Origin of the sequence: Chryseolinea serpens, assembly GCF_900129725.1 — a bacterium.
Classification (GTDB): domain Bacteria; phylum Bacteroidota; class Bacteroidia; order Cytophagales; family Cyclobacteriaceae; genus Chryseolinea; species Chryseolinea serpens.
This window is the reverse complement of the sequence record NZ_FQWQ01000004.1, coordinates 115,343-173,013: the sequence shown is the minus strand read 5'-3', so window position 1 is coordinate 173,013 and position 57,671 is coordinate 115,343. Positions and strand designations below refer to the sequence as shown.

General features: G+C 51.9%; 45 protein-coding genes (2 of these 45 running past the window's edge). 13 read left to right on the top strand and 32 right to left on the bottom strand.

The features are described 5' to 3' along the window. The 3 genes from BUB30_RS25295 to BUB30_RS25285 all read right to left on the bottom strand — a co-directional run. Window positions 1–983 carry the start of an ABC transporter permease gene (locus tag BUB30_RS25295; RefSeq protein WP_073140009.1) on the bottom strand. The gene continues 1,390 nt to the left of window position 1, outside the view, so the window shows 983 of its 2,373 coding nt (coding positions 1–983); its start codon is at window positions 981–983; the stop codon falls past the left edge of the window. A gap of 269 nt (window positions 984–1,252) precedes the next feature. Beyond that, a complete protein-coding gene (locus tag BUB30_RS25290) occupies window positions 1,253–1,942 on the bottom strand; it encodes an ABC transporter ATP-binding protein (protein ID WP_073140006.1) in 690 nt (229 codons plus the stop codon). Window positions 1,943–2,068: 126 nt separating this feature from the next. Beyond that, window positions 2,069–3,319 carry an efflux RND transporter periplasmic adaptor subunit gene (locus BUB30_RS25285; protein ID WP_073140003.1) on the bottom strand — a complete coding sequence of 417 codons (1,251 nt, stop codon included), beginning with the start codon at window positions 3,317–3,319 and terminating at the stop codon, window positions 2,069–2,071. A gap of 326 nt (window positions 3,320–3,645) precedes the next feature. Between BUB30_RS25285 and BUB30_RS25280 the strand changes: the two genes are divergently transcribed. Continuing rightward, a complete protein-coding gene (locus BUB30_RS25280; protein WP_073140000.1) occupies window positions 3,646–5,028 on the top strand; it encodes a sigma-54-dependent transcriptional regulator in 1,383 nt (460 codons plus the stop codon). A gap of 98 nt (window positions 5,029–5,126) precedes the next feature. Here the strand turns inward: BUB30_RS25280 and BUB30_RS25275 are convergent, their stop codons facing one another. Then, window positions 5,127–5,909, bottom strand: coding sequence for a DUF7151 family protein (locus tag BUB30_RS25275; protein WP_073139997.1), 783 nt, complete (start codon window positions 5,907–5,909; stop codon window positions 5,127–5,129). Window positions 5,910–6,281: 372 nt separating this feature from the next. Between BUB30_RS25275 and BUB30_RS25270 the strand changes: the two genes are divergently transcribed. Both BUB30_RS25270 and BUB30_RS25265 read left to right on the top strand, forming a co-directional pair. Continuing rightward, the gene (locus BUB30_RS25270) at window positions 6,282–7,568 is read left to right on the top strand and encodes a sensor histidine kinase (protein WP_073141161.1); all 1,287 of its coding nucleotides are present in this window, start codon (window positions 6,282–6,284) and stop codon (window positions 7,566–7,568) included. 51 nt (window positions 7,569–7,619) lie between these two features. Beyond that, window positions 7,620–8,273, top strand: coding sequence for a hypothetical protein (locus tag BUB30_RS25265; RefSeq protein WP_073139995.1), 654 nt, complete (start codon window positions 7,620–7,622; stop codon window positions 8,271–8,273). Between the two features lie 263 nt (window positions 8,274–8,536). Here the strand turns inward: BUB30_RS25265 and BUB30_RS25260 are convergent, their stop codons facing one another. The 22 genes from BUB30_RS25260 to BUB30_RS25155 form a co-directional block, all read right to left on the bottom strand. Then, window positions 8,537–10,894 carry an ABC transporter permease gene (locus tag BUB30_RS25260; protein WP_073139992.1) on the bottom strand — a complete coding sequence of 786 codons (2,358 nt, stop codon included), beginning with the start codon at window positions 10,892–10,894 and terminating at the stop codon, window positions 8,537–8,539. A 72-nt stretch (window positions 10,895–10,966) separates the two neighbouring features. After that, window positions 10,967–14,647 carry a sensor histidine kinase gene (locus BUB30_RS25255; RefSeq protein WP_073139989.1) on the bottom strand — a complete coding sequence of 1,227 codons (3,681 nt, stop codon included), beginning with the start codon at window positions 14,645–14,647 and terminating at the stop codon, window positions 10,967–10,969. A gap of 37 nt (window positions 14,648–14,684) precedes the next feature. Further along, window positions 14,685–15,071, bottom strand: coding sequence for a hypothetical protein (locus tag BUB30_RS25250; RefSeq protein WP_073139986.1), 387 nt, complete (start codon window positions 15,069–15,071; stop codon window positions 14,685–14,687). Continuing rightward, window positions 15,031–15,288 carry a hypothetical protein gene (locus BUB30_RS25245; protein ID WP_073139984.1) on the bottom strand — a complete coding sequence of 86 codons (258 nt, stop codon included), beginning with the start codon at window positions 15,286–15,288 and terminating at the stop codon, window positions 15,031–15,033. The genes BUB30_RS25250 and BUB30_RS25245 overlap by 41 nt, the downstream gene beginning before the upstream one ends. A gap of 25 nt (window positions 15,289–15,313) precedes the next feature. Then, window positions 15,314–15,853, bottom strand: coding sequence for a DUF420 domain-containing protein (locus tag BUB30_RS25240; RefSeq protein ID WP_073139981.1), 540 nt, complete (start codon window positions 15,851–15,853; stop codon window positions 15,314–15,316). Between the two features lies 1 nt (window position 15,854). Beyond that, on the bottom strand, window positions 15,855–16,340 hold the full coding sequence (locus BUB30_RS25235; protein ID WP_143165081.1) for a hypothetical protein: 486 nt from the start codon (window positions 16,338–16,340) through the stop codon (window positions 15,855–15,857). 118 nt (window positions 16,341–16,458) lie between these two features. Further along, complete coding sequence (locus BUB30_RS25230; protein ID WP_073139976.1) at window positions 16,459–16,785, bottom strand: cytochrome C oxidase subunit IV family protein; 327 nt, start codon at window positions 16,783–16,785, stop codon at window positions 16,459–16,461. A gap of 43 nt (window positions 16,786–16,828) precedes the next feature. Then, on the bottom strand, window positions 16,829–17,572 hold the full coding sequence (locus tag BUB30_RS25225) for a cytochrome c oxidase subunit 3 (protein WP_073139974.1): 744 nt from the start codon (window positions 17,570–17,572) through the stop codon (window positions 16,829–16,831). Window positions 17,573–17,660: 88 nt separating this feature from the next. Then, on the bottom strand, window positions 17,661–18,242 hold the full coding sequence (locus BUB30_RS25220; RefSeq protein WP_073139971.1) for a cytochrome c oxidase subunit 3: 582 nt from the start codon (window positions 18,240–18,242) through the stop codon (window positions 17,661–17,663). A gap of 177 nt (window positions 18,243–18,419) precedes the next feature. Further along, window positions 18,420–19,316 carry a heme o synthase gene (gene cyoE / locus BUB30_RS25215; RefSeq protein ID WP_073139968.1) on the bottom strand — a complete coding sequence of 299 codons (897 nt, stop codon included), beginning with the start codon at window positions 19,314–19,316 and terminating at the stop codon, window positions 18,420–18,422. Between the two features lie 3 nt (window positions 19,317–19,319). Continuing rightward, window positions 19,320–20,327 carry a COX15/CtaA family protein gene (locus tag BUB30_RS25210; RefSeq protein ID WP_073139966.1) on the bottom strand — a complete coding sequence of 336 codons (1,008 nt, stop codon included), beginning with the start codon at window positions 20,325–20,327 and terminating at the stop codon, window positions 19,320–19,322. 113 nt (window positions 20,328–20,440) lie between these two features. Beyond that, window positions 20,441–22,327, bottom strand: coding sequence for a cytochrome c oxidase subunit I (locus tag BUB30_RS25205; RefSeq protein ID WP_073139963.1), 1,887 nt, complete (start codon window positions 22,325–22,327; stop codon window positions 20,441–20,443). Window positions 22,328–22,347: 20 nt separating this feature from the next. Continuing rightward, window positions 22,348–23,424 (bottom strand): cytochrome c oxidase subunit II, encoded by a 1,077-nt coding sequence (locus BUB30_RS25200; protein ID WP_073139961.1) that lies wholly within the window; start codon window positions 23,422–23,424, stop codon window positions 22,348–22,350. 15 nt (window positions 23,425–23,439) lie between these two features. After that, complete coding sequence (locus tag BUB30_RS25195; RefSeq protein ID WP_073139958.1) at window positions 23,440–24,828, bottom strand: quinol:cytochrome C oxidoreductase; 1,389 nt, start codon at window positions 24,826–24,828, stop codon at window positions 23,440–23,442. Window positions 24,829–24,872: 44 nt separating this feature from the next. Further along, complete coding sequence (locus BUB30_RS25190) at window positions 24,873–25,541, bottom strand: c-type cytochrome (protein WP_073139955.1); 669 nt, start codon at window positions 25,539–25,541, stop codon at window positions 24,873–24,875. A 16-nt stretch (window positions 25,542–25,557) separates the two neighbouring features. Beyond that, window positions 25,558–26,088: a DUF3341 domain-containing protein gene (locus BUB30_RS25185; protein WP_073139953.1), complete on the bottom strand. Its 531-nt coding sequence runs from the start codon at window positions 26,086–26,088 to the stop codon at window positions 25,558–25,560. A gap of 21 nt (window positions 26,089–26,109) precedes the next feature. Beyond that, window positions 26,110–27,507, bottom strand: coding sequence for an NrfD/PsrC family molybdoenzyme membrane anchor subunit (gene nrfD, locus BUB30_RS25180; protein ID WP_073139951.1), 1,398 nt, complete (start codon window positions 27,505–27,507; stop codon window positions 26,110–26,112). Between the two features lie 60 nt (window positions 27,508–27,567). Continuing rightward, the gene (locus tag BUB30_RS25175; protein WP_073139948.1) at window positions 27,568–30,678 is read right to left on the bottom strand and encodes a TAT-variant-translocated molybdopterin oxidoreductase; all 3,111 of its coding nucleotides are present in this window, start codon (window positions 30,676–30,678) and stop codon (window positions 27,568–27,570) included. A gap of 42 nt (window positions 30,679–30,720) precedes the next feature. Further along, complete coding sequence (locus tag BUB30_RS25170; RefSeq protein ID WP_073141160.1) at window positions 30,721–31,965, bottom strand: c-type cytochrome; 1,245 nt, start codon at window positions 31,963–31,965, stop codon at window positions 30,721–30,723. Window positions 31,966–32,366: 401 nt separating this feature from the next. Then, a complete protein-coding gene (locus tag BUB30_RS25165; RefSeq protein ID WP_245804172.1) occupies window positions 32,367–33,161 on the bottom strand; it encodes a TIGR02757 family protein in 795 nt (264 codons plus the stop codon). 39 nt (window positions 33,162–33,200) lie between these two features. Then, complete coding sequence (locus BUB30_RS25160) at window positions 33,201–33,716, bottom strand: cupin domain-containing protein (protein ID WP_143165080.1); 516 nt, start codon at window positions 33,714–33,716, stop codon at window positions 33,201–33,203. A gap of 286 nt (window positions 33,717–34,002) precedes the next feature. Then, window positions 34,003–34,995: a Gfo/Idh/MocA family protein gene (locus BUB30_RS25155; protein ID WP_073139946.1), complete on the bottom strand. Its 993-nt coding sequence runs from the start codon at window positions 34,993–34,995 to the stop codon at window positions 34,003–34,005. 103 nt (window positions 34,996–35,098) lie between these two features. Here BUB30_RS25155 and BUB30_RS25150 point away from each other — a divergent pair, with 103 nt between their 5' ends. Then, entirely contained in the window at window positions 35,099–35,827 is a 729-nt protein-coding gene (locus BUB30_RS25150) for a tRNA1(Val) (adenine(37)-N6)-methyltransferase (RefSeq protein WP_073139943.1), read from the top strand. A gap of 274 nt (window positions 35,828–36,101) precedes the next feature. On the opposite strand, the gene BUB30_RS25145 is transcribed toward BUB30_RS25150, so the two are convergent. Next, on the bottom strand, window positions 36,102–38,564 hold the full coding sequence (locus tag BUB30_RS25145) for a PKD domain-containing protein (protein WP_073139940.1): 2,463 nt from the start codon (window positions 38,562–38,564) through the stop codon (window positions 36,102–36,104). A gap of 176 nt (window positions 38,565–38,740) precedes the next feature. Here BUB30_RS25145 and BUB30_RS25140 point away from each other — a divergent pair, with 176 nt between their 5' ends. Together BUB30_RS25140 and BUB30_RS25135 are read left to right on the top strand one after the other, a co-directional pair. Then, window positions 38,741–39,070 carry a PadR family transcriptional regulator gene (locus BUB30_RS25140; RefSeq protein WP_073139938.1) on the top strand — a complete coding sequence of 110 codons (330 nt, stop codon included), beginning with the start codon at window positions 38,741–38,743 and terminating at the stop codon, window positions 39,068–39,070. After that, window positions 39,067–41,727 carry an ABC transporter permease gene (locus BUB30_RS25135; protein ID WP_073139935.1) on the top strand — a complete coding sequence of 887 codons (2,661 nt, stop codon included), beginning with the start codon at window positions 39,067–39,069 and terminating at the stop codon, window positions 41,725–41,727. The genes BUB30_RS25140 and BUB30_RS25135 overlap by 4 nt, the downstream gene beginning before the upstream one ends. Window positions 41,728–41,733: 6 nt before the next feature. Here the strand turns inward: BUB30_RS25135 and BUB30_RS25130 are convergent, their stop codons facing one another. The 3 genes from BUB30_RS25130 to BUB30_RS25110 form a co-directional block, all read right to left on the bottom strand. Continuing rightward, window positions 41,734–42,852, bottom strand: a complete 1,119-nt coding sequence (locus BUB30_RS25130) for an adenylate/guanylate cyclase domain-containing protein (RefSeq protein WP_073139933.1) — start codon at window positions 42,850–42,852, stop codon at window positions 41,734–41,736. A 35-nt stretch (window positions 42,853–42,887) separates the two neighbouring features. Beyond that, entirely contained in the window at window positions 42,888–45,149 is a 2,262-nt protein-coding gene (locus BUB30_RS34685) for a PAS domain-containing sensor histidine kinase (RefSeq protein WP_084138391.1), read from the bottom strand. Between the two features lie 664 nt (window positions 45,150–45,813). After that, complete coding sequence (locus tag BUB30_RS25110) at window positions 45,814–46,461, bottom strand: metal-dependent transcriptional regulator (protein WP_073139930.1); 648 nt, start codon at window positions 46,459–46,461, stop codon at window positions 45,814–45,816. A 103-nt stretch (window positions 46,462–46,564) separates the two neighbouring features. On the opposite strand from BUB30_RS25110, the gene BUB30_RS25105 reads away from it, so the two are divergent. The 3 genes from BUB30_RS25105 to BUB30_RS25095 are packed head-to-tail and all read left to right on the top strand — an operon-like array spanning window position 46,565 to window position 49,447. Further along, window positions 46,565–47,761, top strand: a complete 1,197-nt coding sequence (locus BUB30_RS25105) for a di-heme oxidoredictase family protein (protein WP_073139928.1) — start codon at window positions 46,565–46,567, stop codon at window positions 47,759–47,761. A 10-nt stretch (window positions 47,762–47,771) separates the two neighbouring features. Next, window positions 47,772–48,218 carry a QcrA and Rieske domain-containing protein gene (locus BUB30_RS25100; RefSeq protein WP_084138390.1) on the top strand — a complete coding sequence of 149 codons (447 nt, stop codon included), beginning with the start codon at window positions 47,772–47,774 and terminating at the stop codon, window positions 48,216–48,218. Further along, window positions 48,215–49,447: a hypothetical protein gene (locus tag BUB30_RS25095; RefSeq protein ID WP_073139923.1), complete on the top strand. Its 1,233-nt coding sequence runs from the start codon at window positions 48,215–48,217 to the stop codon at window positions 49,445–49,447. Before BUB30_RS25100 ends, BUB30_RS25095 begins: the two co-directional genes overlap by 4 nt. A 79-nt stretch (window positions 49,448–49,526) precedes the next feature. Here BUB30_RS25095 and BUB30_RS25090 read toward each other — a convergent pair whose 3' ends face one another. Beyond that, window positions 49,527–50,777 carry an alkaline phosphatase family protein gene (locus tag BUB30_RS25090; RefSeq protein WP_073139921.1) on the bottom strand — a complete coding sequence of 417 codons (1,251 nt, stop codon included), beginning with the start codon at window positions 50,775–50,777 and terminating at the stop codon, window positions 49,527–49,529. 136 nt (window positions 50,778–50,913) lie between these two features. On the opposite strand from BUB30_RS25090, the gene BUB30_RS25085 reads away from it, so the two are divergent. Continuing rightward, complete coding sequence (locus BUB30_RS25085; RefSeq protein WP_073139918.1) at window positions 50,914–51,150, top strand: CBU_0592 family membrane protein; 237 nt, start codon at window positions 50,914–50,916, stop codon at window positions 51,148–51,150. 76 nt (window positions 51,151–51,226) lie between these two features. On the opposite strand, the gene BUB30_RS25080 is transcribed toward BUB30_RS25085, so the two are convergent. Further along, window positions 51,227–51,817, bottom strand: a complete 591-nt coding sequence (locus BUB30_RS25080; RefSeq protein WP_073139915.1) for a TetR family transcriptional regulator — start codon at window positions 51,815–51,817, stop codon at window positions 51,227–51,229. 152 nt (window positions 51,818–51,969) lie between these two features. Between BUB30_RS25080 and BUB30_RS25075 the strand changes: the two genes are divergently transcribed. The 3 genes from BUB30_RS25075 to BUB30_RS25065 form a co-directional block, all read left to right on the top strand. Next, window positions 51,970–55,245, top strand: a complete 3,276-nt coding sequence (locus BUB30_RS25075) for a SusC/RagA family TonB-linked outer membrane protein (protein ID WP_245804171.1) — start codon at window positions 51,970–51,972, stop codon at window positions 55,243–55,245. Between the two features lie 21 nt (window positions 55,246–55,266). Continuing rightward, on the top strand, window positions 55,267–57,075 hold the full coding sequence (locus BUB30_RS25070; RefSeq protein WP_073139910.1) for a RagB/SusD family nutrient uptake outer membrane protein: 1,809 nt from the start codon (window positions 55,267–55,269) through the stop codon (window positions 57,073–57,075). A gap of 566 nt (window positions 57,076–57,641) precedes the next feature. Beyond that, a protein-coding gene (locus tag BUB30_RS25065) for a GIY-YIG nuclease family protein (RefSeq protein WP_073139907.1) crosses the window boundary here: on the top strand, window positions 57,642–57,671 show its start. 270 nt of this gene lie beyond the right edge of the window; only the first 30 of its 300 coding nucleotides appear in the window; the start codon lies at window positions 57,642–57,644; its stop codon lies beyond the right edge, outside the window.

Sequence of the window (57,671 nt, the reverse complement as noted above, 5' to 3'; positions counted from 1 at the left end):
ACGCTGCCCATCACTTTGCGGATGCCGATCTCCTTCAGTCTTCGCGAAGAAATGGCGATGGCGGTGTTGGTCATATTAAAACAGGCGATGAGCAAGGTCAGCAAGGCCATCATGATGGGGCTGATCACGGCGGCCTTCGGGCTGGACGGCCGCAATCTAGACCACGTGTCGAGGTTCTCGTCGCGTTGCGCCATGCCCACGAAAGGGTCGAGCACAAATTCTTTGATGACGAAATCCTCGCGAACCTTGTTGTTATTTTCCACGAAGGTTTGAAGTTGCTTTTGCACGGCCTCTACGCGGCTCGGGTCCTCGATCTGTACGAACAGCATGTCGCGGTTCTTCCAGTCGTTTTCGGTGACCTCTTTCACGTCGTCGAAGAAGTTATCGAAGTGTGTGTAGGAATCCTCGGCGAAGCTGGAACCGGCGGGTTGTTTTTTAAACACCCCTCCCACTTCCTTTTCCTTCAGGATGGCGCCGTCTACCTGGGTGAGCATTTTGCCCACCACGTCGGTGGATCCAAACAATTTGATAGCCATCTCGTCGCTGAGCACTACTTTGGATTTATCTTTCAGGGCCGCCGGACTGCCATTGATAAATTCAAATGTGAACATGTCGAAGAGGTCGGGGTCGGCATAGGCCAGGCCGGCGCGGAAAATATTGTCATCTACTTTAAAATCGGAATACGACCACCAAAGGCGCGTTACGTGTTTCACATCGGGCATGTTCTGGCGGATGGCCGCGCCCAGGGGAATCGGGGCATGGCCGTAGAGCGTGGTTTGTTTTTGAAACTCACGGATAGAACTTACACGGTAGATCGTGGGTGCATTGACGTGATGCGTGTTGAAACGCGCATCGAACTCCCAGTTGAAGTAGGCAACAATGCAACAGGCAATCGCGATGCCCATCCCAAACACGTTGATGAAGATGAACAATTTGTTCTTCATCATGTTGCGAATCGTGATGCGTAGAAAATTTTGGATCATGCAGGGTTTTATTTGGTCGACAATAAGACTACAATCGTGCGCCACAGGTTGCACCCCTATGTCCAAGAAATATGCCATGACCCGATTCGTTCAAAAAACGTTCGTTTCAAGGATCGCCGACCGATCGATGTACGGAAGTGTACAGTGGTATGTCCGGCTTCACAAAAAAAATAGACCCCGATGTTTCCATCGGGGTCTGTATGTTGTTTGAAGAAGGCAGCTTCTTCTGACCGCCACAATCGCGTGGCTGCCCTCTTTTGGGTGAGCGCCTAAATATGGAATTGCTCTTTGATGTTCTCCGTTACCACTTTACCGTCGAACAGGTTGATGATGCGGTGAGCGTAGTTGGCATCGTAGGGCGAGTGAGTAACCATCACGATGGTGGTTCCTTCTTCATTTAATTGCGAGAGGAGCTTCATCACTTCTTCGCCGTTGGCAGAGTCCAGGTTACCGGTAGGTTCATCGGCCAGGATCACTTTAGGTTTCGCTACGATGGCACGGGAGATGGCCACACGTTGTTGCTGACCACCCGAGAGTTGTTGCGGGAAGTGGTTGCGACGGTGCATGATGTTCATGCGCTCCAGCACTTCTTCCACGCGTTGTTTTCTTTCGGAAGCGGGCACTTTCATGTAGAGTAACGGCAGCTCCACGTTCTCGAATACGGTGAGCTCGTCGATGAGGTTAAAGCTTTGGAAAACGAAGCCGATGGAGCCTTTGCGCAATTGGGCGCGCTGGCGTTCGGAGTATTTGGCCACTTCGTGTTCGCCGAAGTGATACTCGCCGCCGGAAGGGTTGTCGAGCAAGCCCAGGATGTTCAGCAGCGTGGATTTACCGCAACCGGAGGGCCCCATAATGGCCACAAACTCACCTTCCTTAATATCGAGGTTGATATTGTTGAGGGCGGTGGTTTCTACTTCTTCAGTCGTGTAGACTTTTTCAAGGTTCTTAAGTTTGATCATGGCTGGTTATTTTCAGATGGATGGTTAATACTCGTTTTTGGTTTGACTAATTACTTCTTTTTATGACAAAGGTTACTTCGTTAGACTACAAATTGCCTTGAGTTGTTACCGTATTGTCTTGAATTGTTATTTATCCAAGACCAATACTTCATTATTTCCAAAGTTCTCGTACGACGAGGTGATCACCTTGTCGCCCGGTTTCAGGCCTTCCAGCACTTCGAAGTTCTCGGTATTTTTCCGACCCAGTTTCACATCGCGGCGCACCGCTTTGTTTTCGCCATCCAACACAAATACCCAATTTCCGCCGGTATCTTTATAAAATCCGCCCACAGGCAACAACAGCTCTTCCGACGACTGGCCCAATTCTATCCGCAATCTGAGGGATTGACCGCGGCGAATTCCGGGGGGCACATCCCCTACAAAATCCATATCCACATCGAACCGTCCGTTTATGATGGTCGGATAAATATACATGATTTGCAGGCTATAATCCTTATTGTTGAACGTTGTTGTGGCGTGCAGCCCGGTGGTAATGCGCGGCAAGTACAATTCATCAATAGGCACCTTCACTTTATAGCTTCCCACCACATCCACTTGTCCGAGGCGCTGGCCGGGGTTCACGTTCTGGCCGGCATCCAATTGCGGGCGCGAAAGCTGACCGTCCAGCGGGGCGCGGATAATGAGGTTGTCCAGGATCTTTCCCATGCCGTTAAGGCTTTGGGTCATCTTCATCTCGGAGAAGTTCATCTGCGAAAGCTGACGGAAGCGGTCCAACGAATCGATTCTGTACACTTCGTAGGTTATTTTCTTATTCTGGAGGTAATACTTATAGTCGGCCTCCGTTTTTTCAAACTCTTGCTTAGAGATCAGTTTCTTTTCATAAAGTTGCTTCTGACGCGCGTATTGCGGCCCCGCAACCTGTAACTGGCTTTCTATCAGCGCCAATGTTTGACGTTGGGTCAAGTCGTTTTGAGTAATGTTCAGGCGCGTCTCGCGTACGCGGTTGATACTTTCGTTCAGGGCCGCTTCCTGCTGTAAGACTGTTAATTCGCGGTTAAGGTTGCTCAGCTCCAAAATAACATCGCCGGCTTTCAGCATGGAACCGCTTTCTGCCACCACGCGCTTGATCGTTCCGCCTTCCACGGCATCAAGATAAACCGTGCGGGCCGGCTCGATGACACCGGTTTGCGGAATGAACTCCTGGAACACACCCCGCTTCACATCGGAGATGGTGATCTTTTCCCTTTCGATCTTAAGGTGCGACCGCCGGTCGGCAAAAATAAACTGATAGCCAATAAATGCCACGAAAAGGGCAATGCCGCCATAGGTAGCGATACGTTTCACCGTCCAGGTCTTCTTCTTGATTTGCTTGTCCATTCTGTCTCTTTAAAATTTCAGGTTTACCGTGAAGGCATGCGGCGGCAGTAAAAATGCGCATGTCCGCTTCACGTCATGCTAGCCCCAATGCCAACAAGTGTGCCAACCGCTGGAAGTGCATTTTTAGCCCTGATTTCCGTGTTCTGAAATGCCATTTCTCGTTCACATGTGAACGTGACTGTCCGGTTCCGAACGAAGAAACGGGCATAAAAGGGCTATTTTTGCTGAAATTGACCGGAAATATGTTTCGGTATGGCCTTTGCCCATTAGCGGACAGCCGTGTTTGTTAATGATACAGTTTTTACGAGCCTAACCAACCAATTTGAATGGAACAGAAACAAGGAAAAATCCTCATTGTAGACGATAACGAAGATCTTCTGAAAGCCGCCAAGATGCACCTCAAACGGCATTTTGCTCAAGTCGACATCGAAAAGAATCCCGAAGCCCTGCCCGCCCTCATGAACAACGAGGATTATGATGTGATCCTGCTGGACATGAACTTCACCAAAGACGTGAGCAGCGGCAGCGAAGGCTACTATTGGCTGGAGCGCATCCTCCAGCAGGACCCTTCGGCCGTGGTGGTGCTCATCACCGCCTATGGCGACATTCAAATGGCCGTGAAAGCCATCAAGGCCGGCGCCACCGACTTTGTGCTCAAACCCTGGGAAAACGAAAAACTGCAAGCCACCCTCTATTCGGCCATGCGACTCCGCGAGTCGCGCGACGTTATCGAGACCCTCAAGATCAAAAACCAGGAGATCAACCAGGTGCTCAACGACCGCTATAGCGAGATCATCGGTCAAAGTGCCACCATGCAAAAGATCTTCTCGACCATCGACCGGGTGGCTAAAACCGATGCCAACGTGCTCATTCTGGGTGAGAACGGCACGGGAAAAGAGCTGATCGCCCGCGCCATCCACCGGAATTCGTCGCGCAAGAACGAGAACTTTGCCAGCGTCGACCTGGGCTCCATCACGGAGACCCTATTCGAAAGCGAGCTGTTCGGGCATAAGAAAGGGTCGTTCACCGACGCCAAGGAAGACCGCGCCGGCCGCTTCGAGCTGGCCAACAACGGCACGCTGTTCCTGGACGAGATCGGCAACCTGTCCATGCCGTTGCAAGCCAAGTTGCTCACGGTGCTGCAGAACCGGAAAGTGAGCCGGGTCGGATCCAACAAAGATACGCCGATCGACATCCGGTTGATCTGCGCCACCAACATGCCGCTCTATGACATGGTGAAGGAGAATCGCTTCCGGCAGGATTTGTTATACCGGATCAATACCATCGAAATTGAAATTCCCGCTTTACGCGAGCGCTTTGAAGATATTCCCTTGCTGGCCAATCACTTTCTGAAACACTATGCGGCCAAATATGACAAGCCGGTGACGAAGATCAGCGAGGGGGCGATGTCGCGGATGCATAAACATCCCTGGCCGGGAAATATTCGCGAGTTGCAGCACGCTATTGAGCGGGCGATCATCCTAAGTAGCAGCAACGTTTTGCAGCCGGAGGATTTTAATTTCACTACGGCTTCGGCTGCGAAGGAGGATGGGCAGCTTAGCCTGGAGCAATACAATCTGGAAGAGGTGGAAAAGCTACTGATTCGGAAGGTGTTGAAGAAATACAACGGGAATATTACGCAGGCAGCTTCGGAGTTGGGGCTTACCCGGTCGTCATTGTATCGCCGGTTGGAGAAGTATGGTTTGTAGGACGTTATCCCGTGCTTCCCTTGAGATGTCCGCAGAAAAAAAGCTCGCCGTTTCTGGCGAGCTTTGCTATCGTAGTGCGGGGGAGATTTGGACCCCATTTATTTTACGTCATACAAAAACAGAGAAGCGTCTACAAGCCACCCGGCCTCGCTTATCGCCACTTTGATGTCCACCTTCGATTGCGGCAATTTGGACAGAATATTTTCGCTATAAAGACGGATACCTTTCAGGTCTGTCAAATTCGTGCTGACTTTGGATCCGTCAATGAAAGCAGAATGGGTTGCGTCGAACAATTGAAAGCCAGCCCAGCCGCCGTTGTAAGAACGCACTCCGTCCACTACAAATACTGCTGAATCAACGCCAGGGTAGTTTCTTATGTCAAAGTCGTATAGTTCGGTAGTAGTAAAAACAGTTCCACTGTCGTTACCGTACTTAGAAACTATCTTTAATCTTATTTCGTTTACGGAAACACCGTTCATACCATTGCACACAAACATGGTTTGTTGGATTTCGGTTTCCTCAAGTGTTCCATCTCCGTTCTTATCTCTCCCCGTTTCGATTTTCTGTCCGCCTGCGCTGCAACTCAAGCCTGACGGTTCGGTTGTGTATTTCGTGATCGAATTCTGATTGTTAATGCCATTACAAACAAATTCTGTTTGCTGAACTTCCCCTGCATCGAGCGTGCCGTTTCTATTTGTATCAATCCCGGTTTCCAATTTTAGTCCACCATCTTGACACTTTGTACCAGCAGCTTCGTTGGTGACGTTTATTAAACTTGTTAAACCGGCCGAACCATCGTTACATGACATTGTCATCGCTACAATGCCGGCAATAAGGAAACGACTAAAGGCCTGTGGTAATTTTTCTTTTAAGGTATTCATCTGACGCAAAAAGTTACAATGATTGCTTACATCTGGGACATGACGTTGGTTCGTGTGACGCCGGTGGCGCTATAAGCGCCTGCCCTAATTAATTAGCGTCGCAAAAAAAACATTTATTTATTTGATTCACAAGCTATCGCTCAATCTGGACTGACAAACTATTCATTTTTCGACTTTAGCCGCCTATTCAGATATTGATCTCTAGCCGCTTTTCTCTTTGGAAAGGCTTAGAGAGGCAAAAAATGCATTTGCTTTACACGCGTGAAACCGTGAACTTGAAGCCGAATACTGAGAAACGCGCTACCTTTGAACTTTGGATTTAATGACTTTAGAACCCGAGTCATCCTGCGGGTAATCTTGTTGGGCCTCACCATGGCTTTGTTTATGTACATGGTCACGCGGCCCAATATGCTCTTTGCCGCGTTGCTAACGGGGATCATTATTGTTCTCCAGCTCACGGAGATCTTTCGCTTTGTGAGTCAAACCAACCGGAAGCTTACACGCTTCCTGGAGTCGGTGAAATATTCCGATTTCATTTCCGGGTTTGCGTCCGACAACAAACTGGGAAAATCCTTCAAAGATCTCAACATCGCTTTCAACGAAGTGCTCGAAGCTTTTCGCCGGGCGCGTTCTGAAAAAGAAGAGCACGGACAATATCTCAATACGGTGGTACAACAGGTCCGCACCGGTATTCTTTCGTTCGACACCGAAGGCAACGTGCAACTGGTCAATGCCAATGCCAAGAAGTTCCTGGGCATCACCAACATCAAAAACATCCATGAGCTCATCCACATCAATCCAAAGCTCTATCACTCCATCAACAGCGTGGAATCGGGCAAGAGCGAGCTGTACAAAGGCAGCAACGAGCTTTACCTCACCATTCAGTCCACCGAACTGCGCATCCGCGGCACGGATGTGAAGCTGGTGACGCTGCAAAACATCCAGCCTGAATTGCAACAACAAGAACTGGAGGCCTGGCAAAACCTCACGCGCGTGTTGCGGCATGAGATCATGAACTCCATCACGCCTATTTCCTCACTCACTTCCACCCTGCGCGAGATCCTGGATCATGATATGGAGAAGAAAGCCGATCATTATGAATTGCAACAAGAAGGAGCCGAAGATTTGCGCGAGGGCCTCAGCACCATCGAGAACAGGAGCCGTGGCCTGATTAAATTCATCGATGCCTACCGCGAATATACTTCGCTTCCCAAACCCAAGATGGCCACCGTTCGCCTCAAAGACCTTCTTGAACACGTGGCTCAATTGATGAAGACGGAGTTGAAGAAAACGCATATCAATTTTCACTATTCCTGCTCATCGGAATACCTCACCATCCAGGCCGACGTGGAAATGATCGAGCAAGTGCTGATCAACCTTTTGAAAAACGCCATCGAGGCGCTGGCCGAAACCGAAAAACCAGTGTTGGAAATGACGGGGTTCTATGATGAGAACGCCGTGATCATACAAATCCGCGACAACGGCTCGGGCATTATCAAGGAAGCGTTGGAGCATATTTTTGTGCCCTTCTACACCACGAAGCGGCAAGGCTCCGGCATCGGGTTGAGTCTCTCGCGACAGATCATGCAGATGCACAACGGTTCCATCACGGTTGTCTCCGAGCCTGACGTGGAGACGATTTTTACTTTGAGGTTTTAATCCCACTCAAGGCATCATCGTCATGACCGCTGACTGAAAGGCATACATACTATGGAATTTTTAATATTCAAGAAGTACACCGACAAGGAAAGCGCCGAAGCCCTGACCAATCCGCTCCAGGCGCATGGCATTGCCTTTCAAATCACACGGGACATCGAAAATCTTGACGTTCTTTACGGCACCAATCCAACGACGGAGTTTTACTATGTAAAAATCAAATCCGAGGATTTTCCAAAAGCGAATGCGCTCCTGCTGGACCTTGGCAACACCGATCTGAACACCGTCGACAAAACACACTATCTCTTTGAGTTTACCGATGAAGAGCTTTTCGACCTCCTGAGCAAGCCCGATGAATGGAACGCACTCGACTATCAACTCGCAAAAAAAATATTAAGAGAACGGGGAAGAGAAGTAAATGATGAAATTATTGAGTCGCTAAAAAAGCAACGCATCGTCGAACTTGCAAAGCCGGACGAAAGCAACCGGGTTTGGATTTTTATCGGTTATCTGGCGATCTTGTTCGGGGGACTTTTCGCCATCATTGTTGGGTGGCATTTGTTTACCTATAAAAAGACTTTACCCGATGGTCAAAGAGTTTATGAATACTCCGAAAAAGACAGGCGGCATGGCAAGCGTATTTTTTACCTGGGCATGATCGTATTTTACATTTCTATTATCATCCGACTGGCAACGTTAGACTGGTAGTCGATCCTGTCGTAAGTACGGCACGCATGCTGTATGTTTGGAGGACGTTCGGATTCTATTTTGCCTCGGGTGTATGGGGTGGTTTATTATGCGGTTCCTGGTGATATTGTTTGGCAAGACTGGTAGCATAGTCCCCGGGACGGGAGACTATGCTACGGCGGACGATCCCATCTTTAAAAGATTTCGGGGACTGCCAAAAGATCCCATCTCTAAAAAATCCCGGTCATCGCCAAAGCATAGTCTTCCGCCTCGGAGACTACGCTTTACTCATACCGCAAGCTCTTCACCGGATCACTCGCCGCTACTTTCACCGAGTGATAAGAGATCGTGACCAAGGATACCACCAGGCAAACCACCGCGGCCATGATCAACGTCAGGTAGCCCACGTCTACGTGGTAGGCATAGGTCTCCAACCATTGCGTCATGAAATACCAGCCGATGGGGCAGCCTACACCCGCGGCGAGCAGCACCAAGATGGTGAATTCTTTGCCCATCAAACGAACGAGACCCGGCATGGACGCACCCAGCGCTTTGCGAATGCCAAGCTCTTTGGTGCGGCGTTCGGCGGAGAAGGCGGAGAGTCCGAACAGGCCGAGGCATGAAATAAAAATCGACAGAATAGCCAGCGTGTTGAACACTTTGCCCCGTTGGGCTTCGGTTTTGTAGAAGTCTTCCCAGTTTTGGTTCAGGAAGGAATATTTGAAGGGATAACCCGGGGCATACTCTTTCCACAAGATCTCGGTCGACCGGAGGCCGGCTTCGGTTTCGCCGGGTTTCACGCGCACCAACAGGCAATAGGTCTCTTTCGGGTCCATGCGCAGGATGAGCGGATCTACGGCACTGTGGAGCGAGCCGAAGTTAAAGTCTTTCACCACGCCCACGATCTTGCCTTTGCGATCCCACATGGTGAGGTCCTGGTCGGCCACGCCGTTTTTAAAGCCGAATTTCTCGGCTGCTTTTTCGTTGACGATATAGTTGGAGGTGTCACTGATGCGTGAACGGTCGAAGGGCCGGCCCTCCTTCATGTTCATTTTCATGGCCTGGATAAATTCGAAGTCCACGTTGATGTTGCTGAAGAGGATCTTCTCGTTGGGATCCTTACCTTCCCACTCCACGCCTACCGTAGAGTTGCCGATGTCGATGGGGATCTGGCTGGCTGAGGTCACGCTTTCAATGCCGGGTTCCGCCAGCAGTCGCGTACGAAAAGTTTCCAGCTTGGGACGGACGTCGCCCTCCATCCACAGGTAGAACACATTTTCGCGGACGAACCCGATGTCGCGGTTTTCCATAAAATTCATTTGCCGAAACACCACGGTGGTGCTGATGATAAGAATGATCGACAGCGAAAACTGGACCACCACCAGGACCTTGCGGAAGATCGCCGCGCGGCTGCCGCTTTTCAGTTGGCCCTTCAGCACTTGCACCGGTTTGAATTCAGAGATGAACAGGGCAGGATAGCTACCCGCCACGAATGCGGTGAACACGATGATGATCCCAAAGATCATCAGCAACTGTGTATCCAGCAGGTTTAGGGTGAGCGCCTTGCCGGTGATCTCGTTGAAAATCGGTATGAGCAGCAACGCAAAGAGCAACGCAAGGACCGCGCTCACGCAGACCGTCACAAAGGACTCGCCCATAAATTGCCGGAACAACTGGCTGGGCACCGCCCCAATCACTTTGCGCAGCCCCACTTCCTTGGCACGCTTGGTGGCTTGCGCTGTGGACAGGTTCATAAAATTGATACAGGCAATGATGAGCACGAACACGGCCACCACAAAAAACATCTTCACCGAGTCGATGCGGCCGCCGGATTGCACGCCATTCTCGAAATCGCCATAGAGATAAGCTTCAGCTTGCGGCTGGATAAAAAGTTCTACGTTGCTTTTCTCCTGGTGTGCACCGATCTCGTTTTTAAACTTGGCAGCAAAATTCTCGCGATCCGTTCCTTCGCGCAACAGGAGGAAGGTGCGGATGTTGTTGTTGCCCCATTCGTGGAGCCAGGTATTGTCATCCCAGAACACTTCGAAGGGCAAGAGGTATTCAAACTGGATGGAGGAATTGCGGGGAAGATCTTTCAGAACGCCCGTGACGGTGAAGGAGCGCTTGGTATTCATCAGCAGCACTTTGCCTATGGGCTCCTGGTCGCCGAAATATTTTTTGGCCATCTTTTCCGTGATCACGACGGAGTTCTTGTCTTTTAACGCCGTGGCCATGTTGCCCTTCAGGAAAGGGAAGCTGAACATCTCCACAAAATCCTGGTCCACATAGCGGCCCATTTCATAGAACGTCTTGTCGTCCACCTGCATGAGGTTGTTGACCTCCCACGTGAACCGCGTGGCCTTTTCGATCTCGGGATACTTTTCTTTGATGAAGGGTGCCATGGGACCGGGTGTGGCGGCAAAGGTGTAGATGCGGCCGTCGGTATATTTTTGGTTTTCCATCACGCGATAGAGGCGGCTGGCGTTCGCGTGGAAATAGTCGTATTTCAGTTCATCGTTCACCCACAAAAAGATCAGCAGTGCGCTGCAGATCCCGAACGCCAGGCCCAGGATGTTGACGGTGGAGAACAACTTGTTCCGGAAGATGTTCCGGACGGCGATGAGAAGATAATTTTTGATCATGGCGGCGTGTTTTGTGAAAGACCAATGGCACCCTAATGGGTTGCATCAATTTACTGGTAAAACAACAATTGGTTACACCGCAGGAAGGGATTTTTCCGTCTCCCCTTGAGCGATTCCCCCGGATGGTGGTAAAAGAATAAAAAACGTGGTGCCCTCCCCCACTTTTGTTTCGAACCAGATCTTTCCCCGCATGTGTTCGATCGCCTGCTTAGCAATGGCCAACCCGAGCCCGGAGCCCGATTTCTTGGTGGTGAAATGCGACAGAAAAATGCGTTCAGCCACGGTGGGAGCGATACCCTTCCCGTTGTCCTGGAAGGCCAGCTGATAGCCCTCCGGTGTTTGGGTGAGGTTGATCCTTACTTGCAGGCTATATCCCGGCCGGGCGGCCTGAAATGCATTCAGGATGAGGTTGGAGAAGGTGCGTCCCAGCAATTGCTCGTCGCCCTGGACATAGGCCTCGCGCAGCGGGGTCTCGAATTGTACGTCTCCCGAAGAATGGTGAAGCACCACGGTACGCCGCACGAGCGACACCAGCTCCAGGCGTTGGATGACCGGCTGTGGCATCTTGGCAAACGTGCTGAACGACGACGCGATGTCGTTCAAGGTATCCACTTGTGTGAGCAACGTCGACACGGCTTTGCCGGTTTTCTCCGGTGTGTTGGTGCCCGACCCAATCCCGCGCTCCAGTTGCTGGAGCGTGAGTTTCATGGGGGTGAGCGGGTTCTTGATCTCGTGTGCCACCTGTTGGGCAATTTCGCGCCAGGCGGTTTCGCGCTGGGTCTGCTCCAGTTCCGCCTTGCTCTCGCTGAGCTTGAAAAGCATTTGGTTATACTCTTTCACCATCAGGCCGATCTCGTCGTCGGCTTTCCAGGTGAGCGGTTGGTTGGTTTTGGTAAGCGATGTGCGCTGCAGCGATTGCGTGATGAATTTCAACGGGAAGGTGAGCCAGCGGGAGACAAAATAAGAAAGCATCACCAACACGATGAAGATTAGCGAAAAGATATTGAGGATGTTGGCCACGAGGTTGATCTGCACCCGCTCCAGCGAGCTGGCCGATTGAAAGAACGGGATCCCCAGGATGCCGATGAGTTTCCCACTGAGCGGCGCCTTGAGGGGCGCATAGGAAACAAAATATTCCAGCTTGCCCACCCGTTCGGTCTCGATCACCACGCGGTTGCCTTCCTTGATCTTGCGCAAGGCGTCGGCGTTGATGTAGCGCGACATCAGGTTATTTTCAAAGATGAGCTCCTGGCTGGTGGCCAGCAACTCGCCCTTGGTGTTGAATACGTTGGCATCGAGGTTGGTCAATTGCGCCAGCTCCCGGAGCTGTTGGCCGAAGGTGCTCGCATTTTCGCTGTTGCCGTTCACATAGCGGTCCAGTTGCGCCGACAATTGGCTGCTCACGGTCTCGGCGCGCTCCTGGTATTCCTCCATGAGCTGGTTTTGGGTGGAGCGGTTGGTCAGGTTTAGGGTGCTCACGCTCACCAGGATCAGCGGAAGAAAGAACGCCATGTTCAACAGCAGCTGGATGCGCGCGGAAAAATAGATCTTCTCCCCCTGGACGTAGTTGGCGATGCCCAGCGACAGGAGTAACAGCAGAATGATCACCAATCCCAGCACCAGCAGAAACGAAAAGTTGGCCAGCGTGAGCATGACCGGCTGTTGCTGCGACGACACGACCGCGAGCCGGTTGTTTTGATATTCCTGCGCCACGTGTGTGAATCCATCGGCGCTGATGCTTTTGCGATAGAGGTCGGGATTGCCGAGCCAGTCGCGGTAGAAGGCGGCGTCGTAGTTGAATTTGCCCGAGCTGAAAAGGATGGTGGTGTCGGAGAATACGGCGTAGCTGATGTCTTGTGTATGATAGAATTGCTGCGTCCGGTTGTCCACGAGCAATTCGGGGTAAACGTTGTCGGGGATAAGTTTCTTCAGCGACAAGTCGAGCATGACATGGCCCAGCAGGGAGTTGGCCCGTTTGATGGGCACCAGCACGAGATATTTTTGGGTGACGTCTTTTGCCGGGCTGGTCACAAAGTACACGCGGTCGTAGTCCGTGCGAAAAGCATCCTGGTCATAGATGCCGATCACCTGCGACAGGGTCGAGGCCGACTGGTTGTCGAGCGGCTCCCCCCGGGAGTTGAACAGAAAGATCTCGACGTCGTATTTATTGAAATAGCTTGGCAGAAATACTTGCCGGATTTTTTGGCGGACGATGTCGCGGCTAAGAAAGGGAACATTGATGCGCGATTGAATAAAGGCGTCGTCCGCAATTTTCAGGGCGGTCTCGCGCAGGAGGTATTCGCCAAAGTAATCGCGGTCGACCAAAAAATTCTCGGCAAACTTGAATTGGCTGGCAATCTTTTCCTGGCGTGTAAAATAGTGAATGGCGTAGGCGCCGTTGGCTGACAGGAAAAAGATGGAGATGAACAGGTAAGAGAACGTGGCAAAGCCCAACCGGCGCAGGCTCACATACAATTTTAGAACATACACAATCAAGAAATAGCACGTTCCCAACACGAGCGATGAAAGGTAGGGTTGTTCCGTCGATGAATTTATGAGGGCGAAGATGGATGCCGAAAGGGTGAAAGCTCCCAATACCCGTAGTCTATTGCCATCGCCGATGAGCAGCCGTAGAAACGTGTGGCCAAAAAGAAATGAACAAGCGCCCGCCAACAATACGGCGAGGGTGGCCATGGACCGCAGTCTGTCAAACTGCAGCGACTGGGAAATGTCAATTACAATAGACGAATTGTTGTTGATCGTTTGAATGACCACGAACGGAAACAATGCCGCAAAAAGAACGCCTAACCCTGCCACGACCGAAAGCAACCACGCGATGACTTTTCGCTGGTACATGAAGTGATAGCTCTTGAACTTCTGATAATTGTTAAAAGCGAACACACACAACAGCAGCAACGCCAGCTCATTGATCAAAAGATCGCCCAGTGATGCGTTAAGCGTGGAGGAGGCAAACACTTTGGGATCGAAAAGACTGGAGGCGTATAACGCATCCGGAAAATTCAGCCGGATCATGACGAACCGCAGGCCGATCAAAAATCCGTACAGCAGCAGAAATGCTCCTTCCGCATAGGGCAAGCGTTCGAGTTGTACATAAAAAAGTGCCACAAAAAGCACGATCGAAATCGACAACAGCAGTATGGCGGCAGCCTTTACCGGATCACGCAACGGCACCTGTTCCTGGAAGTTGACGCGAAACGGGCATTGATCCTCCACGCAGATGCTGGTGCCGGAAGCCGCGCCGGGCTCTAGCAAAGTAATGTTGGCGGAGGGGAAGATCCGGAGATTCCACCACGGCTCCAGGTAGTTGTTGGTGATGCTGAACTTGCGATAGAGGGGAATGACCCCCACGAGAAATTTCGTGTCGTTCACTTTCCATTTCCGGGCCAGGTAATCGCCGTTGCCGCTGATGAGCATCTTCAGCGTAAAGGGCTCAGCCACCGAAGCTGGCGACGGCACGAAGCCGTTGTCGGTCCACGACACGAGTTGCTGGGCATCGAACACAAAAAATGCAAAGCGGCGGCCGCGTGGTGGCAAGGTGGATGACCGTTGAAGTTTGGGCAACAGCGTATCCACCTCTGTCTGCATGGTGGCGAGCTCCTGTTGCAGGTTCTTCACGATCGCGGCGTCGACGGATTGGGTGGATTCAAGGCGTTGGGAAAAATAGGCCGCCAGTCCTCCCAATGCGAACGTGATCAGGCAACTTCCTAACAGTATGAATGTCCGTAATTTCAATCGTCGACCAGGGTGATGATCGATAAAGGTAAGAAAACTACTTTGTTTGCGACAGGTGGCGATCGTATTTGATGCCGCCGAAAAGGTAGAGATACACGATGCGCGAGTAGCGGTAGTTCAAGGGGATGAGCAGCGCCATGCCTCCAATGCTGGCGCCGATGTAGTGCCACTCCGAAACATCACCCAGGGCATAGAGTACGAGGCTGACCATCGTGATGAAGGCAATGGTGAACCCATAGCCCACATACATCGCGCCCTGGTAGAAGCCCGGTTCCGGCTCCAGGCGAATGCCGCAATGGGGACAGGTGGCATTCATGACGTTAAACTTGCTAAGCTTTCGGATGGGGTATGCAAACATGGCACCCTGGCGGCAGTGGGGGCACTTACCTTGCAACAGGGCCGTGAGATAGTTCCTTTCTTGCATTCCGACTTGTTTTATACCAGAAATACCACAGCACCAGCACGGCCAGGTAGGGCATGGAAAGCAAATACAGGATGCCCGTGTTGATGCCGGCCGCGATGCCGGGTTTGCCGGCGGCGTAGTTATTCTCCAATGTTGACCGGCACATCGCGCACTGCGCCACCGACTGTGCCGTGGCGATGATCACAAATACGATGCTGAGGAATGCTGCCTTTTTCATATCGATCGCTTAAAGATAACCAATTTTATGCTGCGTAGTATGGGCTGATCATCAGGTAAACGATCACTCCCGTAACGGCCACATACAGCCAGATGGGGAATGTGATCTTGGCGAGCGCTCTATGCCGCACATAGTCTCCACGCCAGGCCCGCACAAATGTGAAAAGCACCAAGGGGATAACAGCGACCGACAACAAAATGTGCGTGATCAGGATAAAAAAGTAAATGTATTTCAAGGCACCCTCGCCGCCATAGGATGTAGGGTCGCTGGTCATGTGGTACAGGACGTACATCACCAGGAAAGCCGCCGAAAGCGCGATGTTCGTCTTCATCAGATTTTCGTGCAACTTCCGCTTGCCGTTTTTGATCGCGATCAATGCGCTCACCAGCAACACGGCGGTGACGCCGTTGATCGTGGCATAGATCGGGGGCAGAAAAGAAAGGTCGTAGCCCGGCACTTTCACGCCAAACAAAACCGCCACTACCAAGGGGATGGCAATCGACACCGCGATGATCAATTTCTTATAGGGCTCCTTCTGCTCCACGTTTACTACATTCGGTTCCATCTCAGTATTTCTTTAGTATAATCGTTATTTCAGTGATCAGTCGGTCGGCCTCGTCCAGGTCGGCGACAGTGTATTGTCCGCGGATCGCCCCTTTGCGATCTACCAGCACCTGATCGAAAGGCGGTTTCAGAAAGAAGACGCATTGCTTCCATTCTGGCTTGGAATCGACCAATTGAACCAGTACCACCGGATCGTTCGGAAACTTGCCCCCCACCCTTTTCAATTGGTTGATTGCTTCCGGACTCAGCTTGCCAAACGTGACCAACGCAAGGCTATCGTCTCCAAACGGGAGCTTTGTTCTCACGCTGTCGGCAATGCGATAGGGCAATGCTTTTACGGGCGCACAGCCTTGTGGTACTTCAGGAAAGGTTTCGGTGTACAAAGGTGGTACAGCAAACTCGTTCTTCCCAAAAAACCTTAGAAAAAGAAAGACCAGTATCGGCAGCAAGAGGGCAAGAAATAAAAAGAGTGCTTTAGTTTTTTTCATAATAGCATGCGAGAATACTTTCGTAACCTTTAGCCGGCGCATTGCTGGCTTGGGTCAAAAAAAAAGAGGCTTAAGTGCGCATACACTCAAGCCTCTGAAATGAGTTATGGTTAATTTCTTAACGGACGAGTGAAATCGCGATGCCTTCGTAAATAAAGGCTACCAGCATCCACACGATAAAGATCAGGGGGATGAGGATGGACCAGAACAACACTTTCACTTCATAGCGCAAGTGCATGAATTCTCCGACAATGTATGCGGCTTTCACAATGGTCATGGCGATGAAGATCGAAGTCTTCAACGGGCCGTGGTGCATGGTGAAGGCAATAAGGAATTCAAAGGCGGTGATGAGTCCCAAAATTCCGGCTACCGTCCACAGTTTTTTGATTTTCTCTTTATCGGGAGGAAGAACGGTTATGTGCGATTCGTTTTCAGCGTGTGCCATGTTTATATTTCTTTATGCGATGAATTCGATTGAATAAAACTAATTAAACCAGGTAGAAGAACGTGAACACGAACACCCAAACAAGGTCTACAAAGTGCCAGTACAGACCTACCTTCTCCACCATTTCATAGTGACCTCTTCTTTCGTAGAGACCGGTAACCGTGTTGAAGTAGATGAGGAAGTTCAAACACACCCCACTAAATACGTGGAAGCCGTGGAAGCCTGTGATGAAGAAGAAGAAGGCTGCAAAATCCGGAGGACCGTATTGGTTATGGGCCAGGTTGGCTCCGAAGAAGGTTGTTCCTTCTACTACGGCCTTGCCGGCGTGAGCGCCATGGATGAAGTGGGTCCATTCCCAAGCTTGGCAGCTCAAGAAAGCTATACCGCCCAGCAGGGTCCAGAGCATCCATTTCTCAACGGCCTTGCGGTCCATACGATGGCCCGCTTCTACGGCGAGCACCATTGTTACCGAACTCATGATGAGGATGAAGGTCATGATACCCACGAAAACCAAGGGAGCCGACCACCCTTCTATGAAAGGAACGGATTCGAATACCTTTTCAGGAATGGGCCAGTAGTTTTGTGAAAACGTGAATGCATCTACAGCGCCTTGGTAGGCTTTGTGCGAAGAACGCACCAGGCCATAGGTGATGAGCAATGCGGAGAAAGTAAAAGCATCGGACATTAAAAAGAACCACATCATGAGTTTGCCATAGCTGGCTCCCATCGGTGAGGATCCACCGTCCCATGTGCTCTCGCCGTGAGCTGCTGCTGCTGTACTTGCCATAGTATTAGTTAGTATACGTTAATAGGTTACGCGGTTAAATAAGGGTGTGTGGTGAGTGTGCGAATATCGTCAAAAAACCGCCTTTTTATTAGCGGTTCAATAATAGAAAAACAAACAAATATAGCCAAAGGGCATCCAAAAAATGCCAATAAGTGGTGCACATTTCCATCTGCGATATCCTTTTTGAGTGCACTTTATACTGGAATGTGGCCACCAGTACAATGAGCAGAAATACCACCCCGCTCACGATGTGCAGCCCGTGCATCCAGGAGATCACATACACAAATGACCCGGACGGATTTCCCACAAAATGCACGTTGTGCTGTACCATCTCCCCCCAGGCCAGGAACTGCCCGATCAAAAACGCCACCCCCAGCAGGCTGGTGATGCTGATGGCCAGCTTGGTCTGCTCCAGGTTATCCTTTTTGGCCGACAAATAGGCCCAATGCATGGTGCCGCTGCTGACCAGGATGATGGCCGAAGTGATCCAAAACAAACTCGGCAATTCGAACACCCTCCAGTTACCGTCGGCACGACGCACCAGGTAGGCGCTGGTCCAGGCCGCGAAAACCATGATCACGCTTCCCATGAACAGCCAAAGCCCAAATTTCTTAGGGTTCATCCCCAAGGGCTTCTGTGCTTCTTCAACGATCTTTATATCCAATGCCATACGCTTCATTCTTTATCAACCCTCGCCGCCCTTGTTGGTGTTCCTCACCAACAAGCTTCATTTCCAGTTCCTTTACTAATTTCCACCACCACCCTTGTTGGTGTCCCACCAACAAGATCTTTCCGATTCCCTTACACATTCCACGACAAACCTCTTCCTAATTATTCTCTCTCTACATCAGATCTTATCCAACACATACGCAATCTGCACGATCGGCAAATACAAGAACGATGCAAACATGATCTTCAGCGCCGACTTCCGGTCGCCCGATTTCATCAATGAAAATGTCAACGCAAAAAACGCCACGCCGCAAAGTGTTGCCACGATCGCGGAGTTGATGCCGGTGATGCCAAAGGTGGCCGGTAGCAATCCCATTGGGATGAGGAACATGGTGTAGATCATGATCTGCACGGCGGTGTTCAAATCCTTTTGTCCCCCGGAGGGAAGCAATTTGAAGCCGGCTTTTTTATAGTCTTCGTCGGCTACCCAGGCAATGGCCCAGAAGTGGGGGAACTGCCAGATGAATTGGATGCCGAAAATGATCAATGCTTCGTGCGAGATCACGCCGGTAGCAGCCGTCCAGCCTAACAGTGGCGGAAGGGCTCCGGGTATGGCTCCCACAAATACCGCTACGGGACCAACTCGTTTCAACGGGGTGTAGACAAATCCATACAGGATCATCGACAACACCGACAAGCCGGTGGTCAGGGGGTTGGTGAATTTCCAAAGGATGTTTACGCTCGCCACGGTACAGATAGCCGCCACCAGGATGGCTTCATTCACTGATACCCGGTGCGTGGGCAATGGGCGGTTCATGGTGCGGCCCATCAACACGTCCAGATCTTTTTCAATGATCTGATTGATGATGCCCGAGGCGCCCGACAGGAGGAATCCGCCGAGGAACAGCATGGTGAACGTGAGCCAGTTGATCTCGCGTGAGGCCAGCACAAATCCAAATGCGCAGGAGAAAGCCACCAGGAAAGAGAGCCGGAATTTCAACAATTCCCAGTACGCTTTCGCTTTCGCGATAACGAAGTTGATTCCGGTGAGTTGATCGATTTGTCCGACTATCATATGCTATGCCAATGCAGGCTCTTCTTTTCTATTCATTTTCAGCAAGAACAAAAACTGTGTTCCGAAAGTGACTGTCGCAAACAGCAGGTGCACCGGCTGGAGGAATGGCGGCACGGCGAAATAGGCCATGCTCAAACCCGTTAAAATGGTCCCCAAAATTAGCAGGATTAGGGCAAGGGTGAAAGTTTTTGCCCCCTCAGTTTTACGCAATCTCAGGATTAATCCCACATGCATGATCAGCACGATCCAGGAGAAGGAACGGTGAATGATGAACTCCCCTCCCAGGTTGGCGATCCACGCCTCGCGCGCCACCCCCTGGGCCACGCGATCGATTGCTTCCCGCACCTGTGTGCCCAATAGGATCTGCACCAGCAACACGGCCATCGAGGCCACGAGCCACCAGAAGCCTATAGACGAATTGATCTCGGGGCGATAGCTGCTTTGGTCTACGAGATATACCAATAAAGCCACGATGAGCAGGGCCAGAAACATGTGTACGGTGATGGTCCATGGCGTGAGGTTACTGGACACTACAAACGATCCCAGCCACCCTTGGAACCCGACCAGCACAAACGTTATAAAAGCCACCACGGTGAACCTGCGTTCGCTTTTCCAATAGCCCAGCGAGACCACGAAAACCGCGAAGATGAGAAAGCCGATGATGACCCCGACAATGCGGTTCACGTATTCGATCCAGGTTTTTACCGGGTTGAAATCATTTTCGTGTAGCACCCCCGGGTCGTTGAGGATACCCGCCGCGGTGTCGTCCATGCCTACAGCCGACAGATACTTGGCGAACCGCTTGTTCTTTTTTTCGCGATGGGCGGCGTAGATCTCTTTGTAGTCCTGGGGCAATTGCGAGACGGATGTGGGGGGCACCCAGTTGCCAAAGCATTTCGGCCAGTCGGGACACCCCATACCCGACCCGGTGCTGCGCACAATGCCCCCTACGAGGATGAGCACGTACACGGCAATGAGCGTTGAGAGGGTGAGCCTGCGAAATGATCTCATAATGATTTCCCCTATGCCTTAAAATGAGAGCGGATGTGCCCTAAAAAATCAAGGTTCAAAGTGGGGAGAAGTCCTTCACTTTGAACCTTGAACCGAAGATCGTAAGTCGTCAATTAGTGCTTGCTTCCTTCCACCACAATAGATCCGTCGCCGTTCAAAGTCTCCAGTTTGATGAGCTCATTTTCGTGCGGCAAGTTGGATTCCGGTGTCTCGGAGTACGGGATATTTTGAGGGATGTAGTCTTCCTTCGCACCCGGCTTGCTATAGTCGTAGGGCCAACGGTATACGGACGGGATCTCTCCCACCCAGTTGCCGTGACCAGGGTTGCGCGGTGTGGTCCACTCCAGGGTTGTAGATTCCCAAGGGTTGGCGGGGGCCAGTCGGCCGCGGAACATGCTGTAGAAGAAGTTGAACAGGAAGATGAATTGGGCGCTCAGCGTTACGATCGCAGCCACGCTCACCAACATGTTCAGGTCGGCAAAGCCGCTGAATGTTTCAAAGTTTGTCCAGGAGTAGTAACGACGGGGGAAACCGGCGATACCGATGTAGTGCATGGGGAAGAACACCATGTATACACCGACGAAAGTCAACCAGAAGTGGATGTAGCCCAATGTGGGATTCACCATTCTGCCAAAGAATTTCGGGAACCAGTGGTACACACCCGCCATCATCCCGAAGAACGAAGCGCTACCCATTACCAAGTGGAAGTGGGCTACGACGAAGTATGTATCGTGCAATTGAATGTCGATGGCCGAGTTGCCAAGGAAGATACCAGTGATACCGCCCGTGAGGAAGAACGACACCAGACCGATCGAGAACAACATGCCCGGTGTGAAGTGGATGTTACCTTTCCACAGCGTGGTCACGTAGTTGAAGATCTTCACTGCAGAAGGCACGGCGATGATCAGCGTGAGCAACATGAAGATGGAACCGAGGAAAGGGTTCATACCCGTCACAAACATGTGGTGAGCCCACACGATGAACGACAGGATGGCGATGAAGAGCATGGAACCGATCATGGCCTTGTAGCCGAAGATAGGCTTGCGCGAGTTGGTGGCGATGATCTCAGACGAAAGTCCGAGCGCCGGCAACAACACGATGTACACTTCCGGGTGACCCAGGAACCAGAACAAGTGCTGGAACAGGATGGGGCTACCCCCCTCGTGTGCCAACGCCTCGCCGCCGATGTAAATATCCGACAGGTAGAAGCTCGTGCCAAAGCTGCGGTCGAAGACCAGCAACAGGGCTGCGGCAAACAATACGGGGAATGATAGGATACCGATGATGGCCGTAAAGAAGAACGCCCAGATCGTGAGGGGCATGCGTGTGAAGGACATACCTTTTGTGCGCATGTTGATAACCGTGGTGATGTAGTTGATACTTCCGAGGAGCGAGCTCACGATGAAGAACACCATGGCTACGAGCCACATGGTCATGCCCAGGCCCGAACCTTTAATGGCTTGGGGCAATGCGCTCAACGGAGGGTAGATCGTCCAACCGCCGCCGGCAGGGCCTGTTTCCAGGAAGAGCGAAATGAACATGATCACGCTCGACAGGAAGAAGAACCAGTAGGAAAGCATGTTCATGAAACCGGATGCCATATCGCGGGCACCGATCTGCAGGGGAATGAGGAAGTTCGAGAAGGTACCGCTCAGACCGGCTGTGAGCACGAAGAACACCATGATGGTGCCGTGCATGGTCACCAGGGCCAGGTAGAATTCAGGATCCAGTTTTCCTTCGGGAGTGATCCAGCCGCCCAAAACGGGCTTGAGCCAATCCAGGTTCATGTCGGGAAAACCGAGTTGCAGACGGAAGATCACGGAGAGTGTACCGCCCAGCAAGGCCCAGAAAATACCGGTGATCAGGAATTGTTTTGCAATTACTTTGTGATCCTGGCTAAAAATATAAGTGGTCCAGAAATTACCTTCATGGTGCTCATGATCCTCATGATCATCGTGATGGTGAACATCTTGGTGGAGGTGAATATCGGTCGTTGCCATGTTTTGATAAATCTTTTAACCTATTGTTTTACTTCCGCTACTGTTGCGCCGGGATCTTTCTGCATGCCTGCCTGGATCATCGCCGCTTCCTTCAATGCTGCCGGTACCTTATCGAGGTAGCCGGGATTCTGTTTCAACCATGCTTCCTGTGAAGCCTTCCAGCGCTCATACGCCTCTTGACTTTCTACGACAACAGGCATTTTCATCGAGAAGTGACCACGTCCGCAGATTTCGGTGCAGGCCAGTTCGTAATTAAAGTTCGGGTTGCCAAGCTCGTCGCGCATCTCCTGCGTGGTCTTGGTGGCTTTGAATTTGAATTGGGTGGGCATACCGGGCACGGCGTCCATCTTCACCCGGAAGTGAGGGAGGAACACACTGTGGAGCACGTCCTTGGCACGGATCTTCAACAGGATCTCCTGGTCAACGGGCAAGTGCAACTCCAGCGATTTGAAATCGTCGAAGGAATGCTTGTCGGACAGGTCGAGACCAAATTCGTTGCCGAAGTTGTCGATCAGTTTATAGCTTACTTTTCCAAGTTCTTTGTCTTTCACGCCGGGGTAGCGGGCGGTCCATGCAAATTGCTGGGCCACGAGCTCGATCACTTCCGCGTCTTTCGAGGCAGGGCTTGTGATGTCGTTCCAGGCGCGCAGACCGGTGAAGATCAACACCGCCAATACGATCGCCGGGATGATGGTCCATGCCAACTCCAGGTAGTGATTGTCGGGGAAATACTTGGCTTTGCGGCCTTCTTTGTATTGATATTGGTAGATGAACACGAACATGACGATGCTGATGATCACAAACGCAATCACCGTCACCCACATGGTGATCCAGAACAGGTTGTCAGTATGTTTGCCGTGCACGGAAGCAACGGGCAACGTGTATTCGTGAAAATGGCTGAAGGAATACCAGAAGAACAGGCCGAGGCTTCCCACCATGAATACGATAAAAAGGGCTGCATTTACTTTGTTCGCCGTACTTGACTTTTCGTCAACCACACCTCCTTTTGCAATGCTTACCAGGTTGCCTACCCGGAAGATCATATAGAGGATCCCCAGGATGAGAACAACGCCAAGAATAATAATCAAACTCATCATATCAGTTTCTATACATTAAATGTGGTGATGAAGACTCTCTTGTAACATCGGATCGTTTTTGCCAAACAGCGGCAGCTTCGTCAGACTATTCAGCACGACCAGCAGGAACACTGCGGCGAAGATCAAGAACATACCGATCTCCACAAAGCCAATTCCTCCAGAGTGCTTCATGACGCCGGGCGTTACCATGTTGAAGAAGTCGAACCAGTGACCGATGATGACAATGGGGCAAACCAGCTTCAGAGTAGACAAGTGGCGCTTTGCATCGCGCGTCATGAACAACAGGAACGGCAACACGAAATTAACAATAATATTGAAGTAGAAGATCCAGCTGTACGGACTGTTGCGCATCCGTTCTACGAAATACACGGTTTCCTCGGGGATGTGTGCGTAGTAGATCAGCAGGAATTGCGAAAACCAGATATAGGTCCAGAAGATGGAGAAAGCGAACACAAACTTGCCCAGGTCGTGGAGGTGGTTTGCGTTTACGATCTTGAGGTAGCCGGCACTCTTCAAGTGTGCGGCGATGAGGGTGATCACGGCCAAACCGGTTACCCACCAGCTGGCGAATACATACCAGCCAAACATGGTGCTAAACCAGTGGGTGTCGATGCTCATCACCCAGTCCCATGCGGCGATGGAAGAGCTGGCACCGAAGAATACAAGGAACCAAGCGGAAAGACCGCGGCTCTTGTACCACCAGGAAGTTCCGCCTTCCAGGTCCTCGGAGATCATATTCTTGCGGATTTTGGAGAAGAACCAGTACCACAAGCCAAAGAACAATACCATGCGGAAGATGAAGAAGATCGGGAATGTGCCGCCTTTCAAAGGCCAGAAGAAGAACGGTCCTTTCTTATCGATGATCTTATCGAATTGAGGTCCGTCCTGGTATAAATATGAATGCGTCCAATGGAAAATGTCGTGTTTCGTAACGAACCAGAGGGCAAGCATGAGCAAGCCGGCAACCGGAATCCAGGTGCCCATGGCGAGCGCAATGCGCTGTACTCCTACCGACCATCCCGCCTGTGCGGCATATTGGACGGCTACGAAAAACAAACCGATGATGCCCAGACCGGCGAAATACACGTTGTTCATCCACAGGGTGGTGTACAGACGCTTGATCCAATATTTGGTTTCGTGGTGCTCGCCACCGGCTTCGTGATGACCTTCGGAAGCTGCGGCATGCTCTTCAGCGGTGGCCACCAGGTGTGTGGCTTCTACTGATGCGTTATGACCACCATGACCACCGCCATGCTCTGCTCCCTCAGCCGTTGCCGGGTCTTTCGAAAAGAGCAGGCCGAGCACTAAAAGGAGCGCTCCAATACCTAAAATGGCATAAAGCTTCGTCTTGAGCGATGGCTTGAATACATAATGTTCTTCCGTAACTTCTACTTGATGAGCCATTGTTTTATCGTTATCCGTTTTTCAGTTCTACGTTGGTACCTCAATTATTTTTGAAGGGTCTTCACATACTTGGCGATCTTCCAGCGGTCTTCGGGGCTGATCTGTGATCCGTGCGACCACATGAGGCCTTTGCCCATCGTGATCACGTGGAAGATGTGACCTTCGCTCACGCCTTTCAATGCGTCGCTGGTCAGGTTGGCTACACCGGCATAGATCGAACGTTCCTTTTGTTCGCCGTTCACTTCTACCTTGATGCCACCGGCAGCTACTTTGCCGTCGCCTTTGCCTTTGGGGCCGTGGCAGTGGTCGCAATAGGTCTCGTATAATACTTTTCCGTCGGCAATGATGGCGGCCGTGGAGTCGAGCGGGCTCTTCACGTTGGCTGCGGCAAACGCGAGGCTGTCTTTACCGAGGCGGTAAGGCAACCATCCGTGCTTGTTGCGGGCTACGGTGTGGGGAGCCGACTCCCGCATGTTCATGCGGTAGGGGTTGAACTTATTGGAGTTGTAAAATTCGGCGTGGCCATCGGGATAGTCGATCGACGTCAGCCAGCGTCCCGCATCCTCGTCGGTGATCTGAGAATAGGGCTCATACGCCACGGAGTGATACATGTTGGGGGCATATTCTGTTCCCTGGTTGTCACCACCGGCACCACAGGAAGTCAACACGACGGCGGCAGAAAATGCTACAAACAAAGTGGATACAATGCGCATATGGTATATTCTCGGATTATTCAAAGTTCTTTTCATTCACTTCAGTGGCACCAGCGGCTTTCAGGATGCTGGTGATCTCGCTTTTGCTTTTGCCGTGGTTCAGCGCCAGGTCAATGGCCATCACGTGTTTGTCGTCGGTGCTGCGCAAGTCGAACTGGCGGGGCCAGCGGTAGGGCTTCAGATCGCTTACGATCATGAAGGTCGCCACCATGCCGAGGGCCGACAACAATACGGTGAGCTCGAAGGTCACAGGGATAAAAGGCGGCAGCGACACAAAGTTCTTACCACCGATGATCATGGGCCAGTCATAGCCCAACATCCAGATCTGCATGAGCAGGGCCAGGCTGGTGCCGGTCATGCCGAACATGAAGGCGGCGATGGGCAAACGGCTGCGTTTGTAGCCGAGCACCTCATCCAGGCCGTGCACCGGGAACGGCGAATATACTTCGTGGATCTTCACACCCTTTTCGCGGATGGAAGTCACTCCGCTGACGAGCACATCTTCGTCGTCAAATATTCCTACTAAATAATTTTTTTCTGCGTCCATTGTCTCTGTTTTACAAGTGCATTAATGATGCGTATCGTGCGTGTCGGCGGTTACTTTTTCGGAGCCTACCTTGATGATGCTCTTCACTTCGGCCATGTTGATCACGGGGAAGAATTTGGCAAACAACAGGAAGGCGCAGAAGAACAAACCGAAGGTGAACAGGTACTCCCCGATGTCGTACATCGTGGGGTGGAACATCGTCCAGCTCGACGGAACGTAGTCGCGGTGGAGCGAAGTAACGATGATCACAAAGCGCTCGAACCACATACCGATGTTTACGATGATGGACAGGATGAACGTGGCCGCGATGCTGGTGCGGATCTTCTTGATCCAGAACAGCTGCGGGGAGATCACGTTACACGTCATCATGGACCAGTATGCCCAGGCATACGGACCTTGCACGCGGTTATAGAAAGCATATCCTTCATACTCCACGCCGGAGTACCAGGAGATAAACAATTCAGTGATATACGCCACCCCTACTACCGAACCGGTCACGATGATGATGATGTTCATCAACTCGATGTGGTAGATGGTGATGTAGTCCTCCAGTTTGAACACCACGCGGGTGACCAGCAACAGGGTCAACACCATGGCGAAACCGGAGAAGATAGCACCCGCAACGAAATAGGGCGGGAAGATGGTGGTGTGCCAGCCGGGGATAACCGACGTCGCGAAGTCCATGGATACGATCGTGTGAACCGAAAGTACGAGGGGTGTGGAAAGACCGGCGAGGATCAACGCTACAGATTCGTAACGCATCCAGGTCTTGGCGCCACCCTGCCAGCCGAAGCTGAGGGCGTTGTATACTTCGGCACGTATCTTATTGCCTTGCACTACGGCGCGGTCGCGGATAACGGCGAAGTCAGGGATAAGACCGATATACCAGAACACCAGTGATACGGTGAAGTAAGTCGAGATAGCGAACACGTCCCACAACAGGGGCGAGTTGAAGTTGGCCCAGAGGGAACCGAAAGCGTTGGGGAGCGGAAGCGCCCAGTAGAAACCTAACCAGAGGCGGCCCATGTGCATGAGCGGGAAAGTGGCGGCACAGATAACGGCGAAGATCGTCATGGCTTCAGCAGCGCGGTTGATCGACATTCTCCAGCGCTGACGGAACAGCAACAAGATGGCCGAGATCAGCGTACCGGCGTGACCGATACCGACCCACCACACGAAGTTGGTGATGTCCCACGCCCAACCTACGGTCTTGTTAAGACCCCAGACGCCCACCCCATTCCACAACAGGGTGCACACGCAATAGAAGCCAAAGGCAAAGAAGATGGAAGAGACTCCCATAGCCATCCACCACAAACGGGTGGGACTTCCTTCCACCTGCCGGCTGATGTCGTGCGAAACATCTTTTACTGTTTTGCCACCGGTTACCAGGGGATCGCGAACTACTGAACTTACCTGCATTTTATGATTATAAGTTATCCGTTATACACTTATTCGTTTTTCGATTTTTCAACCTCGGTCTTACGCCTTGGTTGCATCCTTGTCCTTGTTTCTTACTTTGGTGAGGTACCAGATGTTGGGCTTCACGCCGATCTCTTCGAGCACTTGGTAGGCACGGGGATTGTCCGTGATCTTGTCTACGCGGTGCGGGCGTTCGGGGTCTGCCGGTCTGATCTTCAACAGCTTGGAGATCTTGCTCTCGGGGTTGTTGATGTCGCCGAATACAATGGCGCCCGTGGAGCACGATGCCTGGCAGGCGGTTACCACTTCGCCGTCGTTCATCGGTCTTCTTTCGCGCTTGGCGGTGAGCTTGCCGGCCTGGATGCGTTGCACGCAGAACGAGCATTTCTCCATCACACCGCGTGAACGTACGGTCACATCGGGGTTCAATACCATCTTGCCCAGGTCGGTGTTCATGGCCGGGTTAGCGGTTTCGAACTGACGGTTGTCGTGATATTTGAACCAGTTGAAACGTCTTACTTTATAAGGACAGTTGTTTGCGCAATAGCGTGTTCCGATACAGCGGTTGTAGGTCATTTGGTTCAGACCTTCGGTGCTGTGCGTCGTAGCTGCCACGGGGCATACCGTTTCGCAAGGTGCGTTGTTACAATGTTGGCACAGCATGGGCTGGAACACCACTTCAGGGTTTTCCGCAGCCACTTCAACACCTCTCCAATCGTCGGCGGGAGCGTCGCTGCTGTAGTAGCGGTCGATGCGCAGCCAATGCATTTCGCGGCGCTTGATCACTTCTTCGCGACCTACCAGCGACACGTTGTTCTCTACGTTACAAGCCACCACGCAAGCGCCACAACCGATACAGGTGTTCAGGTCGATGGCCATGCCCCAATGGTGATCTTTGTATTCGTGACCTTTCCAGATGGCCATTTCGCCGGGAGCGACTTTATGCTTGGGATCGGCCCAGGTGGAAACCGTGGGATGGAACTCGCGGTCCCAATGTTTTTCCTGGAATTTGGCCAGGGTGGTTTCCTGCACCACGGTCTGACGGCCCATGTACGTGTTATGGGTTTGCGTCTGCGCGATCTGGTATTCTTCGTTTGTCTTATCGAATTTCACATTGTTGAGCACATAGCTCAACGAGCCGTTCACCATCGCTACGAGCGGGTAAACATTCACACCGATGCCATCGGCTACCTTGCCGGCTTTGGTGCGGCCGTAGCCGAGGGGTACGCCGATCGTGCCGGGAGTTTGTCCGGGTTGAACCAACACGGGAAGCTTGACCGACTTGCCTTCTACGGCGATCGTGAAATATTTGGTGATGCTTTCGCTGAAGTTGATGTCCTTCGCGTCTTTCGGAGATACGGTTACATAGTGATCCCAAACGGCTTTGGTGATGGGATCGGGAAGCTCTTGCAACAACGGGTTGTTGGATTGTGATCCGTTACCGATGTTACCGCTTTCGTAGATCACCAACTCGAAGCCGGCTGACTTCGGTGTGCTGGCAATCGCGCTCGCAGCGGCGTTCACGTCGCCGGCGAAGGCTACAGCTGCTGCCGGTTCGGCGGGCAACTCCAATACGCCATCGTAGAGGGCTTTGTCCCAGAACGTTTGGAAATCGCCTTGGCCTTTGTAGAACCAGGTCTTCCAGTTGCTTTGGAGAATTTCAAAGTAGTCGGCTTTCGGTTCGCCGGCCCACAGCAAAAGGCTTTCTTGCGCGGCACGCGACTTGAAGATCGGCGTGATGGCCGGCTGGCCTAAGCTGTACATATTTTTCTTCGGCTCGGCGTCGTTCCAGGCTTCGAGGTAGTGGTGATCGGGTGCCAGGTATTGTGCCTGCGCGCCGGTCTCTTCTTCTTTATAGCTGGTGGCTACCGTCAGGGCTACGCTCTTCAGCGCTGCGCCCAGTTTGTCGCCTTGGGGATAATCGTATACTGGGTTGCAATTGTAGAAGATCACGCCGTCTACTTTGCCGCCTTCCACGTCGCTCACAAATGCTGCCATGGCGGCATCGTCGCCTTGACGATAGTTCACCGTAACGGCGGTGTCGATGGTGGTGCCGTAGCTTCCCAGCATGTCGTTGATGCCGTTCACGAGGATCTGAACCGATTTGTCGTTCGAACCCGCTACGACCAGCGCTTTGCCACGGGCAGCCCACAGGTCTTCCGCAGCTTTGGCGGCGTATTTTATTTTCTCATCGCCACCCGAAACGGCAGGCTTGCCGGCTTTGGCTGCGATCAGGTTATACAAGGTCACGATGACCGTTCCTTCTTCCGAAGGTTTGATTTGTCCTCTGTAGTCGGCGTTGGCACCGGTGATCGACAAGATTGACTCGAACTGATAGTGGCGAGACATCTCTTTCTTTTCTTCGGTCACATCGCGCGTAATGGCGTATTGCTTGGTGAATTCTATCGGGGAGATCCAGCTGCCCAGGAAGTCGGCGGCAACGCTCACGATCACGGAAGCTTTGCTGAAGTCGTAGGAAGGAATGAACGCCTTGCCGAAAGAAGCTTCGTTGGCTTTCAACACGCCGTAAGCAGATACTTGATCGTACTGAACGTGTTGTGTCGTAGGATATTTCGCTGTGAATTTTGCGATGGCTGCTTTTGTGCTGGGGCTCAGGATCGAGTTGCTAACGATGCGGATCTGACCGCCTTTGCCGGCAATTTCACCCAACTTTGCGCCTACCTCCTTGTCAAGATCTTCCCAGGTGATCTTTTCTTTCTTCTCGCCGCCTCTTTTAAAAGGACCGCGGAGTCTGGAGTTGTCATATAAAGAGAGCACCGAAGCCTCTACCTGAGCGCTGGTGCCGCCTTTGGACACGCTCGAAAGCGCGTTACCTTCAATTTTGATCGGACGACCTTCGCGGGTCTTCACCACGATGCTGGCGTAGTCGCCGCCGTTGGTGTAGGTTGAAGCGTAGTAGTTCGGGATGCTGGGATCGATGTCGAGCGGCTTGTTCACATACGGAATAGCCTTGCGCACGGGCGCTTCGCAAGCGGCCAATGCTACGGCCGACACACCAAAGCCCATCATTTTCAAGAAATCCCTGCGGGAATGACCCAGATCTTCTTCCGGTCCTGGCTGAGCAAATTCTTCGTGAGCGTGCTTTACAAACTCCGGGTTGTTGGCCAGTTGCTCTATGCCTTTCCAGTATACCTTCTTTGATTCTTCCATAAATCGTTTATCGCGATGCGTTGACCGTAATTATTCTATATATTAATAGTGACACTTGGCACATTCCAATCCACCTTCATCCTCTACCTTCATCGGTGTCTTCGACTTTTCTTTGTGCAGCTCTACCAGCTTGTCGTAGTATGCGTTGCCTTTGGTGTTCACATCGGTTTTGCGGTGGCAATCGATACACCAGCCCATGGTCAATAAAGAGTGCTGACGAACAACGTCCATCGTTTCGATAGGACCGTGGCAAGTCTGGCATTCAACGCCCGCCACATTCACGTGCTGGGAGTGGTTGAAGTAGGCCAGGTCAGGAAGGTTGTGGATACGAACCCACTCGATGGGTTTCTTATTTTCCCACGCCGCCGTGATCTTGGCAATTTCGCCCGTTCCTGTCTGCTGACCTTCTTTGATCTGGTTGTGGCAGTTCATACAGATGTTGACAGAAGGAATGGTAGCGCTCTTCCCTTTCATGACGCCTACGTGGCAATATTTACAGTCGATCTCCAATTGACCGGCGTGGATCTTGTGCGAGAAAGCAATCGGCTGCTTGGGAGCATAGCCTTGCTGAATACCGATAGAATATAAACCGTTGATCACCGCTTTGAAGCCCAGCGCACCGGCCAGGAACACCACGATGAAAATGAAACCCGAGCTGCTGGTCACTGTACCGAGCGTGATGGGTGAATGAACAACTTCTTTCTCTTCCTCTGAAAGTTCTTTCTGATCGAGGAAACGCTTGAGGGCGGAAACCAGGAAACCTAAGATGATCAACAACAACACCAGGATGAGGAGCATGCCGGCGAGGATGACGTCGAGGTAGGTTTTCGAAACACCGCCATCGCCGCCGCCTGTGGGAGGAACCGGACCGTTAGGTACCTGGGTAACAGCCACCTTCTCCGTTTCGGCCTTGATGTAGGCCAGGATGTTCATGATGTCGGCATCCTTAAAAGAAGAAAAAGCTGTCATCTGAGTTTTGTTGAACTCATTGTACAGCTTGTTGGCGTAGTCATCTCCACTTGCGATGACACCGGAGGAATTCTTCACAAACGACTTGATCCAGTCGATGGAAGGGGCCCGGTCGTAAACGTTTTGCAACGCGGGACCTACTAACTTGGACTTTACTCTGTGACAGGCTTTACAGTTGGCATTAAACAATGTCTCACCAGCGCTGATGGCAGCGGGCTCTTTGGAGATTTCCTGAGCGTTAGATGTAAGATTGAGAAATGCGAAGACGAAAACCAGGGAGAGGAACTTGCAAGCGGAGGAGATAAAATTTCTATTCATGTTTGGTTCAGTGTCCGTTTTCAAAACAAGCGGCACAAATCTACTATCGGAACTCATTTTTTCAAATTTATTTAGGCCGTTGCGCAATAAATTATGGGGTTTTCGTGCCCCATTTCAAAACCTGCGAAAGGTAATTACGGAATGCTTAGATGGGGTCAATTTCGAAGAATATCAGTGTAATTTAGAATGATTTTAAATTGAAAAGAGCACATTTCACCCGTGTAAAACCGGACTTCTCATGTATGTTTTGAGTGCCTTCGAAACAAAGACGGGAACTTTTCTATTTTGCTAACGATGGCAGAAAGGACGTGTGGTAAATCGCTCCTTTGTCCGCGTCATTTTCAAGGCTCAACGGCCCCGATCCGGTGGCCGCCAACCCTGCACACAATCTCCGCACGAGGTCAGCTTTTCTTTTTCGACCGTCCTTCCTCGATGCCCAAACCGAACAAGGCAAAGTCGTACTTCACCGGGTCGGCCGGATCGAGCCGCGATAAATTGGCGGTGAGTTCCAACGCCGTTTGCCAATCGGTTTGTTTGCGACGGATCAGTTTCAGCCTCCGCCCTACCCTGTCCACGTGCAGGTCGCACGGACAGACGAGCTGTGCCGGCGATATATTTTTCCACAACCCGAAGTCAACACCTTTGTTGTCGTTGCGCACCATCCAGCGGAGGTACATGCTGAGGCGCTTGCAGGTCGACTTTCGTTCCGGGGTGGAGATGTGTTTGCGCGTGCGATGGGGATAATCGTCGAGGCTAAAAAAAAGATCGTGAAAATGGATCAACCCACCCTCTATCGTCTTCGCCCGTGGATCGACTACAAAAGCCTCCTCAAGCGACGTGTGGTGTTGGTAGAACCATTTGAGGAACTCCACAAAATATAAGGTGTCGGTGGCGTTGAACGTACGGTGTTTAAAGGTCTCCAGCGCTTTCAGGTCACGCGCCCGGTGATGAAGGATAAACTGATGCGGATCGTTGTCCATCAGGCTCAACAGCTCCTGGCACTTGCGCACGATGGTCACGCGCTGCCCCCAGGCCAGCACGGCGGCAAAGAGGCCGGCGATCTCGATGTCTTGTGGCTTGGTGAAGGCATGGGGAATGGAGATGGGATCCAGTTCGATGAACCCCGGTTGATTGTAGCGGTCCACCTTCTCGTCCAGGAACGCTTTCAGTTCGGCATCCTTCAACTTCTTGGCCACCTTGTTCCCTTCAATATTAAATGGTTATGATAAACGGCGTTACCGTCCGAAGTCATCCTGCACCCGCACGATGTCGCTCTCGTCGGAAGGATGGTTGGCGTCGGTGTGTTGCCAGATCTCGGCAATCATGCCCCAGCCGTCGAGACCCACCAGGCGGTGACGCTGTCCTTGGCGCAGGCGGATGATCTCGCCGAGGGCCAGGCTTTTCACAACGCCTTCTGTATCCGTTTCGCTGGTCACGACACCGGCCGTGCCCGCCACCAGTTTCCAGATCTCGGCGCGACGGTGGTGATATTGCCACGACAAGCGGGTCTGCGGCTGCACCATCAAGATCTTCGGGCTCAGCTTGCCGCTGATGCGCAACGTGTCGAGGTTGATGCCGGGAAAATACAGATCGGCGAAAGCCTGGGCTTGCGTCTCGTCCAGCACAAAGAATCCACCCCAGGGGCGGTTAAAGTCCTTGGCGGCTACTTTAAAGCCGGCGTTGGCCAGATAGTTCTCAACGGTTGCAAATACAGCGGCTTTGTCGCCGGTCAAAGTCAAAGATGGGTTCATACCGGGTTGTAAAATGAGGCCGAAAATTAGTTTAAATTCTTTATTCTGAAAGGTTTCCTCCGGGTTGGTGCAGTCAATAAATTTAAATGGTGTTCCAATTATGAATACAGGAGCCAGAATCCAGGAGCCAGAATTCAGTAGTTAGTATTCAGTAGTCAGTAGTTAGTAGTTAGTATTCAGTAGTCAGCGTCCATTTGGGGTGCGATCAGTTGTTTGATCGCGACGTGAGATGGCGGAGGGTGATTCATGCGTCAGGAGGAGATTCGTCAAAGCAAGGGTGTCACGGCTATTGGCGGTCGGCTTCGTAGCGGATGCCACAGCTTTTGCGAATGCGATCCAGGGTCTCTATTAATAATAACGAGTCGGCATGACACATCACGGGGCTTTCGGTGAGGCCTTTGTTCAGACAGCTGTTCACGTGGCGCGCCTCGAACTGGTAGCCATAGCCTTCCTCGCGGTGCACTTCGATGGTTTGGGGTGGTTGCCTATCCTTGACCATGGTGATGTGCGATGTGGCGTTGTGAAAGCGGTTGCTCATGCGGATGTAGCCTGCTGTGCCCACGATGGTGGCCTCCACGGGCGTGTCGGCCGCGAAGGTGGCGCTGAGGTTGGCCAAGGCGCCGTTCTCGAAGGCCAGCGTCATGGCGATCTGCTCGTCCACACCGGAAGAGTATGGTTTCATGACGGCCTTCACGTCCACGGGTTTGCCCAGGAACGACAAGGCAAGAAAAACCGGGTAGATGCCGATGTCCAGCAGTGCTCCCCCACCCAAGGTCGGGTCGTAGAGCCGCTGTGGCGTGGGTTTCTCGGCGCGGAAGCCAAAGTCGGCCTGCACAAGCTTCACCTCGCCGATGTCGCCCGACTTGATGAGCGTGCTCACCTTTTGATATTGCGGGAGGAACTTTGTCCAGAAGGCCTCCATCAAAAAGGTGTTGTGTTTGCGGGCGGCGGCGATCATGTCCTGCACCTGGTAGGTATTGAGGGCAAACGCTTTTTCGCACAGCACCGCTTTTTTATGCTGCAGGCACAGCAAGGTGTGGTCGCGGTGAAAGCCGTGGGGTGTGGCGACGTAGATCACATCCACGTCGGGCGAGGCGGCCAGCGCTTCGTAGGTATGGAACACGAGCGGCACGGGGAACTCGGCGGTGAAGGCGGCGATCTTTTTTGGATTGCGCGAGGCAATGGCCACCAGTTCTGCATCTTTGACCAGCCGCAGGTCGGCGGCGAACTTGTTGGCGATTTTGCCACATCCTAAAATACCCCAGCGAATTTTTTCCATATACTTACGGTGTAAAGTTTATAAAAGGACGATCATTCCTTTCTTTTCTTCTTAACGAAGATCACGGAAAGAAAGCTGTCCTGCCAACCCGGGCCGTGAAGGTATGAAAAGGAAAACGCATTTTCAGTTCAAACAATTTGAAGTGCAGCACGACCGCAGCACCATGAAAGTGGGCACCGACGCCGTCCTGCTCGGCGCCTGGGCCCACGTTGCAAACGCGACCCGGATCCTCGACATCGGCACAGGTTCCGGCATCATTGCGCTGATGGCCGCCCAACGGACTCCATCCACCACCCAGATCGATGCGGTGGAGATTGAGGGACAAGATGCTGCGCAGGCGGCGGAGAATTTTTTGGCTTCACCCTGGAGCGAGCGTCTGCACATTCACGTCGCCCCGATCCAGGATTACCCCCCGTCACCCCCCTTTCATCCCTATCTCTACGATGTTATCTTAAGTAACCCCCCTTTCTTCATCAACAGCCAAGAGCCACCCAACAAACGCCGTCACGAAGCGCGCCACACGGTGACTCTAGATCACGCCTCCCTGCTCGCCGCCGCTGACCGCCTGCTGCAGCCGCAAGGAACGCTCAACGTCGTGCTACCCTACACCGAAGGCCTCCAATTCATCGACCTCGCCAAACAGCATGGCTTTTTCTGCACACGGCAATACAGCTTCCGCACGCGCGAAGGAAAACCCATCGAGCGGTGGTTGCTGGAATTTTCGCGAAAGGAACGGGCGACTGAAACCGGGGAGATATTATTATATAAGGAGAAGCTGGAATGGTCCGACAGCTATGTTGAATTGACGCGGGATTTTTATTTGAAGTTATGATCGCCCGATCGCCCGTGTTGGTTTATTCACCACCCTCGCCCATGTTGGTGTTCTTCACCAACATGAATCGCTTCCACACAACATTCCCAAAAACAAAACACATCGTGCCCCTCGCCCATGTTGGTGTTCTTCACCAACATGAATCGCTTCCAACCACATTCCCGAAACAAAACATGTCGTCTCCTACATCATCGCCCTCATAATTTTACTCATTACTATTAAAGGGATCGTCATAAATCTTGTTGGTGAAGAACACCAACAAGGGCGCAACCATTTACTTCACAACATGTATCCACCCCTTCCGATGCTCAGCTATTTTTCTGCCTTGTGCACCGGGGTGGGAATATTCAATCGAATAATAATAAATGCCGGAAGCATTAGTGTCGGTTCCCGTGATGCCGTTCCAGGACGGTGTTGAGGTGGTGTAGATGGTTTTTCCCCAGCGGTTGACGATGTGCATCCGGAATTGATCGTAATCACAATCCGATGAAAAAACAAACGCATCATTCTTTCCATCGCCGTTCGGCGTGATGATGTTTGTGATGAAGTCGTTGCACGTTTCGCAATTCTTTACCTCCACGGCGCGGGAAGCCGACGTGACGCAGTTGCCCTGGGTGAGTTTTAAGGTATAGGTTCCGGCCTTGTCGACTTGGATTTTGGGTGTAGTGGCCCCGTTGCGCCAGGCAAAGGTGCCGGGTGTTGTTTCCGGCAGACCCATCGAAAACGAATCGCCGTCGCAGATCACGGTATCGCTGCCGAGCGAGATGCTTTTCAGGAGGCCATCGCATTGCGCGCAGTCGCGGTAGTGCAGGTTGAATTTGCTTTCCGCCAGGCATTGGTTGCGAACGATCACCAGTGAATACTGGCCGGGATCGGCGGCGGTGAGTTGGCGGTGCGTTGAACCGTCATCCCATTGATAGGTAGCGCCAGGGATATCGGATACCGGTCCGAACGTGACGGGGGTGGCAAAACAAAAGTCGACGTCTTCCTGCAGCACGGGAAGGTCTTCCAATACTTCGACATTTATCTTTTTTTCGGACGTCCCGTTTGCGGTGAGTGTGACTTCGTAGGTTCCAGCCCTGGGGTATACGTGTACAGGATCGGATAGTGTGCTGGTGTTACCGGGACCCGGATCGCCAAAGTCCCACGCCCAGGTTGTGCCATCGGCACAAGCCAGCGACTCATTTTTAAAGTTCACGGCGTGACCCACGCACGCAACGGTGTAGCTGAAGTTCGCTTCGAGGATGGACACACCGACATCTTTTTGAACCGTCGTTCCAAAACAATAATAATCAAAAGCCCTTAACGTGACGGTATATTTTCCCGGCGCTGGATAATCATGCGTGATCGGATCTGTTCCTGGATTGACATAGTAGCCCTGGTTTTCAAAATCCCACGCATAGGAAGGTGTACCGCCCCACGCAAAATAATCGCCATGGGCGTGATCAAATTGAATATAGTCGGCCTGGATGGCAAAGTCCACGGTCAGGTTTTCGCAAACGCTTTTTGAAGTAAAGTCAACGCTTTTAAAAAAACTCACCGGCAATTGGGGGCACGTGCCGGTGCGAACGAGCGGCGTTTGAAAGTAGGATTCGATGTAGTTGGGAAGTCCGTAGCCCTGGGCGATGGGACATGGATACTTGATGTAGTCCCGGATCATGTCCGCCGCCGCCCCAATGCCGTTGGGATTGGTGAAGACGCCCAGGCCGCCATCGCCGTTGTAGAGTTGAAAATACAACCGGCCATCGATCCCCAGTTGCAAGGCGCCCACCTCAGCCCAGACCGACATGGATTGCCGGTGGGCCATGATCTGGTCCGGCGTGCCAAGGCTGAGGTCGTATTGCACGATGTTTTGCTCCACGCAGCCCCACGCGCACGCGAGGTAGAGCACACTGCTGTTGGGTGAAAAGGAAGCACCATACATACCCCTCAGCGACGAGGTGATGACAAAATCGGAAGTGACCTTGCCCGTGTTTTTGTTGAATTTGAAAAGTTCGGGGTAAATGCCATCGGTATTGTAGTAGCCGATCTCAAAACTGTTGGCCACCAGGCGCTCGCCATTGGGGGAGAACTTGAGATACCCCCGCCCCCCGGTATGTATCTGGCCCGTGGCGGAGACGATGGGCACCGGGTTGAACCCTATACCGGCGGTGATGGAGTAGGTATAGAACTCATTGTTCTGAATGCCGTGCGCCACCAGCCACACGTCTTTGCCATTCGGCTGAAAAACGGCGGCTATTTTCTCGGCCACCGGGGAGCGGAGGTATTGCTTTTTCAGGATCACATCGCCCAGTCCGTTGTTCAGCGACATGTCTACGATGGAGTAGCGAAGCCCGTCGGCAAAGTAATCTTCGGCGCAGTCGGTGGAGAAAATATAATATTGATTTGGGTTTCCGGGATGAGGAACGATGAGGGCGCTTTGTGTGGACGAAGGGTTGTCGCCAAACCCGAGACATTGGGCGCCGAGGTCGCTGCCGTTGGGCATGATCCGAAAGTCCTTGTTCCAGACCTGGTCGCCGTTGGTGATGAAGAGAAGCTTGCCGTCGGCGGTGGACATGGTCGATCCGCCTTCCAGGCCAAAGAACGGTGAAATGGCCAGGCGTGTGTTGGCGCAGGTAAAATCCAGACCTGCATAGGTGCCGAAGGCCCAATGAGACGCTTCGTATTGTGCGTGGAGCACACTGCTCTGCACAACCCATAACAGACACAACGCCGCGTATTTAAAACGTACAGACATCCAGATAAAGCCGCTTATACAGCCTGTAAAGCTACTACATTACCTGCAAAACCCCCGTCCGGAAACGGGCGAAAAGAGATACGTTCCGTACAGTTTACTGGTATAAATCCGTGCCTTTGAAGCCGGGAAGGGCTTGGTCATATATTTGCTCTACAAACATTGAAATAATACCCACTATGTCGTCTCGCATTTATCTCGGGGAGTTGGAGGAGTTGATCTTATTGATGGTCGCCCTCCTGAACAAGGAAGCCTATGGCGTGACGGTGGCCGAAGAATTGAAAGCGCAAGCCAACCGCGAACTCAGCATCAGCGCCATACACGCTGTCCTCCACCGCCTGGAGGAGAAAGGATTTGTGAAATCAAAAATGGGTGGCGCTTCTACCGAACGGGGAGGACGCCGGAAGCGGCTCTTCAGCATCACCGCCCACGGCCGCAACGCACTGGAAGAATTGCGCGACACCCGCGACCTGATCTGGACCCTCATCGCTAAAACCGCTGCCTCATGAATCACAGCCTCAAACCGCCAGCCTGGGTTGATTCGCTCATCGATTCCCTGTCGCCACCCGATCTCTCCGAAGAGATCCGCGGCGATCTCTACGAGGTGTTTGTGAAAGACATTCTCAACAAAAATATTCAACACGCCCGAAGACGATATGTGCTGAACGGAGTGGGCTTCCTCTTTAAAAGCTTCTTCTGGAAAAAACCTTCGTATCACCCCAAACCCACTCCTATGCTTACGACACATTTTAAAATGGCCCGTCGCAGCCTCTCCACGCAGAAGGGCAACACCGTCATCAATGTTCTCGGGCTCGTCGCGGGCATCGCGGCCACGCTGGTGATCCTGGCCGTGGTGCGGTTTGAGCTGAGCTTTGACACGTCGCACACCGGCGCCGACCGGATCTACCGACTGGTGCGTGTGAGCGGCGACGATATGTCGGAGTTCCGGACGGGCATTTCCTACCCGGTACCGGTGGCCATGAAAGAAGAAATTCCCGGCCTTTCCAACATGGCGGCCATGGAATATTTCGGTGGCGCCAATGTGGATGTGATCGACCCATCGGGCACGGCCCTCCGAAAGTTCCGGGAAGAAAGCGGCGCCGTGTTGGTGGATGCGGCGTTCTTTAAACTTTTCGACTTTGGCAAGGGTGGGCTCACCTGGCTGGCCGGCAACCCCGACAAGGCGTTGGCCGAGCCTCTCAGCATCGTGCTCACGAAGTCGTATGCAAAAAAATATTTCGGCGACGAAAATCCCATCGGTCAAACCTTGCGTCTTCAGAAGCGGTACGATGCCAAGGTGACCGGCGTCGTCGAAGACTTTCCCAACAACACCGATTTCCCTTTCTCGATCCTCCTCTCCTACAGCAGCCTGACGAACCTGAACCCGGGCGCCTGGAACGAATGGACCGGTGTGAACGATGGCCACAGTGTCTACATCCGCCTGCCCGAAGGCATGACACAAGCCGATATGGAAAAACAGATCGCCCGGGTCCATGCCGCACACACATCAAAAGAACTGTCCAGTTCACGGCACTACCTGCTGCAGGCGTTAGGCGACGTGCACTTCGACGCACGCTTTGGCACGTTCAGCGGCCGGACGATCAGCCGCGAGACCATCCTGGCCCTGGAGCTGGTGGCCTTGTTCCTCTTGCTGACGGGCAGTATCAACTACATCAACCTGGCCACGGCACAATCGGTGCTGCGGTCGAAAGAGATCGGGTTGCGCAAAGTGATGGGCAGCAATCGCAAGAACCTCGTTATCCAGTTCCTGATCGAAACGTTTTTGGTCGTGTTTGTCGCCGGGGTGATCGCACTCGGGTTGTCGGAAGCGTTGATCATCGCGCTGCAGCCCATCCTAAACCTGAGGCTTACCCATTATAATTTTACGGACCCGGCGGTCATTCTCCTGCTCCTGGCCATCATCGCCGTCGTCACCCTGGTTTCCGGATTTTATCCGGCATGGACCATCTCCCGTTTCCATCCGATCGATGCCTTGCGAAACACGTTTACCACGGAGCGGCTGGGGGGGTTCAGCTTGCGCAAGGTGTTGGTGGTATTTCAATTTACGATCACGCAAGTGCTGGTGGTGGGCACCTTCATCGTAGTGAGCCAGATGCAATTCTTTCAAAATGTGGATATGGGATTCAACCGCGACGCCGTCATCAGCGTACGCGTGCCCGACCGAAGCGTGACAGGCATCAAGGTGCTGGCCGACAGACTGCGGGCCCTGTCGTCGGTGGCGAGAGTGAGTTTTAGTTACACGCTGCCCTCGGGCGTAAACCGCAGCCACAGCTACCAGGACATCGGAAAACCGGAAGCGAAAGAGATGAAAGATTATGTGGTGTTCGAATTTGGTTCCATCGATAGTGCTTACGTCGGCCTGTATCAACTCAAATTATTGGCGGGTCGAAACCTGATCGCCGCCGACTCGTCGCGGAACATCCTGATCAATCAGCAACTGGTCAACTCCCTCAACCTGGGCACGCCGGAAGAAGCGCTCGGCCAGCCACTGAAGTGGAATGGCCAGATCATGACCGTGGTCGGTGTGGTGAACAACTATTTTATGAACTCCCTGAAGGAAGGATACGACAACATCGCCATGCGCACCGAACCGGGTTCATACTCCACGGTGAGCATCAAGCTTCAAACCCGGGAAGGAAAAAGCCTGATGGCGGCCGTGAAGGACATTGAAAAAATATGGAAAGAGAATTACCCGGAACACGTGTTCTCCTACCAATTCTTCGACGACAATATCCGGGCTTTCTATGCGCAGGAAAACAAATATGCACAGCTCTTTCAATTGTTCGCCTTGCTATTCCTGCTCATCGGCTGTCTTGGGCTCTATGGCCTGATCACCTTCGTCGTGAATCGCAAGGGCAAAGAGGTGGCCATCCGCAAGGTGCTGGGCGCAAATGTAAGCCAGATCCTCGTGATGTTCTCGCGTGAGTATGTGCAGTTGGTGGCCATCTCCTTTGCGCTGGCCGTGCCCGTGGCCTATTATGTGGTGGACAGTTGGCTGAGCAACTTTGCCCAGCACATCCCGCTGTCGTGGTGGAGGTTTGTTTTGCCCGGCGTGTTGGTGTTGGTGATCGCGCTGGTGATCGTAAGCACTAAATCGGCGCGTACGGCAAATGCCAACCCGGTGGATAAGCTGAAGTACGAGTGATCCTTTCTAACGCATTCCATAATCCAGGCTCGCGATCCCAATCGTCGAGGTTTTGCCTCTCAGTTGGATCATCCCCAAGGCTTCCGCTTTAAGGTGATGGTTGACGTCGATTTTCTTCAGCAGATATTCTGAAATGAGAAACTTCTTATTGTACTCGTTACAGACGCTTTGGATCCTTGCCGCGGTATTCAAGGTGTCGCCATGATAGGCAATGTCTCTTTTGATGTCGCCAATTTCTACAACCGTCACAGTCCCCATGTGTAGACCTGCTTTGAAATGTGGGAGAAAGCCGTAGCGCTTTGTGTAGTATTCAGCTTTATCTAAAAAATGTTTTTCGGTGGCAAAGAAAAACCGGATGCAGGAAAAGTCCTTGAGTCCATCCGGCACCCGCCAGGTCACCACGATCTCGTCGCCTACATATTGGTATACTTCCGCGCGAAAGGGCAACAGTTCCCGGTTAATGTCCATAAAACTATCACGGATGAATTCGCTGTATTTTATGTGACCCAGTTTCTCGGCAATGGAGGTAGAGGATTTCAAGTCCATGAACATAAAGATCCGTTCCTCTTCTTTTGGGATGCTATATTTTCCGAGCAGCAAGGGGACCAATACGCCGGGACCATATTTCTTATTCACCTGGTTGATGAAGTTGATCAGGAGGGTCATAAAGAAATAATAGATCGCCAGGATATAGAATATATATTCCCATGACTTGGGACTCAGCCCGGATGCCAGTTGTGGGGAGCGCACCCAATCAAATAAGACAAATCGAAGGAGCGCAAAAAAAAGAAGCAAAACACTGACGGATATGATGGTCTTTAAAAGGAGGATCCGTCCCAGGGATTGCTTCCTGGCCATTTTCCTGTCAAAATAATAGTCGGCCGATCCAAGGCATACACCATTCAAAATCCCTATCGTAACACAAACCATGAGCACCGGGGTCAGGCGGCCTAATCCGGTCAAATGAAATGTTTCGCCGACCGAGCGGGTTTGCAGGTGCATGATCGTTCCCAGGAGAACATTGGCGATTATCCAGAAATTTATTTGAATGCTCAGGAAAGTGAGGAAGGGAAATTGGGCGAAAATTCGCTGCGCCGTGGCGGTATAATCTATTTTCTTTGACATCCCTTTGTAATTTTATTGATGCATGTTGACCTTTTTTAATCCCCTGGCATCGGAGGCAAGGAAAAAAAGAACGTCGCCCCTTCCCCATCTCTTCCCTCCGCCCATATGCGGCCACCATGTTTGTCGACGATTCTTTTTGTCAGGGCCAGCCCCACTCCGGTTCCTTCAAATTCGGTGGTCCTGTGCAGCCGCTGGAAAACACCGAACAATTTGTGACCATAGTCCATGTTAAAGCCCGCGCCATTGTCCTTGACAAAAAAGACAACCTCCTCCCCATCGGGAAACGACCCGATGTGAATGACGGGGGTTTCTTTTTTTGAAGAGTATTTAATGGCATTGGAAATCAGGTTTTGCCACACCTGGTTTAGCATGGACAGATCGCCAAACGAAGGCGCCAGGGCATCGACGATGATCTCGGCGTTGGTTTGGGTTGACGCGACGAGGTCGTGGATGTTTTTTTCGACCATGGTGTCGGTGTGGATCTGCGCCTTGGCCAGTTCCTGTTTGCCCAGCTTGGAGAACGCGAGGAGGTCATCGATCAAGCGCCCCATTTTGGTGGCGTTGTTCTGGATCTTGTTGAGATGTCGCTTCCCTTCGTCGTCCAGCACGGGGTCGAAATCTTCTTTCAATATTTCGGAGTAGCCGATGATGGACCGGAGCGGCGCCCGCAAGTCGTGCGAGACCGAATAGGTGAACGCCTCCAACTCCCGGTTGGCAACCTCCAGTTTCTGTTGCGCGTGCTTGAGTTCGGTGATGTCGTAGATGATATTGATGGCAAACTTCTCCCCACCGTGCTGAATGGTTTCGATGGATGATAAAATTTCAATCAATTCGCCCGACCTCCGTTTTATGGTCATCTCCATATGTTTGAAAGAGCCGTCGCGGATCAATGCTCTCAAGACCTCTTCTCTTTGTTTTATATTCACGATCAGCCCCAACTCCGTGGAACTGTGATGAAGCACCTCTTCGCGGGAGCAACCGATCATTTGCAAAAAGGAATCGTTAACTTCCATGTACCTGGAATCTGAAAGCCGCGTGATGGTGATGCCGGCAGAGCTTGCCTTAAACGCTTTCTCAAACTTATCTTCACTCTCTTTTAATTCCGTCACTTTTCGTTCCAGTTCGGCCGTTCGCTCCTTCACTTTTTCTTCCAGGGCGGCGTTCATGTTTTGAATGGCTTCTTCTTCCCGCTGGCGTTCGGTGATGTCGCGCACCATGCCCAGCATGCGGCCGTTGGTGAGCATCCGCGCGTTGATCTCGACGGGAACGAGGGAGCCGTCTTTCCGGATCAGGTTTCGCCTGCTCAAGATCTTTTTGCCATCCAGCAACTCTGCAAACTTCGGAGGATTGCGTCTCGCTTCTTCCGGTTGCAGCACATCCTGCGTGGTCATTTTCAGGAACTCTTCTTTGGTATACCCCAACAGTGCGCAGGCGCTGGGGTTGACATCGATATATTTTCCCTTGTCATCCGAAATAAAAATGCCGTCCGTGGCCTGCTCGATGACGGAGTGATACTCAAGCTCCGTCTCCAACATCTTTCTCGACCGTTCCATGATCCGATCTTCCAACTCGGCGTTGATGCTCTTTAACTTATCCTCCGCCATTTTTCTTTCGGTGATATCGATCATGACCGCGATCAAACAGGGCTCATCGTTCAGGTTCACCAGCAATAGCGACATCGAAGTCCACTTGACATTTCCCTTTCGCGTACGGAGGCTGCCCTCGGTGTTCATCACCTTCTTGTTTTCTTTTAGCTGACGGATGATCTCATTTCGCTGCTCCGGGTTGTCCATCAGGTTCAGGCTTTCGGCGGTCTTGCCGACCAGCTCGGCCTTGTCGGAAAAGTCGAGCAGCCGTAGCAACGCCTCGTTCACGTTGATGATGGTCGCGTCACTGAGGCGGGAAATGGCCAGGGCCGCGGGGTTGAATTCGAACAGGTTGGCAAACAGGTCGTGCGTGTCCGTGGCATTTTTGGCGTCGGCAGTGGTAAATTCTATTTTCAGAATGACGAAGGGGACACCGCCATTCTCGGGCACAGGTGTGAATTCAATTTTGACAGTTTTATCGGCCTCAGTAAAAAGCAACGGAGAGGTTGGTTGCTTATTGATCCGGACATCCTCCAGAGCGGACTGCAGTATGTGTCGTGGAGTTTTGAACAGCGAAAATATTTCTTTGCCAAAGATGTTACCGTGATCCGGTGAAGCATACTCCACAAACTCCTTATTTCCGGACACGATCTTGAAATTCGCATCAACCACAACGAGCAGGCCGGGCAACCAATAAAAGAAATCGGACATACTTAATTTTTTAGACGGATGACTACAGCTAACCGGCCATAGGGACCGTCAGGTAATGAGATGATTAAAGGTAATCCTTTTAACCAAAATCATAAAACTTAACCAAATTCATAAAGCTTAACCAAATTTATAAAAACGAAGCCTGGCGAACACGTCATGTCGCTGGCACGCGTTTTTTTAAAACCTACGCCCGCAGTTCAAGACATCCCGAATTTCGAGAGCACTGAAACCGGATAACTTGCACACGGGATGAAACGAAGAACGGCAAACACCGAGAACCTCGCCCCCGCTTTGAAATGCTGCACAGATCCAATGTGCTATCCACGGGATTCCTTGAACACGTGCGAAGCCAGAGACAGTTTGTGCCTGCGGAACGACGTGTTTTGTCGGAAGGCCGGCAGTACTTCGTCATGTCGCAGGCACGCGTTTTTTAAAACCTACGCCCGCAGTTCAAGACATCCGAATTTCGAGAGCACTGAAACCGGATAACTTGCACACGGGATGAAACGAAGAACGGCAAACACCGAGAACCTCGCCCCCGCTTTGAAATGCTGCACAGATCCAATGTGCTATCCATGGGGTTCCTTGGACACGTTCGAAGCCAGAGGAAGGGCGTGCCTGCGGAACGACGATCTTTGTCGGCAAACCTGCAGGCCTTATCGGTTCATTCCACGAACAACCGCTCCGTTACCTGCTGGCTTAGGATGATCTCGTGGCCGGATTTTAGGATCGCCAGCGAGCCGTCGAAAGGTTCGCGCTTTTGGATGGTGATGGTGTCGCCAATGTGGATGCGCTTTATATTGAGAAGGTCCAGGAAAGGTTTTTCGTCGACCGAGACGGCGATGATCTTTACGGTTTTTCCTTCGGCCACCTCGCTCAGGGCGATGCGTTTTTTTGCGGGGAGTTTTCCGTCTGTGTCCGGGATGGGCTCGCCGTGTGGATCGGCTTTGGGGAAATTCAGCAGCTCGTCCATGCGGTCATAAAAACGGGCCGAGTTCACGTGCTCCAGTTGTTCGGCGATGTCGTGGACTTCCTCCCATCCCAGGCCCATCACTTTCACCAGGAACAATTCTGCCAGGCGGTGTTTTCGGATGATCGAGAGCGCTTCCTTTTTTCCCTTTTCGGTGAGCTTCACCCCTTTGTAGGGTGCATAGACGATCATCTTTTTGACGGCCAGCTTTTTTACCATACTGTTCACCGTGGGAAGTTTTACTTCCAGTTTCCGGGCGAGGTCAGTAAACGAAACTTCGCCGGTTTCCCCGGATAAGGAGTAAATGGATTTGATATAGTTTTCTTCCGTTAATGACCCCATAGCCCCGATTTATATCAAAAATCGCAATTTCTGGGTAAGATTATTAAATTTATTTTATTAGATTCATCTAACATTTTAATTCTAACGTTCGTACTTTTGTTCGATGAATACCCGAATATTTTCCCGACTCACACTTTTTGCATTTTTGACCCTGGCCGCGGCCTGCTCCGAATTTGAACCCGCCGCGCGCGAAAGTGATACCCTTTTGGACGGTCCCGTGGAAGGCCTGTCGGAGGCTGAAAATCAGCACTTTCTGAAAGGCGATGCGGCTTTTAATACCGACGTCTTCACGTCCGCCAATGGGTTGGGTCCTTTGTTTGTCGCTACCTCTTGTGGCAGTTGCCATGCCGGCGATGGCAAGGGTCATCCCTTCACCACCCTCACCCGGTTTGGCCAAAGCGATGAACGAGGCAACCTCTTTTTAACTATGGGCGGGCCACAGTTGCAGCACCGGGCTATTCCGGGCTACACCCCTGAAAGCATTCCTTCCGGCGCTCCCTACTCAAAGTTCACACCGCCCGCCAACACGGGCCTGGGTTTCCTGGATGCGGTGGCCGACGAAGAAATTCTGAGCTGGGCCGACCCCGACGATCTGGATGGTGACGGCATCAGCGGCGTGGCCAACTGGATCAGGTTGAAGGGATATGTTACGCCCCGCGAAGGCAGCGTTGAAAAGGATGAAAAATATATCGGCAGGTTTGGCAAAAAGGGCGCTACGTATGACCTCCTTCAACAGACCGTGACGGCCTACAATCAGGACATTGGCATCACTACCACCTACGAACCCTACGACACTTACTCAGGACTGGAGACCGACCCCGAAATTCCCAACCAGCGCGTCAATGATGTGGTGTTCTATCTGAAAACATTAAAAGCCCCCATCGCCCGTGGTGAAAAAGACGAACTCGTTTCGGGTGCACAGATCTTCAGCACAACAGGCTGCGCCAAATGCCACCGGCCGGAGATGAAAACAGGAAATTCTTCGATCAACGCATTGGCCCATAAAGTCTTTGCCCCTTACAGCGACTTGTTGCTCCACGACATGGGGCCCGGACTGGACGATGGCTACACAGAAGGATCTGCAAAAACCTACGAATGGCGAACACCACCGTTGTGGGGTCTGGGGCTCTCAAAAAATTCTCAAGGCGGAAAATATTTCTTGTTGCACGATGGAAGAGCGGGAAGCATTGAAGAGGCCATCCTCTTGCATGGCGGTGAGGCTGCGCAAGTGAAAGACCGGTATGTGAGCCTTTCGGCCGATGACAAAACCAAATTGATTCAATTCCTGGAAAACCTGTAAGGCGAAAATTATGAACAGAAGAAAATTCATCCGGCAAACGTGTCTGGGTTGCCTCGGTGGGGGCATCGTTCCCTTGGTTTTAACAAACTGTCAGAGCACGCATTATGCCACCGGCACCATCGAAGCCAACGGGATCGTGGTACCGGTTTCTGAATTCACGTATCTCAAAAAAGAGCAGACCGTCATCCGTCCTTATATACTCGTGCAAAATGATACGCTGGAGTTTCCCATCTATGTGTATCGTTTTTCAGAAAATGAATACAGCGCCCTGTGGATGAAGTGCACACACCAGGGATCGGAGTTGCAAGCCTCGGGCGATCATTTGCATTGCCCCAGTCACGGAAGTGAATTCAACAACAAGGGAACCGTGAGCCAGGGGCCCGCTGAAAAAAATTTAAAGTCATTCCCGGTCACCGTGAGTGATGGGAAAATCAAAATAGACCTGCGACAATCATGAAAAGACCTTTACTCTTCGGGATCCTCCTTTTGCTGCTGTTAAACTTTCGTGCGAGTGGTCAGATCGACTCCACCCTGTTGCGGCGCACGCCAAAGGACACCACAAAGTTGCTGCTCAACATGGACGCGGTCTATAACCGGCCGTTTCTCTCGGTCGGCAAAGTGCCGGTTGCCGTGGGGGGCTACGTGGAAGCGAACTGGCAACACCTCGGCACCGACGGTGTTTCGGAAGGGCACCAATTCCAGATGCGACGGCTCACGTTGTTTATTGCCTCAACGATCTCCAGGCGAATAAAATTCTTGTCCGAAATTGAATTCGAAGACGGCACAAAGGAAATCAACATTGAATTTGCTTCGGTTGATTTTGAATTCCATCCCTTATTGAATCTTCGCGGTGGGGTGATCATGAACCCGATCGGTGCGTTCAACCAAAACCATGATGGTCCCAAGTGGGAATTCATCGATCGCCCCGTCTCCGCCACGCAAATGCTGCCGGCCACGTGGAGCAATGTGGGGTTTGGTCTTTACGGAAAGTTGTATAAGAAGGATTGGGTCTATGCCTATGAAGTGTATCTCACCAACGGTTTTGACGACCAGATCATCAGCAACACACAGAATAAGACGTTCCTCCCCGCGACAAAACTCAACACCGACCGCTTTGAAGAAAGCTTTAACGGCGAGCCGTTGATCACCGCCAAAGTCGCCCTGCGCAACAAGCGGATCGGCGAACTCGGTCTTTCCTATATGGGCGGGGTCTACAACAAGTTCCAGGAAGACGGCCTGATCATCGACAAGAAAAGAAGGGTGGACACCTGGGCCGTCGATTTCACCTCCACCGTGCCGGCGACGAACACCTATATCCGGGCCGAGTGGGCTTTTGTGCACGTCGATATTCCCGATTCCTATAGCCAGCAATATGGCAAACGCCAGGTGGGTGGGTACATGGACGTGGTGCAACCCATTCGAAGAGGAAGTTTGCTCGGGTTTGAAAAATCGGTCATCAACGCTGCGGTCCGGATCGAGTATGTGGATTGGAACAAAGGCACCTTCATTGAAACGGGTGGCAACATCCGCGAAGATTTCTTTTCCGTGGTGCCGGGAATCAGTTGGAGGCCCACATCACAAACGGTGGTCCGCCTGAACTATCGCTACAACTGGCAAGTCGATATCCTCGGCAACCCCGCTTCGAAAACGGCCGGCTTTCAATTTGGATTTTCCTCGTACTTCTAGCCCATCGCTACTGGCAAGTCTTTCCTTTCAAACTACGTAACCTGGAAGTGATCGTGCAAGATCACTTCCAGGCGCGATATCAACTTTTGCTTTTCTTAAAATCCTTTTTCACCACCCAGGTGTTGGTCGTGTTAAAAGGTGCCTTGATCAATATTTTATAGACATCGGCGGATGCCGGTGCGGGAAGGTTGAACGTGTATTTACCAGCCTTCACGGGAGCTTTTCCCACCGTCGTATAGGTATCGACTCCTCCCTTTGCAAAATTATTGGTCGGCGTTAGTTGAACTTCCAACTCGCCGGTAGGATTCAGCACGCTCCAACTCAGTTCGATCTTGTCGCCTGTGCGAACGGCTTTCAGATTGCTGACCGACACATCGCCGACAAAAGACACGCCGTCGATCTCCTTTTTTACTTCCTCCGGAATGGAGAGGTTCATAAACTTGAGAATGGAGGGTGCGATGTCGACCGCGCCAGGTGTCTGGTGGAAGCGTGCGTTTAGCGGCTTGGCGTTGGTGACGATCCAGGTGGTGCGTTCGCGTTCGCTTTGACCGCCATGATCCTTGCCGGTTTTTGCACCGCGGCCGTGGTCGGTGGTGATCACGATCATCCACTCTTCGCCAAATTTCCGTTCGCGTTCTTTTATAGCGTTCCACACCTTACCAACGCGGGCGTCGGCCTTTTTCACGGCATCATAAAACGCAGGGCTGTCGCCGTACATGTGGCCCATGTCGTCGGTGAACTCCAGGTACACCCACGAGAGATCCGGTCCGTTTTCGAGGATGTATTTTCCAGCTTCGGTCGATACGGCTTCGTCGATATCGGACATGTGCTTCGCGTCTTTCGTATGGGGGAAACGCACGGTATCCAATTCCAATCCATCGTAGGAATAATCCAGTTTCACGCCGCCGGCTGCCGGCAAGTTTTCGCCAACCAGTTTGGTACGGTTGTCGGTCCACGAAGAGAACACGGCGGTCTTGACATTCGGGTTGGATGCTTTGGCGATGCGGAAAATATTCCAGTAGTGATAGTTGGGCGCTGCAATGTCGTTGTCCCAAACATTGTGTTTGTTCGTCCAAACGCCGGTGAGCACGTGGTTGTAGCCCACGGCAGAAATGGTGGGCGATTGGCTGTAGCCATCTTTTTCGCCGCCGAGATAAGCGTGTGTATACCCATCTTTGGAGGAGATTTCGTCGAGCACCGGGGTCTCCACTTTCTCGATCACATCCGCGGGTATGCCGTCAAGAATAATAAAAACGGCTTTGCGTTGTGCGTGTCCAAAAACGACCAGGTGAAAACAGAGAATAGATAACAGAAATTTAATTTTTATCATAAATGGGATATGTGTATTTTTTGTAAATCGTAATATATTGAATAACTGTTCAAAATTGAAAACAAGTTAGGACACCCAAAAGCATCCGCAATTATTGAATGATTAAATTTTTTAAACGGCTCTTCTGCACAGTGCAATGATTGAAATTATCGGGTGGGCCGGCGTGGTGGCCTATGTTGTTGCTTATGGTTTATTGAGTTTGGGCAAAATGAAGCCCGACCGGGTGAACTATCACGCGCTAAATGCTTTCGGGGGCATTTGCCTGGTCGTTCTTTCTTATCATAAAGCGGATACTCCTAATTTATTTGTCAATATCATTTGGGTGGTGATTGCTACCCTTTCCATTCTTCGTATTCTGAAAATCAAGCGATAAGACGAGCGGGTATATATAGTTTATAGAGTCGATGTACGCTAAAAATGCATTAAACCTGATTTCTCTCTATCGCCCGTCACAATCCCAACTGGAGGAGCGCATGTTTCTTCAGCATGTTGAGCTTGCGGGTGTAGTCTGTTTTGGAATCCACCATGCCCAGGTAATAATAGGCTCCTTCCATAAGCGCAAAAATTATTTCTACCGTCTCTTTCTCGTTTCGGATGTTGATGACTCCGTTTTTATTGGCTTTCTGCAGGGCATCCGTCAGCAGTTTGCGCAAGGATTCGTGCAGGGCCTTGAAGGCTGACCGTATTTTCTTGTCCCTGTAGACCAGCGCATAACAACTGTAAAACACGCTGTCGTCAAAAAGCTTATTCCATTTTCGTGAAAAAAGGTTGTCGATGAGCTGTTTCAGTTCGCGGGCGTTCGTATAGTCCTGCCCGTTCGTTTTATAAATGTCGCTGTACTGCTCCAAAATGAAGTCGATCAGTCCGGAAAACAACGCTTCCCGGGTTTTAAAATAGTGTACGATCAGGCTGGGATTGATGTCCATATGGTCGGCCACCTTGGCAATCGAGGCATTTTCGAGTCCTATTTTTTTTGCAACGGTATAAAATGCCAGGATAATTTCTTTCTGGCGGGTGTCTTTGAGGCTTATTCTTCCCATGTATTAAACTTTTGTCAAAGTAAATTAAATGAATTTGTTCCAATATGAAGAATCTGTTAAATTTAATTGAATGGTCATTCAATCTATTTTGAAACGATACATTTGAATACCCATTTGGACCTAACCTATCAAACTCAACCAAAACCCAAATTATGGATCACTTCTACAACCGGATGCTAACCGCGACAAGAGTGATGACCGTGTGCCTGGTGCTCATGGTCATTGCGACGTTCCCGGTTAGGGCACAAAGCACACGCGTTCAGGGCACGATCACCGACGCCGCTGACGGTACCCCTATCGTGGGGGCCAATATTTTGATCAAGTCAACCACCCAGGGCACGATTACCGATGCGGATGGGAAGTTTTCGCTGGAAGCCGGAGCCAACGACGTGCTGGTCTTCTCCTTCATTGGATACCTGACGGAAGAAATACCCGTGGGCGCCCGCTCTATGATTAATGTTCCCCTCAAAGTAAACACGACCTCTCTTGCCGAAGTGGTGGTGGTTGGCTTTGGTGAACAGAAGAAAGCGAATCTCTCCGGCGCTGTCGATGCCATCGATGGGAAAGTGATGGAGGCCCGACCCATTGCGAACGTAGGTCAGGGCTTACAAGGCGCGGTGGCCGGCCTCAACGTCGATTTTGTGAGTGGCGAACCCGGCGGCACACCCAACATCAATATCCGGGGCATCACTTCCCTGAGTGCCAGCGGACAGCCCCTCGTGCTGGTGGACAATGTGCCCATGGATCCCAAAGATCTCAACTTTATTGCCCCGGCAGACATCAAAAGCATTTCCGTTTTGAAGGATGCTTCGTCGGCGGCGATCTATGGCGCCCGGGCAGCCTATGGTGTGATCCTGATCACCACCAAAACCGGCACACAAGATGGTGTGCAGATCAACTACACGAACAATTTTTCGTGGAGTAAACCCACCATCCTTCCCAATAAAATAACCGATCCCTACATCTACATGCGGTTGCAGGAAACATCAACAGACAACACGCCCTGGGATTATGTGAACTATACGGCAGAACAATACCAATGGGCAAAAGAACGCTCTGACGATCCGAACTCCAGCGCCCCCGTGCGGCTCAATCCAAACGACAACACCCAATGGCAATACATGGGGAATCGCGACTGGACAAAATACTACCTCGACAACCCCACTGTGTCGCAACGTCAGAACCTGTCGTTATCCGGCAAGGCGGGCAACACGTCCTATTATCTTTCCGGCTCCTATGATTCTCAAAACGGAGCGCTCAAACTGGCCAAAGATAAATTTGATCGTTACTCGTTCCGGGGAAAAATAAATTTCAAACCCTACAAGTGGCTTTCGATCGGCAACAACACCTCGGTGGCCTTCACCGACCGGGTGAAGCCGTTCTATATGGACCTCCAAAACCTTTTCAATCTCACGCCCACCAGCTGGGATAAAAACCCCGATGGCACGTGGGCGAACAATGATGTCGGGTTCCTCGGCGCGCAGCTCACCAACGGCGGCCAGACCAACAATAAAATAAACATGCTCCAAAGCACGTTCAGCGGGGAGCTTTCATTCTTTAACCGAATGCTGCGCATCAACTCTGATTTCACCGTGCGCCGCGACAACACCGACTCCACAAGCTATCAACGGAAGTATGACATCGGATACGGTCCCGGCGACATCCGTACGCAAGGCACCAACACCGCCTACCGGGCCGCTGCCTTCTATAGCTATTATGTATCGAACACCTATGCAACGTTCGAAAAGACTTTGAGCCGTCATTATTTCAACGCCATTGTTGGATACAACCAGGAATTCAGCAACCTCGGAACCACGACGATGGCCCGGACCGGGGTGATCTCTACTGCACTCCCCACACCACAGCTGGCTACCGGCATACCCACCGTTGGCGAACGAATCAAGAGTTGGTCTATCCGGGGAGCTTTCTACCGCCTGAATTATATCTACAACGATCGTTACATCGTAGAGTTAGACGGACGCTATGATGGCTCTTCCAAGTTCCCGAAAGACAAACGCTTTGGATTTTTCCCGTCGGCTTCGGCTGCCTGGAGGCTGGATAAAGAAAGTTTCTGGCAACCGTTGTCCGGTGTGGTGAACGCATTCAAGGTGCGTGGATCCTACGGCGCGCTGGGAAATCAATCCGGTGTGGGAGAATATGGTTATCGCGAATTGATGTACGCCGGCACAGCCAGCTATCTCTTCGACGGTGCCCGCCCGACGATGATCTCGGCCCCGGCGCCGGTATCGTCCAACTATACCTGGGAGAAAGTCTACACCCGGAATCTTGGTGTCGACCTGGGTTTCCTCCAGCAACGCATCAGCGCGACGTTTGATATCTACCGACGCGACACCAAAGATATGCTCATGCCCGGAAAAACCCTTCCCGGTGTTTTTGGAGCAAACCCGCCGCTCGAAAATGCCGCAGACCTGAAAACGCAGGGTTGGGAAATGTCGCTGGCCTATGATGACGAATTTACGGTAGCAGCAAAGCCACTCCACTTCAACGCCCGAGTCATCTTGTCGGACAACAAATCGTACGTTACCCGGTTTGACAACCCCAACAAGAACCTCACGCAATTCTACGAAGGACAACGCCTGGGCGAGATCTGGGGATTGAAGAGCGATGGCCTGTTTAAAACCCAGGAAGAGATCAACAACCTCGACCAAACCGCCATCATCCCCTGGGGCGCGCTGAACATCGTGCCGGGATGGCCTAAATATCAGGATCTGGATGGCGATCATACCATCCAAAAAGGAACGACCGTCAATGATCCCAAGGATCTCTCCGTCATTGGCAACATGCTGCCACGCTACCGCTATGGCATCAACCTGGGCGGAGAATGGAATGGCTTCGACTTCCGTATTTTCTTCCAGGGTGTTGGCAAAATGGACTACTATCCTTTGCAATATCTCTACTGGGGATTCTACCAGCAGCCCTATGCCGGAGGCTACGAACACCTTACGGATTTCTACCGGGGAGCAGCCGACAGCCCGGCTCTCATGGCTCAGCATTCACAATCGTATATCAATGCGGGACTTGCCGAGGCAAACACCGATGCCAAATATCCTGTGCTGCAGGCCTGGCTTGCCGACCGCAACTTAGGCGAGCGCGTCGACCAGTCGCAAGGGTTGGCAATACCCCAGACCCGCTACATGCTGAGTGCTGCCTACCTTCGTTTGAAGAACCTCACCATTGGCTATTCCATCCCCCGTGCCGTGCTGGAACGTGTGCACATAAACCGTTTGCGCATTTATGTGAGCGGCGAAAACCTCACGGAGTGGTCGGCCTTGAAAAAATATTTTGATCCGGAAGCCATTACCGATAACGTCAACAAAACCAATCCGTCGTTGCAGACCCAATCGGGTTGGGGCTATGCGTATCCGTTCCAAAGAAGATATTCATTTGGACTTGAATTGAGTTTCTAAGAACCCAAAAGATCTAAAGACATGAAAAAATATATCGTATTACTCGCCGCTACTCTGCTGCTGGGCGTCCAGTCCTGCAACGATGATTTCCTGGAACGAGCCCCCGAGACCGAGATCTCGAAGGAGAACTTCTTCAATACCGCCGAGGACCTGGAGATCTATATCAACAGCCTCTATGACTTCGAAGGATTTGATATCTACATCGACGACCGGTCGACCGACAACGCGGCCACTACCGGGATGACGGAGATCAAGAACATGATGCTCGGCTCACCATCGCCCGCCACCGTTCTCGATGGCTGGAACCCGATTACCGATTGGGCGCAACTGAGAAAGGTTAATTACTTCCTGGACAACTTCGGAAAGGCCCAGGTAGACGACGCCACAAAGAATAACTATGAAGGATTGGCGCGGTTCTTTCGTGCAAAATTCTACATGGAAAAAGTGAAACGCTACTCCGATGTACCTTGGTACGACCGGACCTTGACCAGCACCGATCCCGACCTTTACAAAGCACGCGACCCCAGAGCCACCGTGGTGGACCACATCTTTGAAGACTATGCCTTTGCCTGGGAGCATGTCAAGGACGATCCACGCCTGGGCACGGTTGACAAATGGGTTGTTGGAGCCTACTACGCTCGTCACGCGTTGCATGAAGGAACGTACCGGAAATACCACGACGAACTTTCCCTGCAAGGCACGGCCGACAAGTATCTCCAGATCGCCAGCGATGTCGCGAAGGAGATCATGGCCAACGGTGGATTTTCACTGTACTCCACCGGCAACCCCATGGAAGATTACGGGAAGCTTTTTGTCAGCACTGATCTGTCGGGCAACCCGGAAGTGATCTTTAGCAGGTTCACTCAAAACGATCTGCTCAACAGCGGCTGGGGCCCCTGGATGTTTGGCAACTACGAATCGAACCCGGGCAAGAACCTGTTGCAAACCTACCTGATGACCGATGGCACGCCCTATACCAATCAGGCCAACTACGAGACAAAACAATTTGTGGAAGAGTTTCAGGATCGCGACCCGCGCCTCTATCAAACGTATGCCTATCCGGGTTGGGAACTTATCAACTCCTCCACCTATGCCCAAGGCCCCGGCATCTACGTCCAACAACTCACCAAAAACTTTTCGGGCTATCACCAAACGAAAGGCTTTGTGAATGACACCGATGTAACGGTTCAAAACAGCGTCGACATTCCGGTTCTCCGCTTTGCCGAAGTGTTGCTCACCTATGCCGAAGCCAACGCAGAACTTGGCGTGCTCACCCAAGGGGATCTTGATGTCTCCATCAACGCCCTCCGCGATCGCGCCGGTATGCCCCACCTCACCATGACACCCACACCCGATCCCGTGTTGCAAGCCCAATATCCGAATGTGAGCGGCGGCATGGCCGATGTGTTGCGCGAGATTCGCAGAGAACGACGCGTCGAACTCGCCCTGGAAGGTTTCCGCTTCGATGACCTCATGCGCTGGCACGCCGGCAAGCTCATCGAAAACGAACTGGAAGGATTGTACTTCCCCGGCCTCGGCAAATACGACCTCACCGGCGACGGCGTTGAAGACATCATCCTTATCTCTGATTCCGAATCCATCCCCGCAGAAGATGACAAAGAGGAAAACTCCCTCGGCGTAAAACTCATCTACTACCGCGTTGGCCCCGACGGCAGCGACGCCTCCTTCTACCTTTCCAACGGCACCAGCGGCACCTGCGTGACCGACCCGGACCGCGGCGAATTTGCAGAGCCCAAGTACTACTACCGCCCCGTACCCCAATCGGAAGTTGTTTTGAATCCTAATTTGAAACAGATCTTTGGTTGGTGAGTGAGTTGTGGGATAAAGAAAAGGGCACCCTTGGGGTGCCCTTTTTTTTATCCGTCATGTCGCAGGCACAAGTTGGGTAAAAACCTACGCCTGCAGTTCAAGACATCCCGAATTTCGAGAGCACTGAACCTGGATAACATACGCACGAACTGAAACGAACACCGGCAAAAACCGTCATGTCGCAGGCACAAGCTCCATAAAAACGCACGCCCGCAGTTCAAGACATCCCGAATTTCGAGAGCACTGAACCTGGATAACGTACGCCCGAACTGAAACGAACACCGGCAAACGTCATGTCGCAGGCACAAGCTCTATAAAAACGCACGCCCGCAATTCAAGACATCCCGAGTTTCGAGAGCACTGAGACGGGATGGACTGCGCACGAACTGAAACGAAACCCGGCAAACACCGATAGCCTCATCCCCGCTTTGAAATCCCGCACGGATCCAATGCGCTATCCACGGGATTCCTTGGGCCACATGCGATGCTCGAGGCAGTGCGTACCTGCGGAATGACGCGCCTGTCGGAAGGTTTGCAGTACTTCCGAGTTTTGCTATTTTGACATCATGGTCCGCGGGGGTTGTGTTTATATTGTT

Excerpts from the sequence above, each read along its gene's own strand:
- BUB30_RS25275 (WP_073139997.1), bottom strand. The coding sequence starts at position 5,909 with ATGAATACCTTAAAAGAAAAATTACCACAGGCCTTTAGTCGTTTCCTT.
- BUB30_RS25140 (WP_073139938.1), top strand. The coding sequence starts at position 38,741 with ATGTCGTCTCGCATTTATCTCGGGGAGTTGGAGGAGTTGATCTTATTG.
- BUB30_RS25230 (WP_073139976.1), bottom strand. The coding sequence starts at position 16,785 with ATGGCACACGCTGAAAACGAATCGCACATAACCGTTCTTCCTCCCGAT.
- BUB30_RS25190 (WP_073139955.1), bottom strand. The coding sequence starts at position 25,541 with ATGCGCATTGTATCCACTTTGTTTGTAGCATTTTCTGCCGCCGTCGTG.
- cyoE (WP_073139968.1), bottom strand. The coding sequence starts at position 19,316 with ATGATAGTCGGACAAATCGATCAACTCACCGGAATCAACTTCGTTATC.
- BUB30_RS25145 (WP_073139940.1), bottom strand. The coding sequence starts at position 38,564 with ATGTCTGTACGTTTTAAATACGCGGCGTTGTGTCTGTTATGGGTTGTG.
- BUB30_RS25200 (WP_073139961.1), bottom strand. The coding sequence starts at position 23,424 with ATGATGAGTTTGATTATTATTCTTGGCGTTGTTCTCATCCTGGGGATC.
- BUB30_RS25235 (WP_143165081.1), bottom strand. The coding sequence starts at position 16,340 with ATGAAAAAAACTAAAGCACTCTTTTTATTTCTTGCCCTCTTGCTGCCG.
- BUB30_RS25075 (WP_245804171.1), top strand. The coding sequence starts at position 51,970 with ATGGATCACTTCTACAACCGGATGCTAACCGCGACAAGAGTGATGACC.
- BUB30_RS34685 (WP_084138391.1), bottom strand. The coding sequence starts at position 45,149 with ATGTCCGATTTCTTTTATTGGTTGCCCGGCCTGCTCGTTGTGGTTGAT.
- BUB30_RS25080 (WP_073139915.1), bottom strand. The coding sequence starts at position 51,817 with ATGGGAAGAATAAGCCTCAAAGACACCCGCCAGAAAGAAATTATCCTG.
- BUB30_RS25205 (WP_073139963.1), bottom strand. The coding sequence starts at position 22,327 with ATGGCAACGACCGATATTCACCTCCACCAAGATGTTCACCATCACGAT.
- BUB30_RS25245 (WP_073139984.1), bottom strand. The coding sequence starts at position 15,288 with ATGAAAAAGGCAGCATTCCTCAGCATCGTATTTGTGATCATCGCCACG.
- BUB30_RS25280 (WP_073140000.1), top strand. The coding sequence starts at position 3,646 with ATGGAACAGAAACAAGGAAAAATCCTCATTGTAGACGATAACGAAGAT.
- BUB30_RS25150 (WP_073139943.1), top strand. The coding sequence starts at position 35,099 with ATGAAAAGGAAAACGCATTTTCAGTTCAAACAATTTGAAGTGCAGCAC.
- BUB30_RS25225 (WP_073139974.1), bottom strand. The coding sequence starts at position 17,572 with ATGGCAAGTACAGCAGCAGCAGCTCACGGCGAGAGCACATGGGACGGT.
- BUB30_RS25100 (WP_084138390.1), top strand. The coding sequence starts at position 47,772 with ATGAACAGAAGAAAATTCATCCGGCAAACGTGTCTGGGTTGCCTCGGT.
- BUB30_RS25130 (WP_073139933.1), bottom strand. The coding sequence starts at position 42,852 with ATGTCAAAGAAAATAGATTATACCGCCACGGCGCAGCGAATTTTCGCC.
- BUB30_RS25070 (WP_073139910.1), top strand. The coding sequence starts at position 55,267 with ATGAAAAAATATATCGTATTACTCGCCGCTACTCTGCTGCTGGGCGTC.
- BUB30_RS25175 (WP_073139948.1), bottom strand. The coding sequence starts at position 30,678 with ATGGAAGAATCAAAGAAGGTATACTGGAAAGGCATAGAGCAACTGGCC.
- BUB30_RS25270 (WP_073141161.1), top strand. The coding sequence starts at position 6,282 with ATGGCTTTGTTTATGTACATGGTCACGCGGCCCAATATGCTCTTTGCC.
- BUB30_RS25170 (WP_073141160.1), bottom strand. The coding sequence starts at position 31,965 with ATGAATAGAAATTTTATCTCCTCCGCTTGCAAGTTCCTCTCCCTGGTT.
- BUB30_RS25095 (WP_073139923.1), top strand. The coding sequence starts at position 48,215 with ATGAAAAGACCTTTACTCTTCGGGATCCTCCTTTTGCTGCTGTTAAAC.
- BUB30_RS25085 (WP_073139918.1), top strand. The coding sequence starts at position 50,914 with ATGATTGAAATTATCGGGTGGGCCGGCGTGGTGGCCTATGTTGTTGCT.
- BUB30_RS25250 (WP_073139986.1), bottom strand. The coding sequence starts at position 15,071 with ATGCAAGAAAGGAACTATCTCACGGCCCTGTTGCAAGGTAAGTGCCCC.
- BUB30_RS25240 (WP_073139981.1), bottom strand. The coding sequence starts at position 15,853 with ATGGAACCGAATGTAGTAAACGTGGAGCAGAAGGAGCCCTATAAGAAA.
- BUB30_RS25135 (WP_073139935.1), top strand. The coding sequence starts at position 39,067 with ATGAATCACAGCCTCAAACCGCCAGCCTGGGTTGATTCGCTCATCGAT.
- BUB30_RS25110 (WP_073139930.1), bottom strand. The coding sequence starts at position 46,461 with ATGGGGTCATTAACGGAAGAAAACTATATCAAATCCATTTACTCCTTA.
- BUB30_RS25265 (WP_073139995.1), top strand. The coding sequence starts at position 7,620 with ATGGAATTTTTAATATTCAAGAAGTACACCGACAAGGAAAGCGCCGAA.
- BUB30_RS25185 (WP_073139953.1), bottom strand. The coding sequence starts at position 26,088 with ATGGACGCAGAAAAAAATTATTTAGTAGGAATATTTGACGACGAAGAT.
- BUB30_RS25155 (WP_073139946.1), bottom strand. The coding sequence starts at position 34,995 with ATGGAAAAAATTCGCTGGGGTATTTTAGGATGTGGCAAAATCGCCAAC.
- BUB30_RS25285 (WP_073140003.1), bottom strand. The coding sequence starts at position 3,319 with ATGGACAAGCAAATCAAGAAGAAGACCTGGACGGTGAAACGTATCGCT.
- BUB30_RS25090 (WP_073139921.1), bottom strand. The coding sequence starts at position 50,777 with ATGATAAAAATTAAATTTCTGTTATCTATTCTCTGTTTTCACCTGGTC.
- BUB30_RS25195 (WP_073139958.1), bottom strand. The coding sequence starts at position 24,828 with ATGGCTCATCAAGTAGAAGTTACGGAAGAACATTATGTATTCAAGCCA.
- BUB30_RS25220 (WP_073139971.1), bottom strand. The coding sequence starts at position 18,242 with ATGGCATTGGATATAAAGATCGTTGAAGAAGCACAGAAGCCCTTGGGG.
- BUB30_RS25210 (WP_073139966.1), bottom strand. The coding sequence starts at position 20,327 with ATGAGATCATTTCGCAGGCTCACCCTCTCAACGCTCATTGCCGTGTAC.
- nrfD (WP_073139951.1), bottom strand. The coding sequence starts at position 27,507 with ATGCAGGTAAGTTCAGTAGTTCGCGATCCCCTGGTAACCGGTGGCAAA.
- BUB30_RS25160 (WP_143165080.1), bottom strand. The coding sequence starts at position 33,716 with ATGAACCCATCTTTGACTTTGACCGGCGACAAAGCCGCTGTATTTGCA.
- BUB30_RS25260 (WP_073139992.1), bottom strand. The coding sequence starts at position 10,894 with ATGATCAAAAATTATCTTCTCATCGCCGTCCGGAACATCTTCCGGAAC.
- BUB30_RS25105 (WP_073139928.1), top strand. The coding sequence starts at position 46,565 with ATGAATACCCGAATATTTTCCCGACTCACACTTTTTGCATTTTTGACC.
- BUB30_RS25290 (WP_073140006.1), bottom strand. The coding sequence starts at position 1,942 with ATGATCAAACTTAAGAACCTTGAAAAAGTCTACACGACTGAAGAAGTA.